Genomic DNA, 54,706 nt, shown 5'->3' with positions numbered 1-54,706 from the left:
TCCACCCCAGACGTTTTTTGATTTACACTTGCTCCTCACACACAATTAGAGGATAACACCGTCTTTGTCTAAAGGCAAGTGGGAAAAGTGACACTTTTAAAAGTGAACCTTATTCGCTGCTTGCAGTATTATGCGCTCTCAAGAAATAAATACAAAAAACGCTTGGACGTCTTGCCGTGTTTCGACTCCAAGCGCTCTTTGTTTTCAACTTACTCCTCACACTAGGTAAAAAGTATCATGACTTAAAACGGGTGGCATATATCTTAGGTGACAGTTTCACAACTGCACTATTTAGTTAGTGGTTAGTAGTTAGTGGTTATTGGTTAGTGGTTAGTGGGAAAACTAGCAACTACTAACTCCTAACTCCTAACCCCTAACAACCCTTAATGTAAAAAGTGGCGAATACCAGTAAACGCCATAACCAGTCCCAGTTCGTTGGCAGCGTTGATAGAATCTCGGTCGCGCACACTGCCTCCTGGTTGAACAACCCCAATAATTCCTGAGGCGGCTGCGGTTCTTACCGAATCATCAAAGGGGAAGAATCCATCACTGGCAAGAAATGCACCTTTGGCTTTTTCCCCAGCTTGTTCCAAAGCAATTTTAACAGAGCCAACGCGGTTCATTTGACCTGCGCCTACACCCAAGGTTGTACGATCGCAAGTCACAACAATAGCATTGGACTTAACGTGCTTGCAGACTTTCCAAGCAAATAGCAACTCTTCCAATTCCCGGTCGGTAGGTTTCTTTTCAGTTACAATTTGCCATTGACTAGTATCAGCCACTATATCATCAGAAGCTTGCACCAGGAAACCGCCTGCGATCGCTTTTACAGTTTCTTTTGGTCCACTACTCAAAGAAGATAAAATCAACACCCGTACCTTTGATTTTGCTGCCAAAATTTCCTGTGCCTCTGCATCACAACCAGGTGCGACGACGCATTCTAGAAATGTCTTTGTCAATTCAGTTGCCGTTTCAGCATCAATCCCACGGTTTAGGGCAACAATTCCACCAAAAGCAGAAACTGAGTCAGCATTAAGCGCTTTCTGATAAGCTTCGCAAACAGTACTTCCCAAAGCAACACCACAAGGATTATTGTGCTTGATAATTGTTGCTGCAGGAGAGTCAGTAAATTCAGAAATCAGGGTTCGGGCTGCTTCTAAATCAACTAAATTGTTGTAACTGAGTTCTTTGCCTTGAAGTTTAGTAGCCGCCGCCCATCCAACTGCATGGGTACCCGTTTGATACCAGGCTGCATACTGATGGGGATTTTCTCCATAACGAAGGGCTTGCAGTTGTTTTCCAGAAAGTAAAAACTCTTCGGGAAGGGGTGTAGATTCCTTCTCTTCTACTGCTGATTGCTCTAGGAGATATGCTGCTATAGCGCGATCGTAGCTAGAAGTATGCAAAAATCCTTTTAAAGCACATTTTTGACGAAATTCAAAGGATGGGTTGCAATTTGAGCGGCGCATTTCTTGCAAATATTCCTCATACTGCGCCGGGTCACACAGAATAGTAACATGGGCAAAGTTTTTCGATGCTGCCCTCAGCATAGCAGGACCGCCAATATCTATTTGCTCGATCGCCTCAGGTAAGGTTACACCAGCTTTTGCAATGGTTTCTTCAAAAGGATAAAGATTGACAACCACTAAATCAATTGGGCGAATTTGGTTATTTTCTAAATCTGTAACATCTTCAGGTACATTTTGGCGAGCTAATATACCGCCATGAATCCGGGGATGCAATGTTTTGACTCGTCCACCCAGAATTTCTGGTGAACCTGTATAATCAGCAACCTTTGTGACTGGTAGCCCTGCATCTTTCAATGCTTTGGCTGTACCCCCACTGCTGATTATTTCAAAATCAAATTCTTCTACCAAGCTACGTGCAAGGTCAATTAAACCAGTTTTATTAGATACGCTCAGCAGTGCTAGACGCGCCATAATTCCCAAGTCTCTTTTGCAATACGAATGAGGGCAGAAGTATATTTTATAAACCGCAAAGGCGCAAAGAACGCGAAGTTGAATTTAAAAACGCAAAATTTTCCATTTTTCATCTGCACTCTGTAGTCCTATTGACTGCTGAAGCACTCAGCATCGACTATGGACTAATGTAAGGGCAGGTTTCATAAAGAATATTAAGCCTGCTCGATTGTTAACAACTGATTCAACTTGCCCCTGCCCATGACTTCTACTCTAAAATTTATCAGCGTACCTCCACAAACAGAGCAGCCTCCCAAAGGCTTAATTGTAACTTTGCACGGGTGGGGCGCTAATGCTGAAGATGTAGCCTATTTATTACCTTTTTTTAGATTACCTGAGTATCAGTTCATATTTCCTAATGCGCCTTATCCTTATCCCTATTCTGCTATAGGGAAAGCTTGGTATGACCTGCGGGCAGAAAATTTGTATCACGGGTTAACAGAAAGTCGCCAACAACTCCTAGACTGGTTGCTATCTTTAGAAAGTACCACGGGGGTGCCTTTATCGCGAACTATTCTCAGTGGGTTTTCTCAAGGTGGGGCTATGACTTTAGACGTGGGATTAAAGTTACCTTTGGCTGGTTTAGTTTCTCTAAGTGGGTATTTACATCCCAATAGTAATAAAGACCAGATACAAAATGATTCTTCTCCAGAACTCTCTGTAAATGCACCTCTGGCTCCAGTTTTAATTATGCATGGCACACAAGATACAGTTGTGCCACTGGAGGCTGCACGCTTGGCACGACAAACTTTAGAATCTATAGGGGTTGCAGTAGAATACCATGAATTTGACATGGGCCATGAAATCCGTCCAGAAATGCTAGAGTTGTTGCGGAAGTTTATTATTACCAATACGTAGATTCCACAATTTTGCTTATCTGTTAAACCACGGGCTTTGGCTTGTCTTGAAAGATAACGTTGTCAGGGTTACAAAATTTTTACATATTCTGGTAGAAATCCTGAAAATTTTCACGTAAACCACTCTTTCTAGTGAGTAATATATATTGGGTAGCTGCAAAAGGGCGCAACTCAACCTATGCTGGATGCGAATGCTGCGAACGGGAGGGGCAAACACTATGAAAACTCTAAGCATTTCTAAGAAAGAAATTGCTGCTATGACTCCACAAGAAGTGGAAAAGTTAGCGGTACGTCTGGAGCAGGATAATTACAGTGGTGCTTTTGAGGGTTTGAATGATTGGCATCTACTACGGGCTATCGCCTTTCAGCGTCCGGAGTTAGTTGAACCGTATATTCACCTCTTAGATTTAGAACCATATGATGAAGCCTGACAGATAAATTTATGGGCAAATGGTCGATCGCTAATGGTATAAAAGGCAATTAGCAATTAGCAATTGACCATTTTTCTATGACTAATCAAAGATCGGGAAGGGTTCTGGTTGGCGTGGGCGGAGGTATCGCTGCCTACAAAATTTGTGAGGTTGTTTCCACGTTGTTTAAAAGTGGCGTGGAAGTCAGGGTTATCCTCACAAGTTCGGCACAAAAGTTTATTACCCCTTTGACTTTTGCAACGCTGTCTCGTCATCCAGCTTATACAGATGAGAATTTTTGGCAACCAACTCATTCTCGCCCCTTGCATATAGACTTGGGTGAATGGGCTGATATCATGTTAATTGCCCCTTTGACGGCAAATACATTGGCAAAGTTGGCTTACGGTTTAGCTGACAACTTGCTGACAAACACTGTTTTGGCTTCTACAAGTCCCGTGTTACTATCCCCAGCCATGAACACCGATATGTGGGAACAATCGGTTGTACAACGGAACTGGCAGCAGCTTCTAACAGAAAAAAGATTTCACGGCATCGAAACGGCATCGGGATTGTTGGCGTGCGATCGCGTTGGCGCTGGTAGAATGGCAGAACCCTGGGAGATTATTGCTTACATCCAATCATTGCTACACACTGCAGGAAAAAAAGATTTAGCAGGAAAGCGGGTGTTGATTAGTGCAGGAGGAACACAAGAGTATCTCGATCCAGAAAGGTTTCTTGGCAATCCTTCTACGGGGAAAATGGGGTTAGCCTTAGCACAAGCCGCCGCCCACCGAGGTGCAAATGTCACACTGGTACACGGACCAAAAACTTGGGATGTTCCCCTAGGAGTGCAAGGAATTTCTGTTGTTAGTGCTGAAGAAATGCGATCGTCTATGTTGCGCTATCTTCCAAGTTCAGATGTCATTATTATGTCAGCAGCCGTCGCAGATGCTAAGCCAAGAGATTACAGTCCAGAAAAGTTAGCTAAAAAAGCCCTCCCCGAAGCCTTACCTCTCCAACCCGTACCTGATATTGTTGCCGAATTAGCACAACTCAAACAACCCCATCAACGTTTAATTGGATTTGCCGCACAAACAGGGGATATCATAACACCGGCGTTAGAGAAATTGCACGCAAAAAATTTAGACGCAATTGTTGCCAATCCCATAGATGAACCAGGCAGTGGTTTTGGAAGCGATAACAATAAAGCTATTATTTTAGATAGGCAAGGACAGCAGTTTGAGATATCTCCTTGTTCTAAATTACACATGGCTCATCACATCTTTGATTTTTTAAAGTGTTCCTAGTTGAAAAACTGACAAATTTATTAATTTTCAGTATCAGAAATTCACGATATTTATAACAAGAAGGAAAGAGGAAACTTTTAATAGGGAACAGACTAAGTAAATCGGTATGAAAAAATGTCACTTGAGAAGATTGTCCTTAGTCCATTTGTAATTGGTAAGGCTTTCTGACACGTTTACATTTTGTAATGTAGTTCTGTTTATTCCTACCTATTTATTGGTGGGCACTGCCCACCCTACCCTTTATATGTGACTATTTCTTACCTCATATCTTGCACTACGCTCTCCCAATCAAAAATCATAGGCTAAAAAGCTTATCCCAATCGTAGGGTGGGCACTGCCCACCGTTCCCTCCCACTTCTGGGCGTGCAAGATGTCAGTTACAAAATCTGACATATAAAATTAAGTGGAAATAATTGTTTGAAGACTTTTTCAGACTGCATTAATAGAGAAAATAGCTTAATTTAATTTGTAGAGAAGCAGACAAAGCGTTCAAAAATATTAAAATTATATCTACAAGGTTATGCTTTTTAAGCTATTTACTTCTACATTTATCACTATTTATAGTATCATTCCTTATGGAATAGCAGCTACAGAAGCAGTAAAAATAATAATCGTTGATAGGCTTGCGAATGTACAAAGTATTGCTTATCAAGAAGTTGTCTGCAGTCTTGACAACAGCGATCGCATTGAAGCAAGACAACTGTCACAGCTTAAAGGGGTAGTGTCTGAAGTCACCTTCAGATTTGACGAAACAGTGGTTAATAAGTTACAGAGTCAAAACCAACAGTCAATGTTGACGCTGTCAAACTGCAAAAAGCCTTGCAAAACAGAGATTTGAGACAAAATGAGATGGGCGACAGCTTCTTATAAGGTCATTACACGGGACTCCTGAGCGTTTACTCCCTTCCCGCCAAAAGATTACCTAAACACATAGATGTAGATGTAGGTAGGGCTAAAGCCCACCACAACGCCATTGCGAATGTACCTCCCTTGTGGGGCGGCTATATCCAAACCACTGTGAAATTCCCAATTAGAACCACCAGTCGCAGAAGGACGATAACCAAACGGTGATGTATACGCTTTAAAATTTTCTACCGGGAAAGAGGCTGATAACCAGTTATTATTGCTTGCTTGCAGGTCCGATTTATTGGGAAATTGACTTGGTGCGATCGCATCTTTTCTGCTTGACCTTGGTATTCTTGCTACTTCACTTGCAGTAGAATAGTGTGAATCTTGCTTGGGGATTGAAATAAAAGAAAATGCATTAACGTTATTTTGGTTTTCCTTAGGTGACAGAGCAATTAAACTGACAATAGACAAGACTGACAAAGATAGTGTGACTCCATAACTTGTGATTGTTTGTCGCCACTGATTCATTGTTAACATCCTCTAAACAATAACCGAAAAAGTTTTTTCGTGCTGCTGCGTGTGTTTACCCTATGCACCAAGATTGAGATGTATCTTATTTTTATCTTTCATCTCGGAATATCTTACTTCAACATGGCACTATGTCAAGCCCTTAAAAATCAGAATTCGCTTTCGGATGAGTCATAGCATTAATTGAGCAATCAAAAATTAGAGTTTTATACTTTGTCAAGCACTTTAAATACATTTTGAGCAGTTATTGCCATGAGGAAGATTGAGAAGTTGGTTCTCTTTACGGATTGCACAAGCCACTTTCATAGCTTTAGTTATTTTAGTATAATATAATACAAAAATAAAGTCTTCTCCACCGTAACGAGCCACTAAATCTGCATTCCGTTTAACAGCAGAACTTATTGTTTGAGCAATTTTCACTAAATAAACATCTCCAGCCATCTGACCGTAGGTGTCGTTCTAGCGCTTGAAGTAATCGACAATGTAGGGGCGAACGGTTGTTCACCCTCCAACGTGTATTGCACCCAACCAAGAACCGCTATAATAGAACTGCCCATCAAGCATAACTTAATGAACCTGTTAGCAAGCCCCTTCACTAGTTAGTAATTGAAGAATAAGTGGTGCATGGCAAAAAACATACCTAAAGATAGAGTTGCAAATAAGTAAAAATGCTGATAAGGTTTTTGATAAACAGGAGGTTGGGTGACAGATCCATTTTGCTTCAAAAGAAGCCAGACAAAAACATCTACAGAACTTCGATAAGCCATGCTGACTGATATATTACCTTTTAGCCTTGAGTTAGACAAAATTGCGATCGCTGGAACGAGTTTGTGGTCGTTAGCATTGTACTTAGCATTTTCTCCAGCCAGTGAATGGGTTATCAAGCAACTCAACAGCTGGTTTAACTTTGCGGAACGCTCACTTTACATGAGTAAATCAGAATTTGAAAAGACAAGAAAGGCGAGAGAATCTCAAAATGCCTTGTATGCTTCGCTTTTCAGCATTCTGCCTTTTTTAGTCATTGGTGCTCTATGTCACTGGGGAGTCGAAGTTGGTTTGGGTCGCAGTTGGTCAATTAGCATGGGAATACTTTCCTGTATCGGCTCTGGAGTTTACGAGATGGGGCGGCGAGATGGAAAGTCTGCTGGGGAGTAAAGAGAACAATAGACACGTAATTACGGTAGAAACAGGGAAGGTAGAACGCCCTGATAGCGAGAAAATTAAGAAAAAGATGGCACAAGCTTAGCTGGCATATCGGAACCATTTATTTATTGGTGCAGCTGTAAATCGGAAATACAAATTTAAACGAAAGTGAAATAGCTTTGGTTTAGACTTAGACTAGAAACCCCTGTCACAACGGCAATTAACCGATCTGTCTCTGCATCAAGGTATATCGCTGTTCCTTGTGGTAAACCTTCAGGAGCAGAACCCAATGTATATTGTAATACTCCTCCGTAATTCGAGTCAGCAAGTTGGATAACGTCCTGCTTAATATTGAAGTCAGTGATAATTGCGTAATCAGTAAACAATTCCTCAGCCCCAGAATAAGAAGGACCATACAAGCTTCCATCCTGAGTTCCAAGAACAAATCGGTCTTGCCCTGCACCACCTGTCAAGGTATCAACCCAATTTTCTTCCTGGAAAGGATTGAATTCAACATCACCAATTAGCACATCATTACCAGAACCACCATCTAGCAAATCACTTCCGTTCCTTCCAAACAATGTGTCGTCTCCAGATTTACCATATAAAGTGTCTGTGCCAGTAAACCGCTCATCATAACCATCTAATACGTCATTTCCTGCGCCACCATCTAGAAAGTCATCACCATTCGCGCCTACAAGGTAGTCATCACCTGCCTCACCATAGAGGAAATTGTTGAAACCATCACCTTGACGTGATGATTGAATAACTTCATAACTACCATAAAGGCGATCGTTGCCAGCACCGCCATACAGTTCATCCCTTCCGGCACCACCCTCTAAAAGATCGTCACCAGAACCGCCATCTAATAAGTCATTGCCAAAAAGGTTACTATTTCCTGACAGGGGATCTGCCCAAGGGGAATCGCCGCGTAAGATATCGTTTCCCGGTCCGCCTTCTAAAACATCATCACCGTAGCCATTGCTGTAGTACTCCTCTCTAAATTCAAATTCACCCACTCCACTTGAAATAGCTTCGCTCTCACTATAACCTCCCCATAAAAGATCGTCTCCCTTACCACCACTCAAGAAATCTTTTCCAGCACCGCCCTGCAAGATATCATTATCAGAGCCACCGTATAGACTATCTCGTCCCTCTTGGTTAAGTTTGAGAATATCGTCTAGATTTCCGTAAGGCTCAAGCAAGGGATCGCCTTTTAAATTATCTTCTCCTGAATTACCATCAAGCCGATCGCTACCCTCACCACCATTGAGTTCGTCGTTTCCTGCCTTGCCTGATAATCTATCGTCTCCTGCTAAACCATCAATTACGTCATTTTCTGGAGTTCCATTTAAATTCTCACTGTTTAGAGTACCAGTAATAACCGCCATAGTTTTTACTCTCCTAAAACTCGAATTTGTATTACTTCATACTTTAACTATAATTATTATTAATAATGAAATCATCAATTCTTCATAGTTAAGTTTTTAAGGAGAAATAACGTGCCTTTCTCCTAACTTAGTGGGAGTGAATAAAAGCAAGTATGTTTTTTGGAATGTAAAAATAGATCGAACCGTTATCAATGACTCATAAAAAAGAACTACCACTTATTTATACAGAGCTATTTACTTGCTATCCGTATAATTTCTTCCCCAACTAATGCTGCTAATTTCTCGGCTGCACCGGATTCACCTCTGATACTTTGTAACTTCGCTCTTATTTCTACTAGTTTTTCTGGATGATTCAGAAAATCTAAAACTATTTCCCCGACTTCCTGAGGCTGAAGTTTTCCTATAAGTTCTGGTACGATCATTTCTTTTGCCCAGATATTTGGCCAAGCCAACAAACCCAAACGTCTTAATGCTAACCAGTTAATTAACTTGGCAAAACTAGAACCAAAAAACGGCAAATTTGCCAACAACCCAGGCAAACCATCCCAAGAACGCATGGCATCTAGCTGTTGTGTTGGTAGCAAAACAATCATTGGTATAGCTAAGGCACCGAGTTCAGCAGTATTTGCACCCACAGTCGTTAAGCAGATGCGGCACTGGGATAATACGCCGTATGCTGGTGTTTCAGTCAAAAGTTCGACACACAAGCCTGTTTCTGTTTTCAGTACCGGATATTCTAAGCGATCGCTATGTGGATTATCAATTGTTGAGTGTTGAGTACTGAGTGAAGCACCACTGAAACCAAAGGTATGAACAAAAGAGTTTTTCTGAGGGTCGGCAAAACTTGCTAAAGTTTGCACATCCAAAGTCGGTGCTACAGGAATTACAAATTTTGTTTGCGGTCTTTTAGCCTTTACGTATTCTGCAATTGCCAGAGTTAAAGGTACTCCCTGTGTGAGTTTTGCCGCCTTCGATCCGGGAAGCAAACCAATCAATTCCGTGGGAACTTGGGAGAGAGGGAGAGAGGGAGTGGGAGAGGGAGGGAGGGAGTGGGGGGTTTTAGTTTCTTCTAGCTGGGCTTCTGCCATCAAATCTCCTACCACAGTAAATTTATGAGCATATTTATGAGGGACACGGGCTGAAACTTCGGGCTTCATTACGCCAAAACGGTCAATCCATGCATGCCACCGTGCTTCCCATTCTGCATAAATAACGGTGTGGTAACCCAGCCTTTTGCCAATCGCAACTGGAAAAAACTGATCTCCGCCCAGAAAAACAACGACACCGCGCTTCCGCCAGTCCCAATTTTCAACGGTTTTTCCCCAAAGCAAAAACTGCCAAAAATGTTCTGCCGATTGAACCCTGTCTACTTCAGGATATGAACGAGCTATATCTGCTTCTTTTCCACTAGAGTTTGGACAAGGCGACAAAATGATGGAAATCCGAATTTGGCTTCGGTCATTTCCCAGTTGTCGCCGCAATTGCTTAACCACTGGGCGTACCCAAGTTGTAATTTCCCCAGGACCGTTTGAAAGAATCAGAATATCAGCGGACATCGGTAGATAGTGGTTAGTGGTTAGTTAGATAGTGGTTTGTTATTTTAGGGACGCAATGTTTGAAGCGTCTCTACATTAGTCATGATTTAAGCGCTCGTTGTTCCGTCGTTGATTTCTAATTTTTATAGTTATATAAGAATAAAAAAATAAAGTAATATAAGTTTAAATAAAGACTGTCTGAATTTTTAATTATCATTTTTGTAAAGGAACAATTTGTTGCGAAAAATTTACAAATAAGTGAGTGTATACTTCGGAAAGTTGTCAACAATTTTTACAAAATATTTCATTTTTTATATCGTTTTGTGTCAGATGGGCGACAAAATGCCCACAGAGTAAGCGTTTTCTGGTAAAAAACTCATATTGCCGAATATGAAAACTGACTATCGGCGATTTTTGCCGAATAGTTTTTTTTAGAAGAGAACACGCATCAAAGGAGCCTAGGAAGCATGTTCACCCACGTCAAGTCCACCATTAGACATATTGCCCCAGATCGATTGCAAGGGCGTCACTTAATTAAGGTGGTCTATGTCGTGTTAGAGTCCCAGTACCAAAGTGCATTGTCACAAGCGGTTCGGGCGATTAACGAAAACAATCCCAATCTGGCGATTGAAATCAGTGGTTATTTAATTGAGGAACTCCGCGACCAAGAAAACTACGAGGAGTTCAAAAAAGATATCGCAACTGCTAATATCTTTATTGCATCACTGATTTTTATAGAAGACTTAGCCCAGAAATTAGTAACAGCAGTAGAACCACATCGCGATCGCCTGGACGTAGCCGTTGTGTTCCCCTCAATGCCCGAAGTGATGCGCCTAAATAAAATGGGCACCTTCTCCTTGGCACAGTTGGGGCAATCTAAAAGTGCAATAGCACAGTTCATGCGAAAGCGCAAGGAAAAATCTGGCGCGGGTTTCCAAGATGGGATGCTAAAGCTGCTAAGGACGTTGCCGCAGGTACTTAAATACCTGCCAATGGACAAAGCGCAAGACGCACGAAATTTTATGCTCAGCTTTCAACATTGTAGCTTCTGTGCTTTTCGCCGAGATGAAACAGAAGATGGCGCTTACTGGTTAGATTGGGCACATATTTTGGAAAAGGCAACAGATGCCGTACAACGAGGTGCAACCGAAATTTGCATGCAGGGGGGTTTGAATTCAAAAGCCAAAGTGAACGGCAAATCTTTGCCCTACTACCTTAAACTTGTAGCAACCATAAAGCAGCAATTTCCCAAGATTCACCTACATGCTTTTTCTCCTCAAGAAGTGCAATTTATAGCAAGAGTGGATGAGTTGGAATATGCTGATGTTATTCTAGCTTTACAAGAAGCTGGTGTTGATTCCATGCCAGGAACAGCAGCCGAAGTATTAGATGACGAGGTACGGCGTATCCTTTGTCCGGAAAAAATAGATACAGCTACTTGGTTGGAAATTGTCACAACCGCTCACAAACTAGGTTTGCATACCACTAGCACAATGTTATCGGGACACATTGAGACACCAGAACAACAGATAGGGCATTTGGAAAAATTGCGAAATCTTCAACAAACCGCCATTCAGCGGGAATATCCAGGTTGCATAACGGAATTTATATTATTACCTTTTGTTGGTCAAGAAGCCCCCAAGCCTTTACGTCGCCGTGTGGGACGCGATCAACCTGTTTTGGCAGACTCATTGCTTCTGAGTGCTGTGGCAAGGATTTTCTTGGGAAACTGGATTCCCAACCACCAACCGAGTTGGGTAAAACTGGGACTAAGCGGTGCAACAGAAGCCTTAAAGTGGGGTTGTAATGATATTGGTGGAACATTAATGGAGGAACACATCACGACAATGGCAGGTGCTCAAGGTGGTACCAATATGGAAGTTGAAACTCTACAGGCTGCGATCGCTAACCTTGGTCGTCCTTACCATCAAAGAGACACTCTCTATAAGTTAGTTGTTAATGGTTAGTAGTTGATAGAACAAGCAGCAACTAAGCACTAACTACTAACCATTAACCATTCATTTGATCCCCAAGATACCAATCCAGGATACGATGGACGTTGATTTAGGTATAGTTTCACTTTTTGCATATGAAGCGCTATTGGTCACGTCTACTTGCCCTGGTTTTGGTAGTCGTTGTCGGTCTTGTGGGCTGTTCTTCTAACGATCCTGGTGCTTTAACAGGGGATTATCGCCAAGACACCTTAACTGTGGTTAGTACTTTAAGAACTGCCTTAGGTTTATCAGAAGATGTAGCAGAAGATAAAGCAGCTGCTCAAGCAGTTGCCCGTCAAAAGATAAATGAATTTGCAGCCCGCTATCAGCGAGATCCTTCAGTTACTGGCTTGAGTTCCTTTACAACTATGCGAACAGCACTGAACTCTCTGGCAGGACATTATAGTTCCTATCCCAACCGTCCCGTACCGAAAAAACTTAAAGATCGTCTAGAACTGGAGTTTCAACAGGTTGAATCAGCACTGAGGCGTGGGGCTTAAGTGTGATTTTCCACGCAAAGCCCGTAGTCCGCAGTCTAACGAAAACCGTCACCAGTACTTGAACCGCAGCGATCGCCCAGTCACGCTTTCTACCAAATCGTGGCTGGGCAATGTTTTACTCTGAGTTGATGACAAAATTCGGCAACAGAAATAGAAATTTATCAGTCTAAGACGTGTGAACTTTAAAGCAAGACCATCTGTGGTACGGATGAAACTGCACAATAACGTTATTCCTCGGGATGTACTACCAAAAACTTAAGATTCTGGTTGCAGTCCCAGGTAGTGGGCAAGTGCAGTTAAAAATACTTTGACTTTTGTTTGGGATATTATCCCAAACCGAAAATTGTTGTATATAATTTCCGACGTTACTATACCACAGTGTAATTTATTTAACCTGAATTGAGTATAGATTCCCAGAGCTAGCTATCTGACTTTTACATATGTCCAAACGTCCTTTGAATGCTGTAAAACCAATGTTCTTTTGGCAACGCCTCCTAGCGGCTGCTGTTTTTAGTAGTGGATTGCTGAGTCCTTGGTTTGGGAATCAATCAGCAGAGGCACAACTAACCGAATATTGCCAGCTATCACCAGAGGCGGCGCAAGAAAAAGAAAACTTACGTTTGTCAGCAATCAGAGGCAAACAAGAGTCAAAAAGACGTTACCAGCAACTGCTACAGAAACAAGCACAAGCTTTACAGGAATGCCGAAATCGCAATTGGCCCCAGATTCAAGCAATTTGGCTGCGTTTGTATCCTTGTGATGCCCAACCCGGAGCGATCGAGCAAGTAATGGATCGAATTGTGAATCGGGGCTATAACCAAGTTTATTTGGAAGTCTTCTACGATGGGCAAGTACTGCTACCATCGGGGGCTAACCCCACAGTTTGGCCGTCAGTAGTTCGCACACCAGGGACACAAAAGACTGATTTGCTTGCCGAAGCTATTCAAAAAGGTCGGGAACGCGGTCTCAAGGTTTATGCTTGGATGTTTACAACCAATTTCGGTTACACTTACGCCCAGCGCCCAGATAGGCAAGAGACAATAGCCCGCAATGGCAAGGGTCAAACGAGTTTATACGTTGTAGATAACAATTCTCAAGTATTTATCGACCCCTACAACTTACAAGCAAAACGCGACTACTACCAAATGTTACAGGAAGTGTTGCGCCGCCGTCCGGATGGAGTGCTATTCGACTACGTGCGTTATCCACGGCAGGCTGGCAGCGATTCAATCGCCACCAAAGTCACAGATTTATGGTTGTATAGTGACGCCACCCAACAAGCTTTATTTCAAAGGGCATTGAATTACAAGGGGCTGGATTTAATTCGGCGTTTTTTAAGTAAGGGATACATTACAGCTGGTGACATTGCTCAAGTCGATCAAGTCTATCCTCAAGAAGGAGAACCATTGTGGCAGGGGCGTACATCAGCTACAGAGCAAAAGTCGATCGTTCCCCCAGAGCAAAGGCAACCGCAATTGCAATTTGAGTTGTGGCAACTGTCAGTTGCCCATGCAATGCAGGGCATCCTAGATTTTGTCAATTTAGCTGCATATCCAGCACAACAAATGGGTATTCCCGCTGGGGCTGTGTTTTTCCCCGATGGGAACCAAATGGTTGGTCGGGGTTATGATTCCCGCTTGCAGCCTTGGGATAAATTCCCCAGCTCCCTAGAGTGGCATCCCATGTCTTATGCAAATTGCGCTAATGCTGATTGTATTGTGAGCCAAGTACAACGGGTGTTGAACGTGGCGCAACCAGGAACTCAAGTGATTCCCGCTTTAGCTGGAAGGTGGGGAGAATCAGTTACCAATCGTCCACCCCTAGAAGTGCAAATGCAAGCGCTTCGCCAAGCTACCCCGCAACTCAAAGGAGTTAGTCATTTTGCCTATTCTTGGCAAGACCCAGAACATGACAACGATCGCAAGTTTTGTCGGTTGAAGTAAGGAGAAAAGCCTGCAGGTTTCTAACCTGTAGGCAGCTAGGCACGAAATGAAACTAAGCGGAAATTTTGCGATCGCTCCGCTTTGAATTTGGGAACCCTAGAAAAAAGAACAGTTCCCAAAATCTTTTATGTCGCAAAAGAATGAAACAACCATTCTCCTATTAGCTGTTGTAATAACAGCAGGGCTTGCAGGATGTGTTATTTGGTGGTTCACTCAGAACTTTGGTGTAACCAGTATATTAAACTCCAACAATGATGATTCTAGTTCTAATCCTGTTGACAGTCAGAACCACACTACCCAGCTTCAGACCTTTGACCAAGTAAAAAATGTTCCTAGTGGTTTAATTAGCTATGGTGGTAGTACTAGCTGGGCACCGATTCGTAGGGATCTAGATCCGGAAATTCAACGTGTTTGGTCGCAATTCCAGCTACGTTACACAGATCCAGAAAAGGAAGCTCCCAGCTCTACAACAGGTATTGCTATGTTGCTAAAAAGCCAACTGGAGTTTGCCCAAGCTTCTCGACCCGTAAGCAATAAAGAGTATGAAGAAGCAGGAAAAAAGGGAATTCAATTGAAAGAAATTCCCGTGGCTATTGATGGACTGGCAGTAGTTGTGAATCCAAATTTGAACATTTCCGGTATAACTATTAATCAATTTGACGACATATTTGCAGGCAAAATTACAAATTGGCAGCAAGTTGGAGGTCAGGATTTAAAAATTCAACCCTATGGAAAAAAGGGAAGGGATACTGGCAAACACTTTAAGTTGGTGGAAACGACAACTGAAGCTGTACGAAAAGTTGCTGGAGATCCTGGCGGAGTTTACTGGGCAGCCGCACCTTTATTAGTTCCACAATGTACTGTAAAACCAATACCAATAGGTCGTGACTCCCAAAAATTTATTCCCCCTTATCAACCTCCTTTGTCTTCAACATCTCAATGCAGTCAATACGGAAGAAAAGTAAATATAGATGCCATTCGCACTGGAGAATATCCTTTAAGCCGCAGATTAGTTGTAGTCATAAAACAGAATGGACGATTTGAGCAACAGACAGGTGAAGCTTATGCCAACTTGTTGTTAACGGTACAGGGACAAAGGATGATTGCCAAAGCTGGTTTTGTGAATATTCGCTAGGGGAAATTATTATTTAAAAAGTGCTTTATAATACAACAAAGTACTATTTATCGAAAGAAAAAAAAGCTAAAAGCATAGAAAAATAAGTCAATTTAAAAAGAAATGCCAAAAGTATAAAAAAATATATCAATTAATTTTACAAACAATAAATATTATTATTTTCTTGGAATCGATTCCAGATTAAAAACACAGGGGAAAACGTCGTGGAAGAAAATCTGGAGCAGTTTGTGGTTGACGAAATTTCCATCGCTGATGATGAAAGTTCCTTTGGTGAGGATTCTGCCTTTGAAAGTGGAGATGCCTTTACTGGGGATATCACTGGAGATGGCAGCTTTGCTGGTGGCAATTCCTTCACCGGTGGCGGGAACTCCTTTGGAGGCGGCAACCCCTTTGGAGGTAGCGGGAACTCCTTTGCTGGTGGCAACCCTTTTGGAGGTGGTGAAATCTCCTTTGGAGGTGGAAACTTCGGTGGTGGCAACCCCTTTGGAGGTGGTGAAATCTCCTGTGGAGAACGAGAAAAAGCTTTATCTACTCGTTTGGAAACATCTTGCAGCGTTTGAGATGGAACGCAAGAAAAATTTAGCAATTCGCCAGAAGAAGCAACTTTTATGAAGTCTTCCTTAATAACAGGTAGTTGTTTCTTTTGAGAATAAAAATCTGGATTATTTCGTAATTGAGGTAATGGACAACTGATTATTGAACAAGAATTAATACTATTGCGGTTATTTTCCCACCAATCAAATCTGTCTCCTAGTTGCTTGTTGTACCAGTACCTACAAGTTCTCAACCATTCATTTAACTCAAGTTTTTGATTTGTGTTTGGGTCAACTCGATACTGATAGTTAAGCAACATTTTTCATCACTTCCTCTTCTCCACCCATGCTAGCATATTGGTGACAACATTGGGTTAACAAATATGAAAACAACTAGATTAAATGTTCGGATGTCAGAGAGGAGATTAAATAAACTGAGGCGGCTTTGGACGTTATCTGGCACGTGTTTTGCCTTATCGTGGTATTCTTATTCAGGCAATAGCAATTAACATCGCCATTGGGCTCCTCTCCCTCGCCTCCCCCTTGATGATGCAGCTCCTTACCGATGATGTCCTGGTGCGGGGAGATACTCAACTGCTGACAACTGTAGCAATTGGGGTAATTCTAATGAACTTAATTAGAAGTGCCATTGGCTTGGTACAGTCCCACCTTATCGGTCACTTTGGTCAGCGGCTGCAATTAGGTTTAATCCTGGAATACGGGCGAAAACTTTTACACTTGCCCCTGGAGTATTTTGAAGGACGGCGGAGTGGCGAGGTGGTTAGCCGCATTGCTGATGTTAATGCCATCAATGCCCTAGTTTCCCAAATTGTCCTCGGTTTACCCAGCCAATTTTTTATCGCCTTGGTTTCCTTGGGTTTTATGCTCTTCTATAGCTGGGAGCTTACTGTAGCTTCCTTTGCCGCCTTTGTTATTGTCACCTTCGTCAACCTGCTTTTCCTCCCCGCCTTACGCCAGAAAACTCGCACCACGATTGTCCTTGGTACAGAGAACCAAGGCTTTCTGGTGGAAACCTTTCGCGGTGTCCAGGTTCTTAAAACCACCTCTGCTACCCCTCAAGCTTGGCAAGAGTATCAGGCCAATTTTGGCCGTCTTGCCAATTTAGGCTGGACTACGATGAAACTGGGACTTTACAGTGGCACACTCACTGGTCTTATTTCTACTTTCACTAGTATTGCTCTACTTTGGTTGGGTTCGTACTTGGTGATTCATCAAACCTTTTCTATTGGTCAGTTGCTCGCATTTAGCGGCATGAGTAGTAACTTTCTCGGCTTCCTGGGTTCAGTTATCGGGTTAGTTGATGAGTTTATCACTGCCCAAATTGTTATCCAACGCTTGACAGAAGTCATTGACGCTACCCCAGAAGACGATAATGATGTCAAAAAGCCTTGGGCAGAAATTAAGGGGAATGCAGACATCACTTGCACGAATCTCAACTTCCACCATGCAGGTAGAGTTGACCTGCTGCAAGATTTTTCCCTCACTATCCCAGGTGGCCAAGTTATTGCTTTGATTGGTAAATCTGGTTGTGGCAAAAGTACTCTCGCCAAACTGATTGCTGGTTTATATTCTTCCCAGTCTGGCAATATCCGTTATGGTATGTACAATCAGCAAGACCTTTCGTTGGAATGTCTGCGACAACAAGTGGTGTTAGTCCCGCAAGAACCCCACTTCTGGAGTCGCTCAATTATCGACAACTTCCGCTTCAGTTATCCGAATATCAGTTTTGAACAAATTGTTGAAGCTTGCCAAATAGCTGGTGCAGATGAGTTTATCAGTAAATTGCCCGATAAGTATCAAACCGTCTTAGGCGAATTTGGTGCAAATCTTTCTGGAGGTCAAAAGCAAAGATTAGCGATCGCCAGAGCAATCGTCACTGAACCGCCCATACTTATTTTAGATGAATCCACGGGTGCCCTCGACCCTGTAAGTGAAGCCGAAGTACTAGATAAATTATTATTCCATCGACAGGACAAAACTACAATTATGATTAGTCATCGTCCCAAAGTCATCGGGCGAGCTAATTGGATTGTACTGCTTGAAGAAGGACGCTTGAAAATTCAAGGCACTCCAGAGGAACTACGTCATCTTCCCGGTACACACTTAGACTTCCTAGATGATTTTTTCCTACCCAACAATGGTTTGGTATTGAAATCTTCAATAGCTGAATCCAATGGTAAATCCACTGCAATGAGTAGATAAGATTATCATGCTAAGTCACTCCAACTCTGAGTTTCTGCCCCAAATTCAAGAAAACGAATTTCTGCCACCAATTAGTTGCTGGACAACCTTCGGCGGTTTGTTTATCCTTTGTGTTCTTGGATTAGCTCTCCCAGTTGCTGGTGTTGTCAAATATAAAGTGACTGTTAAAGGACAAGCTGTGGTTCGTCCAGCTGGCGAGCTGCGAATTGTTCAAGCGCCAACTGAAGGTTTGGTGATGCGCGTTTGGGTTAAAGAAAATCAAGCTATTAAAAAAGGCGATATCATTGCCAATATTGATGACTCTCGTTTTCAAACTAAAAAAAGTCAACTGCAAAGCAATATCCAGCAGTCTCGATTACAATTGGTTCAAATCAATGCCCAACTCGATGCTATCCATAGCCAAATTCGAGCCGAAAGCGATCGGAGTAGCCGCGTTATTGCTGCAGCCCAAGCTGAATTGAGCGGTCGCACTCGCGAATATCAAGATAAAAAAATTACTAGTCTGACTGAGGTTCAAGAAGCCGAGGCAAATGTGAGAATAGCTCAGAAGGAATTGCAAAAAGCTTTTGCAGATTTAAGGTCAGATCGAGCAAAATTAGGGTCTACTCAAGCCACTCTCACAGCAGCTCAATCAAAGCGGGATCGATATCAGAAAGTAGCTCAACAAGGAGCGCTTTCTGTGGATCAATTCGAGGAAGCACAACTGGCTGTTAATCAGCAAGAACAAGCAGTTGAGTCACAAAAAGCAGCAATTGAGGCACAGAAACAAACTATTGAGCGCCTAAAACAAGCGCTTGTTGCTTCTGTAGTTAAAAAGCAACAGGCAATGGTTTTCCTTAATCCTGCTAACGCAGAAGTTGCGATCGCTACACAACGCATTGCCCAAGAAAAAGCTAGCCTTAAAGCTAATGAAGCTGCATTAGACAAAGAACGTAAAGCTCTCATCCAACAACAGATTGAAATTCAGCAAACAATTAAGCGCGACATCAGTGAACTCCAACAAGTGAACATCGACCTTACCCAAACCGCCATTACTGCCACAGCAGACGGTATCATCTCTAAGCTCAATCTGCGAAACTCTGGTCAAACTGTGCGTTCTGGAGAGGAAATAGCCCAGATTGTCCCTAGTGATGCTCCCTTAGTAGTCAAAGCATCTGTGGCATCGCAGGAGAAAAGCAAGTTGAAGGAAGGGCAAAACGTACTAGTGCGTGTTTCTGCCTGTCCTTATCCAGATTACGGAACTCTTAAAGGTAAGGTTAAAACAATTTCCCCAGATGCTTTCGTCCCTCAAGCAAATGGTACGACTGGGGTTGCTCCTACAACAACAAGCCAAAAGCCAGCTGATGTTGGTGCCTTTTATGAGGTAACAATTGAGCCAGAAAGTCTTTCTTTACATCAAGCCAAAAAACAGTGTTCCGTCCAATTGGGGATGGAGGGCACAGCTGATATTGTTTCCAGAGAAGAGACTGTACTGCAATTCTTTCTCAGAAAGGCAAGGCTAATCGCGGACTTTTAAGTACGTTCAAAGAGCCCTTTTGAACAGTTATGTGCAATTGTGGGAGAGTCAAAATTGGCGGGCGCTATGCTTACAGAACAGGTTAAAAAGAAATTCAAGGGTGGAATTCAATGGTTAGCCTGGTCAGGAATTTTAGCTACACTTAGCGCCGGGGGCTGGGTAGTCTATCTCCAGACTCAGAACCAACCAGCAAAGTCAGTGGCGCTGTCTGTTATCGCTGTAGAACGCGGTAATATTGAAACCACTATAAATGAGAGTGGCACCCTTGAACTAGGTGGTCAACAAACCCTCAAGTCCCCAGCAGAAGGAGCGGTTGACCAGGTGCTAGTGCGGCTTGGCGACCAGGTCAAGTCCGGTCAGCAGCTGATTATTCTGCGTAACCCTGAACGCCAAACTATCCTGACTAACCAGCAGTTGCAAATTCAAAAACAGCAACTCACTCTAGTACGTAACCGTCAGAAAGTTGTCGAAGCTGAGGAAAAACTAAAAGCAGCTAAAGGGGAAAACCAGACTAACAAGCAGTTGCAAATTCAAAAACAAGAACTTAATCTAGCACGTAACCGTCAGAAAGTTGTCGAAGCTGAGGAAGAACTAAAAGGCGAGGAAACGAAACTCCAAGAGCTTGAGGCTTTGGATCGAAGGGGCTTCATTCCCAAAAATGAACTTCGGACACAGGAAGAACAGGTTCGCCGTGCGAAAACTGCCTTGTGGGAAGCGAAGTTAACTGTCAGCAGCGATACCATCGAACTCCAAAACCTCCAGCTTGAGCAACAAAATACGCAACAGCAAACGCGGGATAAAGTTATGCAGGCTGAATCTGCTCTGTGGGACGCTCAGTTAGCGGTCAGCAACGATACCCGCGAACTTCAGCGTCTTCAACTCGAGCTGCAAAAAATCCAGCAACAACTCCAGAATAACGTTGTGACTGCGCCAATTAATAGTAAGGTCCTCGACATCAAAGTCAAGGATGGGGAAGGGGTTCAAGTGCGTACTGACCTGCTCACCCTGGGCGACCCCACCCAAGAACTGGTGTCGCTCCAGCTTTCCACCCTCAACGCGGCTAAAGTTCGGGTCAACCAGTTAGCTCGCATAAGTGTCATCGGTCCCAATGCTCAATCATTTGAAGGACGGGTGCAAAGCTTGTCTCCCATAGCAACCACTTCTAGTGAAAACCAAAGCCAAAGCACCAGCCAACAATCGGGGCAAGCAACTGTATCTGCAAAAGTGCGACTTAATAAGCCTTCCCGCAAGCTAATTCCTGGCAGCCAGGTCAATGTCGAAATTGTTTTGCAACAACGGCAGAACGTGGTGGTTTTGGACACGGAGGCAATTCAGCGCTCTGAAGAAAAGCCTTTCGTATTGGTGCGGGATAAACAAGGTAAGGCTCAGAAGAAAAACATCACTCTGGGGCTAGAGGGGTTGACTAATGTGGAGGTAATCTCTGGTCTGCGCCCTGGTGAGCAAGTGGTGCTGCCCTCAACTGATTCCAAATCGGAACCAGGAACGCCGAGCGTTCTCCAAGACAACTCAACAGAAAGTAACAGCGAATAGTATGAGTCTCACACCTTTTGACCTACTAACTTTAACTTCCCGCTCTTTAAGCGGCAACCCCTTGCGTTCTACCCTAACCACCCTAGGCGTTTTCATAGGTGTAGCAGCGGTAACCGCGACGCTTCAAGTTGGTAGCATTAGTCGGGCAGTGATTGCCCGTCAAATGGCAGGGCGAGATGCCCCTCAGGCCGTAATATACCCAGAGTCACGACTTCTTCAGCTAGAAGACATGAAATTCTTGCAAAAACGGCTCTCGGGCTTACAAGCAATCAGTGTGTCCAGTTCTCCAACTTCTTCTCAAACTTTATTTCAAGATGAAGAAGCGAAGAATTCTTCGATGTTAGGTGTTTCTCAAAATTTCTTGCTCACATCAGGTAAGCAATTAGTGAAGGGACGGTTTTTCACAAGAGCAGATTTTTCCAACTATCGACCTGTGGTGGTCATCGATCAATTTCTGGCGGACAAACTTTTTAAAGGTCAAAAGCCAATGGGTAAGCGCATTTATGTCGATCGCTACCCCTACATCGTTGTGGGGGTGGTAAAGACTAATCCCGGTAACAACGAGACACCTGAAGGTCAGTTACTGATACCGATATCGCTTTTCAACGCTTTAATGGGTAGTCAGAATATTGGAACTATTTGGATGCGCTCATTTATGGAGAAGAACAAAACCCAACACAATCGCTCATTTATGGAGAAGAACAAAACCCAACACAATCGCTCATTTATGGAGAAGAACAAAACCCAACACAATCGCTCATTGTCGATCTACAGCAAGGCTCAACCTACAATTCATCTTAACTGAATCCTATTGCATTTTAACTAAATCAATAAAGATGAAAAATTCTAAACTTTAGAGCGATCGCCTCTACTTCTTAAGAAAGTTATCCTAATTAGCTTTCTCTACCTTTGGAAAGTTGTATGTAAATTTAGGAAAAGATTAACTAATAGATAATAATAGAATCTTTTAACTTTCTAAATAGACTGTTTCATTTTTATTCTCTTATAAGAGAAAGACAGCGTTTCTGTTGGGAAGCAATGTGTATTTGTACTTGTTTGTTTAGTGACAGCCATTTGGAACTAAACCTGCTTCTTTTCTTGCTTTTAACGAAGTAAAGTTTTTTAAAATTTTGTATCAACAAAAGCAAGATTGCAGGTAAACAACAAATCCTATTTAGAGAGTTAAATATTTTCTATTTGCTAGCAGTTCATGACCATCTTCATTCACAATGTTGTACCACAAGCCACTTAATAAAGTGCTAAACTTCTTACGAAAACAAGGTTTTTTGCGTATGGGAGTTTTCCTGGCACTGGTATTTGGCATCATATTATACAGTTGGGTAGCGCTCTCACAACAGCCAGTTGTTTTGAACATATTGATGGCTGCCCCTGATACCCCACCTTGGAGACAGTACTTAATTAGAGACTTTGAAGCCAAACATCCCGGCATTCGCATTAACATCATTGAGGGACCAAATGCGACTAATTTGCTAGAAGACTTATACACTTCTGCTTTTATCTTAGGTGAATCTCCTTATGATTTGATATACATGGATACCATCTGGGCACCAAAATTTGCAGCGGCTGGATGGTTACTACCTTTGGACGATCGCATTTCCAAGCAGGAGTTGACAGCATTTTCGTCCAAGGACGTAGAAGCGGGACGTTACCAAGACAAGTTATACCGAATTCCCATGCGTTCTGATGTGGGAATGCTCTACTACCGACAAGACTTGCTCAAAGAAGCGGGATTCAAACCACCCGAAACCTTTGAAGACTTAATGCGAATTTCCCAAGCCTTACAGAAAAAAGACGAGGTAAATTGGGGTTATGTTTGGCAAGGTCGCCAGTATGAAGGATTGGTGGCAATGTTTGTAGAAGTTCTCCAAGGTTCCGGTGGCTTCTGGATTAATCCTGACACGGGTGAGGTAGGGCTGGATAGACCACAAACTCTCAAAGCGATAGAATTTCTGCGTAGTACAGTTAGGGAGGGCGTTTCTCCTCCTGGAGTAACGACCTATGTAGAAGAAGACACCAGGCGTATGTTCCAAAGCGGTCAAGTAGCGTTTTTACGGAGTTGGCCCTATGTTTGGACTCTAGCCAATGAAAAAGGTTCGCCAATCCAGGGCAAAATTGGTATTAAGACGATGGTTCATGCTTCCGGTACCAATGGGGGGGCTTGTCTTGGGGGCTGGGGTTTGGGAATTGCCAAATCTTCCACATATGCTAAGGAAGCATGGGAAGCAATTCAATACTTCACCAGTGAAGAAGCACAGCGCCAATTCATTTTGAGTGCAGGTTACGTTCCAAGCCGACGTTCGTTGTTTACAGACCCAGAAATTGTAGCCAAATATCCCCACTATCCCGAGTTGCTGAAAGTGGTGGATAATGCAGTCTTACGCCCACCAGTTGCTCAATATGCTCAAGCATCAGATATTTTGCAACGCTACTTGAGTGCAACACTCAGCGGTCGGATAAGCCCCGAACAAGCAATGCAGGCTGCTGCTAGTGAAACACGCCGACTGCTAAGAGTTGGACAAGGCTAACTATATCCGTTAAGAGTAAACCTTTATGAACTTGCATACGCTCCAAGGTCGGCAACAGAGAACGGCTTGGATTTTACTAACACCAGCATTGCTGCTGCTGTTGTTTATATTTGCCTACCCGATCGCACGCGCATTTTGGTTAAGTGTATTTACTAGGAATTTGGGAACGGAATTACAACCCGTATTCTCTGGTTTAGACAATTATGCACGGATGATGGGGGATGGTCGTTTTTGGCAGAGTCTCTGGACAACAACCGTGTTCACAACAGCATCCGTTGTTTCGGAACTATTACTGGGATTGGGAATTGCCTTAGTTCTAAATCAGGCGTTTTTTGGACGGGGAGTCGTGCGTACCATCGCCATTTTACCCTGGGCGTTGCCTACCGCTCTGATTGGTCTAGCATGGGCTTGGATTTTTAACGACCAATTTGGGGTTGTCAACGATCTTTTGCGGCGATTGGGATTGATTGAAACTGGGATTAACTGGTTGGGAAATCCAACACTGGCGATGATAGCAGTGATTTTTGCCGATATTTGGAAAACAACACCCTTTATTAGTATCCTGCTACTAGCTGGCTTACAGTCAATTCCTCAAGACCTTTACGAAGCTCATTCAGTTGATGGCGCAACACCTTGGCAAAATTTCTACAAAATTACTTTGCCACTGCTGCTACCGCAAATCCTGATTTCAGTGCTATTTCGATTTGCTCAAGCTTTCGGGATTTTCGATTTGATTGCGGTCATGACTGGGGGTGGTCCCGGTGGTGCAACCGAAGTGGTGTCGCTGTACATCTACTCTACCGTGATGCGTTACCTAGATTTTGGATATGGGGCAGCCCTCGTAGTCGTAACATTTCTAATACTAGTTGCAGCAGTAGCGATCGCTAGTTTCCTACTTAACAGATCCCGCGCCCGGTCATCAGGAGCCGTTTAACCCATGACTGCAGTTCGAGAAATTCCACCAAGGACTTCAAAACCATCAAAGAAAGCAATCCCTTGGAAAAAAATCTTGCTACCGATAGCAATTGCATTAGTAGTACTGTTCAGCCTAGCACCAGCCCTATGGCAACTGCTGACCTCCTTCAAGGTAAATCAAGACATTGCCGCCATTCCTACCGTCTATTTCCCCACGCGATACACTCTCGCTCACTACATTGAATTATTCGTCCGCCGTCCATTTTGGCGCTACATATTCAATAGCGCTTTCGTCTCCATTACTTCCACAGCTCTTGCCCTGGCGATTGGAGCACCTGCTGCTTATGCCCTCGCACGGTTGCGTCCTTGGGGTGAACGAGTTATCCTTGCAGGCGTCTTGATAGTAACCTTATTTCCTGGGATTCTCCTATTTATAGGGCTGTTAGAAATTATCCAAGCACTAAGGCTGGGTAACAACTATTTGGCGTTGATATTACCTTACACTGCAATCAATTTGCCGCTAACGATTTTAGTGTTGAGAAGTTTTTTCCAGCAATTGCCCAAAGACTTAGAAGATTCAGCAAGGGTCGATGGCTACAACACCTTTCAATTGCTGTGGCAAATCGTGCTACCCATGACCCTTCCCGCCCTAGTCACTACCGGGATTCTCGCCTTTATTTTTGCTTGGAATGAGTTTATCTTTGCTCTCACGTTTATGACTCGTGAAGAATTAAAGACAATTCCCGTAGCCGCTGCCCAGTTGGGTGGTGCCTCAATCTACGAAATTCCCTATGGCCCCATTGCGGCTGCCACTGTTGTAGGAACTGTACCCCTAGTTCTACTAGTTTTATTCTTCCAGCGCAGGATTGTTCAAGGTCTGACTGCTGGTGCTGTCAAAGGGTAAATTGATGTAAGTAAGTGTAAGTAAGTAGGATGACACAAATAAAGTTAACTCATGAGGGTCGTCCTTAGTCCTTAGTCCTTTGTCATTAGTAAGGATTTTGGATCGGTTGACATTTCGTAACACAGTTCTATTTATTTCTGTCCACTTACTTATTTTGATTTTCAACAATGCCCTACAGCCAATTTACTCTTAAAAAACTGGTCAAAGACTTTAACTTAAAAATTGAGGAAAACGTTGTGCTTTTCCCAGAAATTACACCAGTACAACCGTCAGATTTTCTCGTTCAGTTACTAGAAAAAACTGTGCCTTTGGCTTTAGCTACGGATACAGAAAAATCTAGGTCTGAGATGATTGTTTTCCCGGTACTACTAGAGGTTAAGGAGCAAAAGCGCAACGAGATATCACTGTTTAGCGGCAACGATTTCACAGTCGAGCCGAATATTGGGCTCAATGGTAATCCAGACTTTTTGATTAGTCTTGACAAAGAACAATATTTCATTGCTGCCCCAGTAATGACGATTGTTGAAGCGAAAAACAACAACCTCAATAGTGGATTGGGACAGTGTGGTGCAGAAATGCTAGCTGCTAAAATTTTCAATGAAAATGAGGGTAAGGATGTACTCGCTATTCACGGTTGTGTTACGTCGGGAACAGCTTGGAAGTTTTTGCGTTTGGTTGGCGACATTTTGTACATCGATAAGTTAGAAGTGCCGCTATTTCCATGCGAGCGCTTGCTGGGAATTTTCTTATCGATTCTGAAATAAACTTTCTTTGAAAATAGGCGATCTGCCCTCCGGGCAGGAGCGAAGCTATCGCGTTTGTACAGTTGTTAATTCAAAATTAAAAATCGAACAATGCCTAAACTTGTACTGAAAAACTTAAACAAAACCTACACCCCCAAAGTTATTCCGGTAAAAGATGTTAGCTTAACCGTGGATGATGGAGAGTTTCTCACTTTATTAGGTCCCTCTGGATGTGGTAAATCCACCACATTGCGGATGATTGCAGGTCTTGAAGAACCGACTCGCGGTCAAATTACAATTGGAGACGTGGATGTCACCTATAAGCGACCCGCAGATCGCAACATTGCAATGGTGTTTCAAAGTTATGCCCTTTATCCCCACATGACAGTGTATAACAACCTTGCATCCGGGCTCAAACTGCACCGCACACCACCTGCAGAAATTAAAAGCCGAATCGCAGACGTTGCCCATATTTTAGGATTGGAAGACTTATTGAACCGCAAGCCCGGTCAACTATCTGGGGGACAACGGCAGCGAGTTGCGGTAGGGCGAGCACTTGTACGTCGTGCTAATGTGTACCTGTTAGACGAACCCTTAAGTAACTTAGATGCACTGTTGCGCGAACGAGTGCGTGCAGATATCAAGCAACTATTCGCCGCTCAAAACGTTCCCGTTGTTTATGTGACCCACGACCAGACAGAAGCGATGACACTTTCCACTAAAGTAGCTTTGCTAAATGATGGTCATGTCCAGCAACTTGACCCACCCGATCGCATCTACAACCATCCAGCCAACTTATTTGTCGCTGGATTTGTTGGCAGTCCCCAAATGAATTTACTGACACTACCCTGTAAAGGAAGACACGCCATGCTGGGGAATTTCCAAATACCTCTCCCAGATTTACCAACCGTACCACCTGAAATTGTCCTGGGAATCCGTCCGGAAAACGTTCGTATTCCAGAAGCCAAAGAGACACAAACTATTAGAGGGCGAGTGTTTCTCGTGGAAAACTTGGGTATGCACTATTTAGTCGCATTCAGGTAAGATAAATTAGGACGATAAGCAAAACTTGCAGCCGAAAATTTAGCATCCATTAATGGATAAAGTACATTTAATAAAGCCTGTTGGACAATTCTGTCGCGGACTGTAGGGATTTTTAATTCTCTTTGAGAACCATTTTTTTTGGGAATAATTACCTGCTTGCAAGGCAAAGGTTAATAAGTTCCATTGCTAACTGCATTGAGCAATTGATAAATATTAATAGTTTGGTTGCTAGCAAAACTATCAATGGTTTCCCCATCTACACCTGCGGAACCTCGATTTTCTGCTACTTTTTCCCAAGCGCGTTGAAAATTCCCTAAATTGAGAAATTCATTTACTATTCTATCCATAGGAACTTTGATGAAAATTTACTTTTGAATATAGTTCCTATTTGGAAAGGGTACTTTCCTCGCAGTTTACCTTAATTCAAAGAGAGTTAATTACTGACATAGTGGCTGTATTGAAGCGATCGCACTCCGAGTGCAACCCTGAGACCAATTCACGAAATTCATGATACATATGCAATGGTGGTAGGGGTGCAATGCCTTGCGCCCTTACAACAGCTGTACCTCAGTTAGTTACAATCTGCAAATCATTGAGTGTTCCGGAAACAGCTTCTAGAATCAAAAGCTTATCAATTCTACGTGTTAATTCCTCATCGGTGATTGCTCTTCTGGAGAGGTCTATTGTTGCTCGAAAACTAAATTTGATCGGGGTCAATATTCAACTCACGTAATTTGGCAGCCAGTTTTTCAGCCCGTTGTGCTTCTCTGTGTGCCCGTTGTGCTTCGGCTTGTGCTTGCTGTTGAGCTATTTTGACCTGTTCTTGGGGTGTTGGATATCGCTGTTGGTGTTCGTCGTACCAATACAGCCACTCGCGAGTAATTCCACCATAACTTCCACGAGCACAACCAATCCCCAACATGATTTCTGGCATCCAAACTGGATTTCCCTGCTGTAATACGTACTCACCGTTTATTAGTTTATGTACTTCTAAGCGAGGTTTGCGACGGCGGCGCGATGAGTAAATGACATAGTAGAGTACGCCTAGCGTTGCATACTCATCTTTTTTGGCACTGTATTCTTTACGATAAGTTTGGGATACGACTTCTAAAGCTAAAATTGGTACTACATTTTCATCCCAAAGTGCATAACTAGGACGTAACTCTTCATCATAAAATCTTTCAACACCCAAACTGAGAAATCCATCCGGTACTATTGGCGGTTCATCTGGGTGAATATAAATCCCCATATCAATGCCGAAAAACCAGTCCATCCGCTCTGACCAAAGCATCAGCAGGGTAGCTTTTAATAGTCCTGGTAATAATTCTTGCAGTTCGTTATCCACAGGTGTTTCGTCCGAGTCGGGCAGTTCTTCTGCCGAAGGTAGATATCGCGGCAATTTGTACTCTAGCATGGCGGAGTATCAAGTTTGGTTTGGGGTTCTAAAATTATTTTAGATGCTTTAATTGCCATTCGATAGATAAACACACCACACCAGATATTAGATCTTTTTGTTAAAGCGAATACTAAAGATTGCAGGTCATCAGAAATTGTTATTATTATGATGAGCCGTGAGTCTGGCGTTTAAGATTTAAGTTAGTTCCTATTTGGAAAGGGTACTTTCCTCGCAGTTTACCTTAATTCAAAGAGAGTTAATTACTGACATCTTGCACCTTCGATTGGGAGGGCTGGTGGGCGGTGCCTATGAAAGAATCAGCTGGTGGGCACTGCCCATTATACGAAAGAATCAGTTGGTGGGCAGTGCCCACCCTACGAAAGAATCAGCTGGTGGGCAGTGCCCATTCTACGAAAGAATCAGTTGGTGGGCGGTGCCCACCCTACTACGAAAGAATCAGAACGATCGCATTTTGCCACTTAATACATATATTCATTACCGCAGGCTAGTGAACATCTTCGACACTCCTAACTTCCTGTAGCATTTCTAAAAAATATTGCAAAAACAGGATGCTCGCGATCGCACTTTAGTTGTTTTTAATATTTAATAAATTACGTACATTTACTTAGATAAATTTCCTATATATAGTTTTGTCTATACTTATAATTAAAAAATAAATCAGGGAACACTACAACTAAGTAGTCCGTTTTCCTTGGAGAGTATGACAACCAACGATTATGAAACTGCAAGCCATTTAGGCTGGCAAGAATGTCATAAACAGCTAGAGCTTTTAATGCAGTACCAGAAAATTTTGGCAAGGATTCTGGGTAAAATTCGTGCATCTATTAACTTAGAATCCTTGTGTTCGACTTCTTGTCAAGATATTTGTCGGCAATTGAAGATTGAACGAGTGACAATCTATCGTTTTAACACAGACTGGAGCGGTAGTTTCATAAATCGTTTTGGCTTTGCAGTGCCACCTTGGGATACACTAAATGCCTTTGGGCAAGACTTAGTATGGCAAGATTCTCATTTGCAAGAAACACAGGGGGGGCGATATCGTAAAAATGAGCCCTTTGCTGTGGCTGACATATACAAAACCGGACACGCTCGTTGTCATATTGAAGTATTAGAACAATTCCAGATTCAAGCATACGCCCTAGCACCGATTTTCGTGGGTGAAAAACTCTGGGGATTGCTGGCTGCCTATCAACATTCAGCCCCGCGACAATGGCATACTCACGAAGTTGAATTTTTAGCACATGCTGCCAGCCATCTTGGTGTGGCGATGCAGCAAGCACAAACCCTAGAACAGAACAAGCAACGCACAACAGAATTACAGGATGCCATAGCCAGACAACGTGCTTTAACAGAAGTTGTCACCAATATTCGCTCTTCTGTAGACACTAAAATTATTTTAGACACGGCTTGTCAACAACTGTGCAAATTGCTGAAGCTAGAACGGGCAGCTGTTTATCGCTTTCGTGAAGACTGGAGTGGTGAGTTTGTCAGTCAATTTGGCATGGTAGAGACGCAATGGGACAGACTTCATCGTTTTGGACAAAATTTAGTTTGGGAGGATACCCACTTACAAGAAACTAAAGGAGGGCGTTACCGCAATAATGAGAGTTTTGCCGTTAATGACATTTATGAAATCGGTCATTCACGTTGTCATATTGATATTTTAGAGCAATTCAAGATTCGGGCTTATGCCGTAGCACCCATATTTACTGGTACAAAACTGTGGGGATTGATAGCGGCTTATCAACACTCCGGACCACGTCAATGGGCAAATTACGAAGTTGAATTTGTCGAACAGGTAGGGGCGCAATTAGGAGTGGCAATTCAGCAAGCCGAGAATTTAGAGCAGTCCAAACAACAGGCGATCGCCCTTAAAGATGCAATCATCCGTCAACGCGCATTGACGGAGGTAGTAGCGAAAATTCGTTCTTCTCTAGATATCAATTTAATTTTAAAAACGACTTGTCAAGAAGTATGTAAATTGCTGCGAGTTGAGCGGGTTGGGGTTTATCGTTTTAATCCCGACTGGAGTGGTGAATTTATCAGCCATTTTGGTATGGTTGAAGCGCAGTGGGACAGTATTAATCCCTTCGGCAAAAATCTTGTTTGGCAAGATACCCATCTACAAGAAACTAAAGGCGGACGCTACCGCAATAATGAAACCTTTGCTGTTAATGATATCTACCAAGCCGGACACTCACGCTGCCACCTAGATATTTTAGAGCAGTTCAAGATTCGCGCTTATGTGTTGACTCCCATTTTTGTGGGGCGGAACCTGTGGGGATTGCTGGCGGGTTATCAGCATTCTGCACCACGCCAGTGGGAGAGTGTAGAAGTAGAATTCTTGGCACAGGTTGCCAGTCAATTAGGAGTGGCGTTACAAAGTTGCGAAATGATGATGCAAATTCAAACCCGTGCTGATGAACTGCATCAAGCAGCTGAACAACGCCGGATTTTATTTGATTTGGTGGTAAAAATTCGCGAGTCTTTGGATTTAGAGACAATTTTCAATACTACAGTACACGAGGTCAGGCGAGCGCTAAAAGCAGATCGAGTTGCTATCTTCCAATTTGAACCTGATGTAGATCCTTGCAGCGGTGAATTTATTGCCGAAGATGTGCTGCCGAAGTTTGATTCTGCCCTGTCCATAAAGGTGCAAGATCATTATTTTGGTAACCATTTCCTACCGCAATATCGCCAAGGGAAAGTACAAGTCATATCTGATGTCAACTGTGTTGGTCCTAAAGTACCCCATATAGAAGTTATTGAGCGATTCCAAGTGAAAGCACAGATTCTTGTACCTTTGATGGAAGGCGATGAACTGTGGGGGTTATTGTGCATTCACCAATGTACCTGCCCGCGTCCTTGGCAAGAGGATGAAGTAGAATTTGTCACCCAAGTATCGGCGCAACTTAGCGTAGCATTGCTTCAAGCCAACCTATTTCAACAATCTAGTTTGCTCGGTCAAACCCGTAAAGAAGCAAATCAACTAGCGCAGGCTTTGACAGAACTACGGACAGCGCAAATACAAATTATCCAGGCGGAAAAAATGGCTAGTTTGGGACAATTGGTGGCGGGGGTTGCCCACGAAATTAATAACCCAATAAATTTTATTCACGGCAACTTGGAACACGCTCACCAATACACACAAAATTTGTTGAATTGCGTAAAACTTTACACCCACTACCATGCTGATACGACACCGGAGATACGAGAGTTTCTTAAGCAAGCCGAAATCGAGTTTTTATTTGACGACTTACCGAAATTATTCCAATCGATGAAGGTTGGTACGGAGCGTGTTCGCGGAATTGTGACATCTTTGCGGAACTTTTCCCGTTTAGATGAAGCTGATTTCAAAGCTGCCAACATCCACGAAGGTATCGACAGTACATTAATGATTCTGCAACACCGTTTGAGTTCTTCATCTGGTAGTCCTATTATTCATGTAAAAAAAGATTACGATCGCTTACCTCTAATAGAATGTTATCCCGGTCAGTTAAATCAAGTGTTTATGAATCTGTTATCTAATGCTATTGATGCGTTAGAAGAGCGGAATACACAAGCAACTCCTGAAGCGATCGCTGCTAACCCCAGCCAAATCCGCATTTCTACTTCTATGCTTAATAATGACTGGATTAGCATTCGGATTACTGACAACGGACTCGGCATAGATGAGAAGCTAATATCTCGGATATTCGATCCATTTTTTACTACCAAATCTGTAGGTAAAGGTACGGGATTGGGGCTTTCTATTAGCTATAAAATCGTGACTGATAAACATAACGGTAAGATATATTGCCAATCTGAACTCGGCAAAGGTACGGAGTTTATCATTGAGTTACCGATTCGTCAGACAATAGCTAAAAAACCTATCGTTAAAGTCAAGATGTAAGGCTAAGAAGCAGATAGAAGTACATAGGTAGGGGCGAACGGTTGTATGCCTACCTTGCGTCGGCACGCTTCGCGTTGGCTCATATCTTGCACCATCACCTTATTGCAAAAATCAAAGCCCAAAAAGCTAATCCCGATCGTAGGTAGGGCTATGCCCGATAACTATGAAGGTGCGCCAACAGATGGCAGCGCTTGGTTTGACAATAATGATACCCTTTCTCAAAAATCGGCAAATGCCGTGCTGCGGGGCGGTTCCTGGCTCTACCTTCCTAAAAACTGCCGTTCCGCGTCCCGCGACGTCAACTATAGGGCGGAGCGCGACTACTTCAGCAGCAGTTTTGGTTTTCGTGTAGCCTGTGGGGTGGGGTTGGGCTTTAAGTAGCTATTTATACTTTATTTTTTTACCCTTTACGCTTGTTCTTTTTTTCTTTTTTTGTAGCCATAAGGCGACTCGAATTTTTAGACAGTAATATTAAGATTGATTAAAAAATGAAAGAATTATCGGTCATCCAAAAGACCTATGATTGCATTAAATGGTACGTGCCAATTATTGAGAGGTTGCCCAAAATTCATAAATTTACCTTAGCAGCTATGCCATACAATTGAACAACTGAGGCACAGCCCTACCTACGTATGTTTCAAAAGTCAAATAGCGTTTCTATAAAATCTCAGTATTGATACGTAGAGTTTGATAAATTTTATATTAGTAAAGCCATAATTTTAAGGGTTTATCAAATTTCTGATAAAGAAACACTGAATTTTTGAAGAATTGATTGATACTCCTGTTGGCTGAGGTTAAGCTGAGAAAATATGAACTGGGTATTCTTTGGTCTTAAGAAGTACCATGACCGCAAACAGCTTAACAGATTATCAGAGCAACAAATATACTTTTGACTCTGAAAAAAAACGACTAGATTTAGAGATTGCACAAGAGAGGATATATAAATATTTTATTGGCATTGTTAAAACCTGGGAGCCAGAACAGGTTTTACAAGAATTTGAACGCCTGTTTCTTAGCTTGATTGATACAGAAGATTCTGATTTTCAAGCAGGAATTCATGAACTTTTCCTTGAGACTGAAGATCGGGAATTTTACAACACGCTTAAGCGCTGTTGTTATATATTAATTAATAATTGGGAAACTAATAGAAAACACAAATACATCCAGGATTTGGTACAGCTATTTTCTCAATATAAAAACATTTTAAATACAAAAAAAAATAAAAAAAATGCCATTTATATTAGATGGATAGATGATTTTATTGATAGCAAAGAATATCAAGATTTGAAATTATTTGCATTTAAAAATATAGAGGAACAATCTAAAGTCAATTGGATAAATCGTTACTCTTCCTATTTGTTAGTAGCTCAATCCTTAGATGTTAATAATCCAAGGGAGCAACAGGAAGCTGCTATAAAGCTAGCCAGACAACTTAAAGACAAGTTTAAGTTTGAGCTAGCTATGTATATTGCTCGTTCTCAATCTTCTAGCTCAACTATTAGCCGTCACAAAAATCCTACTATACTGGGAGACAACGTTTTGCACTTAATCAAAGCAATTGTTGTCAAAAAAGGTATATTTAGCTATGAAAATATTGCCAATATATTCCTAAAGCAAACACAAAATCAAACTTTTGAAGAATTTAAAGCAAGCTTACAAAAGTATTTGATTTTTTCCGTGCAACAACAGAATTTTGTAGAAACTTTGAAACAGCAGCTATCCGAAAAGCTGTATCCTTGGAAAGCAGAACAACATGAAGAAGTTATTAATAAGGATTTGTTGTTAAGAACTTGCAATAAAGTCATTGATTATTTAATTACAGAAAATGGACGCGAACCTTCGTCACTATTTATTTTATTGCTTTCTCAAGGACATCCACTTACGTTAGTGATAGTATTACTTAAAATTATTCTTGTTTCTAAAAACTCGCGCAGTCATTTAGAAGGTCGCATAGCTCATCTGATTCGCTACTACAATAAATACCCAGAAGATGAGTGCAAATGGCTCATTCATTTTATAGAGATTTTTAATATCACTTTCGCAATTTATGCGGAAAATATTGAATATAATTTAATTAAGATAAAAGAAGATGAGGAAACCGCAGAGCCACAGTTGAACCTGGATGATTATCATGTTTTTTCTCAGTTAAAAATAAATAGAATAAAATGATTTTCAGTAAGCGGTCGGGAATAAATACAACTACATTACAAAATTTAAATATATCTGAAACCCTTACCAATGACAAATGACAGCTGACTGAGGACGACCTTTTCCAGTTACCTTTTTTCATACCGACCTACTTATGAAAGACGTTCATCAAGCCAAGCTAAGGCTGCACCAGAAGTTTCAGCAAAAATGCTAATCAAACGATACAAACTAACAGCACTGAGGATGAGGGCTGTGGGAAAATGGTATTGTAACAGGGCGATCGCAGTAGCTTCAAACACTCCCAAGCCCCCTGGTGCGCCGGGAACAATCAACCCCAGCAACCAAGAGAAACTAAAAGCCCCAAGTAACAAAGGTATTTGACTCCAATTCAAAGGACTCAGAGCGAACAAAGTTAACACAAATCCAAGACCGCGCAGAAGTATAAAACCCAGTTCTCCTAACAAAGGTCGCAGGGGGTATTGTTCAAGAAGAGAAGTTGAGCTAGGTATCGTCGAAGAATTAGACTTTCTGACCTTCAAACGCTGTAATATCCTAATTCCCAAATTCAGAAACCTTGGATGAATCACACAAAGCACCCCTACCAAGCCGATAACTCGTGCTATTTGTAAAGCAAAGGCTGTATCTTGTGGGATAAATTGGCTGCTGACTAGGACAATTATTAAAGCAGCTGCTGCCATCAAGAGTGGTTCTAGCAAGACGCTGAGGGTAGCTACGCCGACAGACACTTCAGAATTTTTTGCAGCTAGAATTCGTCCGTAGTAATGCCAGACATTACCCGGTATGTACTTAGCAATATTCGTTTTTAAATAGACTTGAATAAATTTAAAAGGGTGTATGGGTTGCTTTAAATCGTGAAGAACCCAAGTCCATACCCAACCTGCCAAAGTATGGGCTAATAAAGTTATACCCGTTGCAGTAGATAAAATTGCCCAACTGAATGCGTCAATACGGATATTAGCTACATCTTGCCAGTTATCCTTAAGGGCTTTTGCTAAAAAAAATAATGTTCCACCCAAAATTAACCAGCGTAAAATCCGCTTCATCATCTTAGTATTTTAACCGAGCGATCGCTTATCTAAATACATCAAATCATAATGCATATCAGTTATATTCTCATCAAGACCTAAAAAACCGAGTCACTCAGACGGACAATTCGGATTGCTAGATTACCTAAAGACGTAGGTAGGGTTATGTTGCAATACGGTTCAGATAAGACCAGAAGCCTGATTGAGAACACAACATAGAGACGCGCCATAATGTAGAGACGCTTCAAACAGCGCGTCTCTACAACGTGATTATTTGCACATCAGCCTTAACTGAACCATATTGGGCTATGTTGCACCTTCGCTTTTGGTGGGCAGTGCCCACCCAGCCCTAATAAATCAAGTTATGTTACGAAATGTAAATCTCCTAGAACCCTTACTAATGACCAATGACCAATGACAAAGGACTAAGGACGAACCTCATGAGTTAATTTTATTTGTTTCATCCTACTTACCTTGTAATTAGCTTTAATAAATTTACTGACAGTATAGTAAAATTATACAATTATAATATTTTGGTGACTTAGTATTGGTATCTCAACAGCAGCAACCATAAATTGATAACCAAATATTCATGAAAGATTAAAGTTAAACTAAATATACGCAAGCGAAATAAAAGCGAATTACAGGAACTTATATCTGACTAAAGTTAGAGAAAAAGAGTAATTAAGCGTTAAAAGAGATGTGACCTTTGCTAGAGGTAAAGTTTACCATTTTCTCTGTAATATCAGTAACTGTTGGTCAAATATTTGCAAATTTAAGCAAGTCCAAACAAAGCGAACAAAAAACTTTCCCGCATAGAAATATAAATGAGGGAATTTTTTTGACCGCTTTTACTTGTTGGAAATTGGAAGGAGGAATTAGTGAATCGCTTAACAGCTTTTCTAAAGAAACTACAGCTACGTCAAGTTTTAACTGTATTTTTGGCTGGGCTATTGTTGATAGTAAGTACTGCTTGTAGCAGTCCAACAAATCAAGGTGCAAATCCCAATAATCCTGCCGTACAAGCTGGGGGTGCAAACAACCCTTATAAAGGTGGTGGGGATAAATATACTGAGTCCAAGATGTCCAAGTCTGGGCTTGACCAAGCTAGCTTGCAGTTAGAGTCACAATTGCTTGTCGCCACTGCTGTTAATAGTGAAGAAAAACTTTACCCTGGTGCTCAAAACCCACAAGGTAGAGCTTTCAAAGAAGCAGAATTACCCATCAAATCAGAGAAAGACTTTCAACAGCCTGAGCCAGGTGGTTTGATTCAGCGCGAACCAAGTGTTATAGAGCGAGCTCAAGACCGAATCGATACAGTTGGAAAGGCATTTCAAGATGCTTCAGGCTTTTTGAAAGACTTGGGAGATGAAGCATCTGCTAGACCAGAATTGCAAAAGAATCCAGCAGTAGGTAAATAATTGGCATTTGAACCTTAAAAGCCAACAGCAAACAGTTGAATAACGTGTTTCATATTGGCTTTTAATACAAGTTTTCATTGAGTACAAAATTACAAGGAGTCTTACGGTGAAAAGAGTATTTGCTGTCTTGAGAAACCTTCGACCTCTAAGAATTTTAACAGCTTTTGTAGCAAGTATCACCCTATTTTTGACACAGGCTTGTAGCTCAGCAGATGCAGGAACACCCCGTCAAAGTGTAGGAGAGCAGTCTGCAAGACCAAATTCAGAAATCTACGTTCCCAAAGGCGATAATCAGCTTTCTCCCTATGAAGGAGGAATGAACAACTATAGTGATGTAGACCCCAGAACCAAGGGAGCTAATGTGAAAGCTAAAGCTGAAGCTCTCAAGGAAAATGCCGAACAAAACGTCATTGACGAAACAAGCAACATTGGAGAAAACACTCGCCGTATCCTTGACAAAAAAGGTGAAAATCTCGAAGAGATTGGTGGGAATTTACAGAGAAACGCTCAAGATACCGCAGATAAAGCTAGGAGTAGCCTGACTGATTTTGCAAGGGGAACCAAGAAAGGCATTAACAATATCCAAGACAATGCTAGCAATGCTGGTGATGACTTGGGAAGAAATGCTAAAGGTGCAGTTCGGGATGCAACACAGAATGTGACTGGCAGAAATACAGCAAACGACTTTGCACAAAGAGGTCAAAACACAGTTGAAAATACTGGTGATTTTGTGCAAAGAAATGCCAATCAACTTGTCAGAGGTGCTCAACGCAAATTAGAAAAAGCAGGTGATGCTATCAAAGATACTATTGACTAACTTTTAGTCAATAAACCTCTCTAAACAAGAATGTAGAGACGCGCCATGGCGCGTCTTTACAATTTTGTAGCAGAACAGGCACTGCCCATCCTACGCAAGAAAAAGCAGGTGATGCTATCAAAGATACTATTGACTAACTTTTAGTCAATAAACCTCTCTAAACAAGAATGTAGATGTCATTTGTCATTTGTCATTGGTCATTTGTCATTGGTCATTTGTCATTAACAAAAACCACTAACCACTAACTACTAACCGTTTCTGAATTGCTTCAACCAGTTCATCGATTTCCGATTCTAGAGTAAAGTAATGAACACAAGCACGCACGCATTCGGGATCGGCTATTTTTCGAGTTAAAAAACCAAGAGATTCTAAGTACTCCACGAATTTCTGGCTAGTTTGAGGCTTTTGCTCGGTTAGTTGAAAAGAGATTAAACCGCTTTCTGGTGGGGAAGTCCGCAAACATTTGAGCCCTGGTAGGTCTTGTAATTTTTGCCACAAATACTGACTGTTATGACAGATTTGCTGGTAACGTTTTTCTGGTGTTCCCCATTGCTGATGAAAGGAGATTGCCTTCCTTAACCCTGTATAAAGCGGATAATTGGATGTTGCCACTTCGTAACGACGCCCATCGGAATACCAATCCACTGGTTTTGCTTTACTGTCACAAACAACGCCACGCCAACCAATGAACGTAGGTTTCAGGCTATCTCGCACTTCTGGTCTTACGTACAAACCTCCCACACCACCTGGGCCGCACAACCACTTGTGTCCCGTAAAGGCATAAAAATCCGCTCCCAATTCAGTTAAGTTTAAGGGGAGTAAGCCAACAGATTGAGCTGCATCTACGAGTAGTCTGGTCTGGTTATTTCTGCATGCTTGGGCTATTTTATCAATAGGTAATATTTGACCAGTATTCCAAAGAACATGGCTGATAACAAGCAGGCGAGTTCTTGGGCGCAAATGCTGAACGATCGCCTCTACTGGATCGCCTTCATTTAAAGTAGCCATCACAGGGCAAACAGATACTTCAACCCCCTCTCTGCGACTGATTTCTTGTGCTGTTGCAATAATACCTGGGTGTTCGCAATCTGATAGCAGCAGGTGGTCGCCAGATTGCCAGTCAATACCCCACATGGCAATATTGCAGCCGACGGTTACATCTTCCGTTAATGAGATTGTTTGCTCTGGTACATTTAACTCAGTCGCGATCGTAACTCGAGTAGCTTGTATTTCTTCCGCTATCCACCGATTGACTTTTGTGCCAAAAGGACCTATCTGCTGGATGTATGCTTGAGCCTCAGTAATAGCGTCGATGGCAGCTTGCGGCATTGGTCCTTGACCGCCATAGTTGAAATAGAATTTGTTGGCTAAAGCTGGAATTTGCTCTCGGTGGCGATGCAGCATAATCATTTAGTTATGAGTCAAGGGTCATTAGTCAATGGTCATTAGTCAAGGGTCATTAGTCAATGGTCATTAGTCATTTTACCCTCCCTCACTCCCTCACTCCCTCACTCCCTCACTCCCGAATCGAGTTTAATAAGTAACATGGTTTTTAGTTACCTGCATCACTGCTAGAACATACTTATTCTTGTTACCCTAAGGGAATGCTAATTAATGCTGAACTACTGCTGCAATACCAACGTTGCAAGCGCCGACCTTATTTAGATGTTTATGGTGACAGACGTCAGAGAGATCCTGTTAGTGACTTGCTGCTGAAACTGCAACAGGACAAAATGGCTCGCCACCAGAGTGTTTTGACACAGTTCAACAGTCAAAAACCAAATTATCGCTTCGGTGATTGGGAAACAGGTGAAGCTGCCACTTTAGAGTTGATGCGACAGGGGGTGGAGTGCATTTATCAAGGGGCAATTATTGCAAATTATTCTCAAGAGTATACTCTAGTTAGCCGTCCCGATATTCTCCTCAAGCAAACAGGAATGTCGCGCTTTGGAGATTGGATGTATGTTCCGATGAACATAGAACTTGGGAAGCGCCCCAAACAGGAGTATCAAATTTCAGCAGCATTTCACGCTTATGTATTAACTACAGTGCAGCAAGTAGAGATAAAAACAGCTTGGCTTGTACTGCGTGGCAAAGAAGCGGCTTATCCTGTAGATATTCCAAGATGGCGACCGCTTATGCTAGACATATTGGAAGAGTTTACTCGAACTCTAGAAAAAGAGGAAGCACCAGAGGTATTTATATCTCGTCAGCGGTGTAGCCTTTGCCCCTGGTATAGTAGCTGTTATGCTGTTGCTCAATCTCAAAAACACCTTTCTTTGCTGCCTGGAGTTACGCCCGTTCGCTATAAACAACTACAAGCGCTAAATATAACAACTGTAGAATCCCTTGCCCAAACTCATCCTACACAACTAGAACACTTACCTGGTTTTGACAGAGTCGTTGCTCCTAAGATAATATTGCAAGCTCAATCTATAGTTGAAAATAAGCCTATTATTATACCAGACTTGTTAGCAAAAAAAGGTACAAATCTAGATTTCAGATCCTACAGCACTTCTATTTACCTTCAACAACCAGAGGAAAAACCCTTAGATACTCTTGGGGTAACTCATTCTAAAGAAGATCTTCTGTTTACAGCCCCCGTAGAAATATTTTTTGATATTGAGGCGCAACCAGATTTGCACTTAGATTACCTATTGGGAGTTTTGGTTATTGACAGGCAAAACAACACAGAAAGTTTTTATTCGTTTTTAGCAGAAAAGCAAGAAGATGAACAGTTAATCTGGGAGCAATTTCTAGATTTGGTTTGGCAATATCCCGAAGCACCAATTTATCACTTCTGTGTTTATGAATTGGATACAGTGAAACGGCTGGCAAAACTTTATCACACTCCGTACAACTCTGTACTCCCCGTCTTGGATCGTTTTGTGGATGTATATGAGATATTAACGCAAAATGTGGCTTTACCAGTAGAAAGCTATGCTTTGAAAACAATTGCTCGATGGTTGGGGTTTGAGTGGCGAGATCCAGAAGCAAGCGGTGCTAAATGTATTTATTGGTATGACCAGTGGTTGCAAACAGGCGATCGCACTTTACTAGAAATTATCCAACGTTACAACGAAGATGACTGTCGTGCTACCTATAGCGTTAAAGACTGGCTCGTTAAGTTTTTTCAAAATAGTTAGTAGGTAGTGGTTAGTGGTTTTGTTGATGGTTGATGACAAATGACAAATGACCAATGACAAATGACCAATGACAAATGACCAATGACAACCATTCCCAGTCACCTTTTTTCGTACCGACATACTTAACTACGGATGTGATATCGTGTGGATGACTTTTACCACAAGCGATCGCGATGGACTTTATCAGAAAATTTTTCAAGTTTCCCAGAATTCTTTATTTTGTTATTCCAATTTTAATTATCATTATTTTTTTCGTAGATTTTCCTGCTCCATCTGTGCCAATAACAGGAATAAATTTTATAGGTTCGGCTAGTTTTCCCTCAAATTTTTCTTACCAAAAGACCCCGATGGGAGGTTTTTCGGGAATTACTTACGAGCCAAAAAAACAAATTTATTACACTATATCTGATGACCGGAGTGATAAAGCTGCTGCTCGATTTTATACACTAAAAATTGACCTAAGAAATGGATTGCTAAAAAATGATGGTGTTGCTCCCATTGGTGTTACTACACTTTTAAATGAAAGCAAACAAGCTTTTGCGACTGGGAGTATCGATCCAGAAGGTATTGCTTTAACTAGTAAGGATACTGTGTTTGTTTCTTCTGAAGGAGATGTTAGAAAACAAATCAATCCTTTTATTAGAGAATTCGCTTTATCTTCCGGTCAGGAACTAGCATCTCTATCCATTCCAAATAAGTTTTTACCAGATAACAAGGGGAGCCAGGGGATTCGCAATAATCTAGCTTTGGAATCTCTTACGATTACACCAGATGAAAAATACTTATTTACAGCAACTGAAAACGCCCTTGTGCAAGATGGTTCAGTAGCTAAGCCAAATATTAGTAGCCCTTCTAGAATTCTACAATACAATCTAATAACGAGAAAGCCAGAAAAAGAATTTCTTTATTTAACTGAACCAATAGCACCTCTTTTCGGTCTATCTCCACGGTTTGATAGTGGATTAACTGATTTAGTTGCTCTTGATAATTATGGAAACTTCTTGAGTATAGAAAGAACTTTTACTGGTTTGGGATTTTCTATTGCGCTATATCAAATTTCCATAGAAGGATCTGATGATATTAGCAATATCAATAGCCTTTCAACTTTTGACATCAAAAAGGTCAAATCAGTTGAGAAAAAACTACTTTTAGATTTAAGAAAGCTGGATGTAGCGCTAGACAACATCGAAGGCTTGACCCTCGGTCCAAAGTTACCCGACGGACAGCGAACGCTCATTTTAGTAGCCGACAACAATTTTAATCCTATTCAACAAACCCAGATACTAGCTTTTAAAATTCAGATGGAACCAGCGATCGTAAGGTTAATACGCCGTCTCCTTCCAAGCTTGAACCGTTAATTACACCAGTGGGTGGATATTGAGTAGGGAAAGTAGAAGATCTCTACAGTCACCAAACCTACAACCCGCATTTTCTTTACAGAGAACAAAAAACTCTTAACTCCAGTTAAGCTGTTAAGACTTTCTCGTTTCCTTCTTGTGTAATTTTATAAAAAATGAATCAACAATAATCAGTATATTTACTGTTTTATTAAAAAACATTAATAACCTTTGTTTTTTGTTTACGTGTATTTTCTCATACTCATTTAGTATTAAATATGTTAAATAAGAATTAATAGATCGTCCATAATTATCCGGAAAAATTTACCAAATTGTAATCTTTATTTTTCTAAAATTTTATCTATCTTTAAAATTATTACAATTTATTAATATTTTTCTTATATAAAATTGTAAAGTGAAAGAATTTTTGCCATTACCCAAACAAATATCTTTCAAATTTTACGATCTTTCATATTTAAAATATAGGTTAAAAAGTAGTAATGACCAAGACAGATTTAGATGGATATATCGGAAAGTTCTTAAACAATCGCTACTTAATTAGAGATGCCATCGGTAGAGGTGGGATGGGCAAAGTTTACTTAGCAGAAGATGCTGCAAAAGATGGAATGCCAGTTGCTGTGAAAATTTTGTCCTTAAGCTTAATCAACCAGCAAATGTCCCAGCGCTTTATCAGAGAAATTTTTATTGGTGCTCAATTGGGACGTAAAAGTAAACATATTGTCCGTGTATTAAATTATGGAATTATTGATAATAAAGTTCCATTTTATGTTATGGAATACCTCCAAGGAAAAAATTTAAAAGAAGTTCTTAAAAATCAAAAATTAACAATACCAGAATTTTTAGATTTTTGTTATCAAATATGTTTGGGTTTGCAATGTGCTCATCAAGGAGTGAGCTATAAAGGAGATATTTATCCTGTTATTCATCGAGATATAAAACCAGAAAACATATTTATTAGTGAAGATGCAAAATCTGGCTTAATCGTCAAGATTCTTGATTTTGGCATTGCCAAATTTTTAACAGAGCGTTCTGCAATGACCTTGACTGATTCATTTATTGGGAGTCTTCCTTACTGTTCTCCAGAACACATGAATTCCCCTAGGAGTGACAGAAGACAGACTCTTAGGTTCTGTGGATGTGGAACAGTCCGTCAAACAAGGGGATACCGTTTTTCAACCGGGTTTGCTAGCCCAAGCAAACCGGGGAGTTCTTTATGTCGATGAAATTAATTTATTAGACGACCAAATATCAAATCAGCTTTTAACAGTCTTATCCGAAGGACGCAACCAGATAGAACGGGAGGGGATAAGTTTTCAGCATTCCTGCAAGCCCTTGTTTATCGCAACCTACAACCCAGAAGAGGGAACTTTGCGGGAACACTTGCTTGATAGAATTGCGATCGCTCTTTCCGCTGATGGTGTTCTTGGTTTAGATGAAAGAGTACAAGCTGTAGAACAAGCAATTTCCTACTCCCTATCCCCTCAAGAATTTCTCAAGCAGTACAGCGAAGATATAGATGCTCTCAAAACCCAAATTATCTTGGCACGAGAATGGTTGAAAGATGTTCGCATCACTCACGAACAAATTGCCTACTTAGTAGAAGAAGCAGTGCGTGGAGAAGTGCAGGGACACCGCGCTGAGATTTTTGCCGTGCGTGTTGCCAAAGCGTCTGCTGCTTTGGATGGGCGCACGCAAGTGACAGCAGAAGATTTGCGACGTGCTGTTGAACTGGCGATCGTCCCAAGGGCTACTGTCATACAAACACCCCCACCCGAAGAAGCACCGCCACCACCTCCTCCTCCCCCACCTCAGAATCAGGAAGAACCCCAAGATAATTCCGAACAGGAACAAGAGGAACAACAAGAGGAAGAAAATCAAGAACAGCCAGAACAAGAACCACCCAGTATCCCTGAAGAATTTATCTTCGATCCAGAAGGAGTGATTCTTGACTCCAGCGTGCTTTATTTTGCTCAAATGGCGCAACGGCAGGGAAAATCTGGTAGCCGCAGTTTAATTTTGTCAGAAGATCGGGGACGATATATCAAACCAATGTTGCCCAAAGGTAAAGTACGGCGCATTGCTGTAGATGCCACGCTGCGAACCGCAGCCCCGTATCAGAAAGCAAGACGGCAGAGGTATGAGAATCAGGGAAAAGGTAGACAAGGCGAAACTTCTCCCTACTCCCAAAAAAAGCGGGTATTTGTAGAGCAAAGTGATATCCGCTCAAAGCGCCTTGTGAGAAAAGCAGGTGCTCTTGTTGTGTTTGTTGTGGATGCTTCGGGTTCTATGGCATTAAACCGGATGCAGTCAGCAAAAGGTGCAGTGATGCAACTCCTGACCGAAGCATATCAAAACCGCGATCGAGTGGCTTTGATTCCTTTCCGAGGAGAACAAGCAGAAGTTTTATTACCCCCAACGCGTTCTATTGCTTTGGCGCGTAACCGTCTTGAAAGATTACCCTGCGGTGGTGGTTCGCCCCTAGCTCATGGTTTAACCCAAGCCGTGCGTGTCGGTTTAAATGCCCAGATGAGTGGTGATATCGGGCAAGTTGTGATTGTAGCGATAACCGATGGACGTGGAAATATTCCTTTGGGGCGTTCTTTGGGTGAACCCCAAGAACCAGGACAAAAACCAGACATCAAAGCAGAGTTATTAGACATCGCTGCCAGAATACGTGCTTTGGGAATGCAGTTGTTGGTAATAGATACTGAAAGTAAATTTGTCTCTACTGGGTTTGCTAAGGAGTTAGCAAAGAATGCTGGAGGTAAGTATTATCATTTGCCTAAAGCAACCGACCAGGCTATTGCTGCCATGACACGAGGAGCAATTGCTGATTTGAAATCTCGATAAATTAGTTATTTGTTATTTGTCCAGTGTCCTTTGTCATTTGTATTTATCCTAATGACTAATGACCAATGACTAATAGCTAAGCCCCTGTAGCAACTGCTTGTGGTTGTAACATAGTTACCAGGTCTTGAATTCCTTTTTGGAGATACCTTGTGACTGTCATGGGGCTAGTACCAATTTTCTTGGCGGCATCTTTACGAGACAATTCTTTCAAGTACACCATTTCAACTGCCATGCGAGGCTTTTCTTCTAGCTTGTTAATTGCTCCTTGAAGTTGTTGCTGTTCTTCTTCGAGTTGCTGGAGAGCAGCAGAACGAGGACAGGGCAGTGCTTCACCTAGGGTAATTTGGCAATCTACATTTTGAACTACAGTAGCATCCAAACTCAAGGGTAAACGGTTTTGAGCAGCCAATTTTGTTTCTTGCCATTCTTGTACTGACACTTTCAATTTGCTAGCAATTTCTGAATCTTTTGGAGGACGACCCAAGGCAATTGCTAATTCTTTACGTACTTTTTGACCTTCATTATACAGTTCCTGCCAACGACGGGGAATTTTTAAGAGAGTGCTGCGATCGCGCAAAAAGTGCAGCATTTCACCACGAATATAAGGTACGGCAAAAGAACTAAAAGCATACCCTTGGCTTGGGTCAAAGCGTTCAATAGCTCTTATGAGACCAAAATAACCGATTTGCTCTAAATCTTCGTAAGGCTCATTGCACTGATGGCTAAATTTATGAGCCATTTTCCGCACTAACCCAGTATGTAGCTGTACGAGTTGATTGCGAAGTTTAATGGAGGGGTTCTGGTGGTACATCTGTAATAATTCCATGCCATCAAACTGCATATAAGACTTAGTGGTAGCCATAATATAAATTCCTTTTTAGTAACTACTGGTTTTAGGGAAAAATAAGAGTTGCGTATACGTTCTTCAAAGCTGTCATTATTTTCCTTAGGAAGCCCTTGGGAAACCATTCGTTGTTCCACTGAACTTATAAGGAAGCCGAACTCGAGAATCAGCATTTACACGGATTCTTTTTCCTGTGCTTCTCGATTCCCGAAAAGTTAACTGGAATGTGGCTTAAATGTTAACTTCCCTAAAGATCCCAAACATTGAGAAACAATTATGTTTAACTTAAATACTCTTGATTCAACACAGTTCAGTTAAGGGCTTTTAGAAAGGAAAACTCAGGTTTTTGGAAGAAACTTAAGTTTTGATTCGCAAGCAGTGTTGTTAAGTACGGGCTAACTTCTACTTTTGGGGAATTTTGTGGCTGCAAACCGAGGCGATCGGTAAAAATAGAAGTAAACAGGAATCCTTGACTGAAATCTGCCTTTAAAATTATGAGCAATACCAGCAACTTCCGAGAAGCGATTTCTAAGGCTAAAAGCCAAGCCTTGTTAGGTCCCAATGTCATTGCCAACGCCCTGCCCTATTTGGGTGGTGGATTGGTACTCACTGCACTTGGGACTTATGGGGGACTTGGTGTTATCCGTAACAACCCTGGGCTGTTCTACCCCACTTTCTTTGGGGCAGTGATTCTGGAATTGATTTTGTTCTTTGTTGCCCAGAATATTGCCGAAAACGGTAATAAAAAGGTTGCATTGCCCTTGCTAGCAACCTACAGTCTTTTGTCTGGCTACACTCTTAGTGGTTTGGTCTTTTTGGCATTAAGAACCCAAGGTGTGGGTATCCAAGGGATTGGCATAGCGGCAATTGGTTGTGGCATCACCTTTATTGTTGCCCGTCAAATTGGCTCAAATCTCTCTGAGTCAGATGGCATGGCATTGACGAAAACTATCAGTCTGGGAGTGATTGCCCTAGTTGTGGTGGTCGGAGTGCAATTTTTATTCAGCATCTTTGGTGTCTATGCACCCACATGGCTGGAAATTGGTATCTCAGGATTGGGCGTCTTTCTCTTTGTAGGCGCATCTGTGGTAGATTTTTACATCTTGCCCCGTACCTACCGCAATGACCAGTATCTACCTGCAGCATTATCGATGTATTTAACCTACATCAACCTCTTTGTTTTCATTCTGCGATTGCTTATTGCCTTAAATAGCCGCGATTAGGAAATTTAATCACCAAAAATCAGCTGTGGTTTTATATCAAAACCACAGTTTTTTACTTTTAAGAGAGAACAGGGAACTCTTAACAGAGAATCCCCATCAATACATTCCTAAGCATTAACCGTTTGAGCCAATGGCACGGTTAATGCTTATGTATAAATTTTAACTAACTATGATTTAACTTTTGTCTTCTGCCCTATGCCTTTCTTCGGTAACAACACCTCTGCTGAGTCAAGTGTGGGTAAAATTGAAAGAGTAAACCAGTCTAGAGAGCAATCGCGTATAATCCGAAGCGCTCTTTTATAAGTCAATACTATGGAAGTCTTAGAACTTAAACGCGAAGTAGAAACGTTGTCCGACCGCCTGGGTAAAACCCAGGACTATCTTTGACATACCCGCACTTACCGCCAAAATACAAGACCTGGAACAAATAGCAGCCCAGCCGGAATTTTGGGATGACCAAATTAAAGCCCAAGAAATACTCCAAGAACTAAACGATTTGAAAGCCCACCTACAACAGTATCACCACTGGAAATCCAGCCTGGAAGATACAACGGCAGTGATCGAGCTTTTGGAGTTAGAAACTGATGAAGGTCTGCTTCAAGAAGCCGAATCTACTGTTAAAAAGCTCAACCGGGAACTTGACCAATGGGAGTTACTCCAATTGCTTTCAGGTCCATACGATGAAAAAGGAGCTGTGTTAACAATTAATGCGGGTGCTGGTGGTACGGATGCTCAAGATTGGGCGGAGATGCTATTACGCATGTACACCCGTTGGGCAGAGAATCAGGGTTACAAGGTGCATTTAACTGAAATTTCTGAAGGCGATGAAGCGGGCATTAAATCCGCAACAATAGAAATTACAGGGCGCTATGCCTACGGGTATTTACGCTCCGAGACTGGCACTCATCGCTTGGTTAGGATTTCTCCTTTTAATGCAAATGGTAAGCGGCAAACAAGTTTTGCTGGGGTAGAAGTTATGCCCCAGTTAGATAACACCGTACAACTCGAGATTCCAGAGAAAGATTTGGAAATTACAACATCTAGATCGGGTGGGAAAGGTGGGCAAAATGTCAACAAGGTGGAAACTGCTGTGCGGGTTGTTCACCTTCCTACAGGTATTGCCGTGCGTTGTACGGAAGAACGCAGTCAACTGCAAAACAAGGAAAAAGCCCTTGCCCGATTAAAGGCTAAACTACTGGTTATAGCCCAAGAGCAACACGCCAAGGAAATTGCCGAAATTCGAGGTGATATGGTGGAAGCTTCTTGGGGTAACCAAATCCGCAACTATGTTTTTCACCCTTACCAAATGGTGAAAGATTTGCGAACCTCGGAAGAAACAACTGCGATCGCCGATGTTATGAACGGTGAAATTGAGCGGTTTATCCAAGCCTTTTTACGGCAAGAAAATCAGGTAGTTAGTGGTTAGTAGTTAGTGGTTAGTAGTGAGCAACTTTTTGACTGCTAACCACTCATCAGTAGCTTTTAGCCACTAATTTATCAGGCACAATGGCACCGATGTCATATACAAACTGTTACATTATTATCAGAGCTTGTTAACAATTTATTATGAGCGACTCTCCTTCGACGGAAACTCATATCCTGCACCATCAACTCCCAAGCGAAAATCAAAGCCCAAAAAGCTTGTTGTTTCCTAGGTAGGGCTATGCCGCATGTCCCCTTAGAGAAAGTGCGCTGGCTCGTTTCAATCCCTGATAGGGATTCCTAGTAATTGTAAGGTCCCGTGTGGGTTCTTAAAGAAGTTGGGTTTTATGTTTCAATCCCTGATAGGGATTCCTAGTAATTGTAAGGGGCTCCCAACGGCGCAGGTAAATACGCTTTTTATCCCGTTTCAATCCCTGATAGGGATTCCTAGTAATTGTAAGGACGGGCATCCATTAGCAGCGCAATTGGCAAATCGTTTCAATCCCTGATAGGGATTCCTAGTAATTGTAAGGTTTGTATACCCCCGTTGGGAACCATGCAACTAAATGTTTCAATCCCTGATAGGGATTCCTAGTAATTGTAAGGTTTAGTACTAGATTGGTTGGGTTTATCAGAGAGGTTTCAATCCCTGATAGGGATTCCTAGTAATTGTAAGGAGAACGTCCGATCGCCCTAGCCTCTATTGCCCCCGTTTCAATCCCTGATAGGGATTCCTAGTAATTGTAAGGGATATCAGACTCTTTTGGCTGTACACCCTGTCTTTTGTTTCAATCCCTGATAGGGATTCCTAGTAATTGTAAGGTGCTGTGAAACGATGCCGATTACAGGCAAGTCGGGTTTCAATCCCTGATAGGGATTCCTAGTAATTGTAAGGCTTGAAAATCAGTTATTGCTTTGATGAAGATTTGAAGTTTCAATCCCTGATAGGGATTCCTAGTAATTGTAAGGGCTAACTTGGGATAAAAAGAAGGTAGCCAAAGACTTGTTTCAATCCCTGATAGGGATTCCTAGTAATTGTAAGGGGTAGGAGCCAGAAAATGAGTTTCTATTTGGTTTTCAATGTTCGGAATCGCGGATGGGTCGATCATAGCATCAAAAATGGAGATTGAGTAGAGTTAAAATCGCTGAAACACTGTCTGTGTAAGGAGCGCGGATGGGTGGAGTTGTTTTATGGCTCACAAGTCTTGTTGTTCAAGGGATTCAGCCATTTTGACCAACTGTTGTTTTCCAACACCTACCCATCCGCGAATTTGGCAAAAAAAGTAAATGCAATATCAAGCTGTTTCTTCATTGTAAAGTAATCCTTAACTTCTTCCTCACTATTTTTACTTGACACTTTACAGTGGAGGTTTTCGGTCTGGTCGAACTTGAATCGTAACTTGCTCAATACCGACTTGTTTAGCGATCTCGCTTCTGCTATAGAACGTTATCTCCCCTCAGCTTTGTCTTACAGGGTAATGACCAATGGGAGGCGGAGAGTGCAAGTACGAGCTTTACGCCAAATGAAATAGTGGAAATATTTCAAGAAAAAAACGTGAAAACATAAACGTAAAGTACTTGAGGTAGAACTTAATTCACATAATCGACTCTCAAATAATTGTCAGGAGGTAAACAAATGGGACGTATTTTTATTTCAGCCGGTCACTTTACGGGAGACCCTGGTGCAATATCAGTGTTTAACACTACAGAAGCTGATGAAATGATACAAACCCGTGATTTGTTAGTGCAAGAACTAGAACTTCGCGGTTTAAAAAAAGACCAAGATTTTTTTTCTGTTCCTGACAATATTAACCTAAAACAAACAATTGAGTGGATCGCTCGTCGTGCTCGTACTAACGATGTCGCTATCGAACTTCACGGTAATTCTGCTACTCCCCCTGCACGAGGAGCTGAAATCTATTATATTGCTGGTAACAATGCGCGAAAAGAAAATGCACTACGTATTTTAGATGCTCTAATCCGTGCAGTTCCTGGACTTCAGGCGAGAGGAGCAAAGCCAGATACCTCAACTCGATTCGGGCGTTTAGGCTTTTGTCGAGATATAGCAATACCCTCTCTAATCATAGAGTTATGTTTTCTAAGTAATCTAGAGGATATGAAGCTTCTGCGCGATCGCCGCAATTTATTTGCCAAAGGACTTGCTAATGGTCTAATGGAATGGAGCCAAGTTTCAGAACGGATTCTGCTTCCAGAAAAGATTATGGGACTTGGAACTGTATCAGAAAGTCGTCTAAAAAAGTTTCTTGAAGCAAAAAATCCAGGTGCTTTAAACCAATTTTCTAATTTACCCAAGCTTTACATAGACGAGTCTGCCCTTGAGGGGGTTAATCACGATATTGCTTTCTGTCAAATGTGCCTCGAAACAGGGTTCTTAATTTTTGGTGGAGATATTCAACCCAGCCAAAACAACTTTTGTGGTCTTGGTGCAACAGGAGGTGGGATTCGAGGAGCTTGTTTCCCTAACATTCAAACGGGAATCAAAGCTCATATTCAGCATCTCAAAGCTTACGCATCTACCGAGCCTGTAAAGCATTTACCGATCGTCGATCCTCGTTTTCATCTCGTCAAAAGAGGCGTTGCTCCCTTAGTCACTAACTTAAGTGGTCGCTGGGCTACAGATCCTAAATATGGCAACAAAATTCTAGCTCTCACTAAACAGCTTCTTGAGATGAATTAAATTTCATACATTGGTTTCAATCCTTGATAGGGATTCAAGTTAATTGAAATTAAATTACAACTTGCACTGCTAACAGCTGAGACAGTTTCAATCCCTGATAGGGATTCAAGTTAATTGAAATTTGAAACTTCACCTAGCAAAAGACGTGCCAACCGCGTTTCAATCCCTGATAGGGATTCAAGTTAATTGAAATCTTGTCAAATTATTTTGCTTACGATGGATTGAATGTTTCAATCCCTGATAGGGATTCAAGTTAATTGAAATGTTCACGCCAATTACGGCGACACTACCCTGATACTGGTTTCAATCCCTGATAGGGATTCAAGTTAATTGAAATTTTGCTGACATCAAGCGATACAAGCTAGAGGTGTTATGTTTCAATCCCTGATAGGGATTCAAGTTAATTGAAATAATCTCAAAGTAAGCATACTCCCAAATGGAACTAGAGCGTTTCAATCCCTGATAGGGATTCAAGTTAATTGAAATAAAAAGGATTTATCTGACCTTGATAAAAGAATAAGAGGTTTCAATCCCTGATAGGGATTCAAGTTAATTGAAATGTATCGAGTATTTGAGCTTGGACATTGTAGCCAGTTTCAATCCCTGATAGGGATTCAAGTTAATTGAAATCCCTGCCCTATTCCCTAAAGTAGCATTCTGTTTTTTTGTTTCAATCCCTGATAGGGATTCAAGTTAATTGAAATAGGTCGCACAGTTCCGTCAGGCGCATAGCAATCGCTGTTTCAATCCCTGATAGGGATTCAAGTTAATTGAAATCTCTATACAAACGTTTAGTAAGCCGTGTTCTTTGAGAGAGTTGTTTCAATCCCTGATAGGGATTCAAGTTAATTGAAATTAATAGCCATTCTGGGTATACTGGCTGGGTTCAGCCTTTTGTTTCAATCCCTGATAGGGATTCAAGTTAATTGAAATGGGAAGACGCAGGGCAGCTGCAACGTTAAAGCGGTTTCAATCCCTGATAGGGATTCAAGTTAATTGAAATCTTACGCCAATCTTCCCTTTTATCACCAACGTTGATAGATGGTTTCAATCCCTGATAGGGATTCAAGTTAATTGAAATGTTTTTAAACCCAGACGAATTTGAAGGGCAAATGTTTCAATCCCTGATAGGGATTCAAGTTAATTGAAATCAGAAGCGATCGCCGACATGGAAAAAGACGAGTTTGTTTCAATCCCTGATAGGGATTCAAGTTAATTGAAATTCAATTAGAGAGCTTTATGCAAAAAATAAGCAGGTTTCAATCCCTGATAGGGATTCAAGTTAATTGAAATCATGAACGCGGGGTTGTTGTCAGCGAATAATGTTTCAATCCCTGATAGGGATTCAAGTTAATTGAAATAACACAACATTACACAATTGGAGATTGATTTTATGTTTCAATCCCTGATAGGGATTCAAGTTAATTGAAATGCCACCACATTGCTGTCTACGAATCCAAAGAAATCGTTTCAATCCCTGATAGGGATTCAAGTTAATTGAAATGGCGGGAGCCGGAAAATGAGCCTTTATGCGGTTTTCAATGTTCGGAATCGCGGATGGGTCTATCATAGCATCAAAAATGGAGATTGAGTAGAGTGAAAATCGCTGAAAACCTCTCTGGGTAAGGAGCGCGGATGGGTGGAGTCGTTTTCTGGCTCACAAGTCTTGTCCTTAAAGGGATTCAGCCATTTTGACCAACTGTTGTTTTCCAACACCTACCCATCCGCGAATTTTCCAGAAAAAGTGAATGTGATATCAAGCTGTTTTTATCATGATATTAAGTAATTCTTAGTGGTTAGCAGTGGTAGGTAATGACGAAGTTGGACAAAGGTGGGCAGTGCCCACCCTACGTGATGGCTTGGTGAGTAGTGGTAGGTAATAGGGATTTCCAAGAAATGAATTTTACTTCTTGTGGTACAGGCGTCCCCGCCCGTTCTGTACAATCGGCGGGCTAGAAGCCCGCACCACAAGAGAAAGTTGGAGATTTTTTTATCTGGAAGTCCCATAACAAAATTGGATAACGGTGGGCAGTCCCCATCCTGTCTCCCCAAGATAAAGTTGATTCAAAATTGGTAGCGACTACTGCGATATCTAATTCCATCACGTGCCCACGCTGTCTCCCCAAGATAAAGTTAATTCAAAGGTGATTCGATCTCGTAAGTTAGCATTTGAAAACAGTATACGCCTAACCCCTTGACGGATCGCTGCCATTACCACCTTGCCTAAGTAAATATTCCCATATACGCTGAATCTCGGCTTGAAATGCTTGGCGGTCAATTGCTGCTTGCTGTCTGTCTTGGGCTGCTTGCGCTCGATCTTGCTCGGCTTGTATAGCTAAGATATCTACTCGGTTGGTTACAGCGTTGACGTTCTCGGTTAGCTGCTGGATGTTAGCAACCAGAACATCAATGGTGTTGCTTTGAGCGTTGATGTTAGCACTCATAGCAGCAATGGTGTTATTCTGGGCTAACACTGTTTCGCCAATGTTAGCGAACAGATTTTCTAGACGGCTGAGTCGTTCCTCAATGCTTGGTGGTTGTCCTGTGTTGGTCATTTGTTTTTCTCCTTATTTTGTCCTTGGCGTTTAGCGAGCACATTCTCAGATAGCGTCTCCATTAGATTAGAAAGTATTTTATATTAACCCTTGTGCAATCTAGATTTACAGGATATTGTGCAGAAAAATGACCAATTCAACGAGCAATTTATTGATCGTTTTTGATGGAGTTTTGCATTGAAGAGCATTGATAGCCCACAGACCTGATTTTTCCCTCCAGTCTGGGAGCGGATTTCAGCCTTCACTTTATATCATGTCCGGGTAAAGACTTATCATTAAGGCAGAGGGGGAGAGGGGGGGAGAGGGAGAGGGGGAGCGAGTTT

Annotated in this window: 41 protein-coding genes, 7 pseudogenes and 2 CRISPR repeat arrays; of the genes and pseudogenes, 34 read left to right on the top strand and 14 right to left on the bottom strand. The window is 41.9% G+C overall.

Annotated elements, in window-relative coordinates; translation table 11 throughout:
* Positions 1 to 383: 383 nt before the first annotated feature.
* Entirely contained in the window at positions 384 to 1,940 is a 1,557-nt protein-coding gene (gene purH, locus ACYRY3_RS06710) for a bifunctional phosphoribosylaminoimidazolecarboxamide formyltransferase/IMP cyclohydrolase (protein WP_460200922.1), read from the bottom strand.
* A gap of 240 nt (positions 1,941 to 2,180) precedes the next feature.
* Here purH and ACYRY3_RS06705 point away from each other — a divergent pair, with 240 nt between their 5' ends.
* The 4 genes from ACYRY3_RS06705 to ACYRY3_RS06690 all read left to right on the top strand — a co-directional run bounded on the left by ACYRY3_RS06705 (position 2,181) and on the right by ACYRY3_RS06690 (position 5,391).
* Positions 2,181 to 2,837 (top strand): alpha/beta hydrolase, encoded by a 657-nt coding sequence (locus ACYRY3_RS06705; protein ID WP_460200921.1) that lies wholly within the window; start codon positions 2,181 to 2,183, stop codon positions 2,835 to 2,837.
* A gap of 217 nt (positions 2,838 to 3,054) precedes the next feature.
* A complete protein-coding gene (isiD, locus tag ACYRY3_RS06700) occupies positions 3,055 to 3,267 on the top strand; it encodes a protein IsiD (protein ID WP_460200919.1) in 213 nt (70 codons plus the stop codon).
* A 77-nt stretch (positions 3,268 to 3,344) separates the two neighbouring features.
* On the top strand, positions 3,345 to 4,553 hold the full coding sequence (gene coaBC / locus ACYRY3_RS06695) for a bifunctional phosphopantothenoylcysteine decarboxylase/phosphopantothenate--cysteine ligase CoaBC (protein ID WP_460200918.1): 1,209 nt from the start codon (positions 3,345 to 3,347) through the stop codon (positions 4,551 to 4,553).
* Between the two features lie 520 nt (positions 4,554 to 5,073).
* The gene (locus ACYRY3_RS06690; RefSeq protein WP_460200917.1) at positions 5,074 to 5,391 is read left to right on the top strand and encodes a hypothetical protein; all 318 of its coding nucleotides are present in this window, start codon (positions 5,074 to 5,076) and stop codon (positions 5,389 to 5,391) included.
* A 134-nt stretch (positions 5,392 to 5,525) separates the two neighbouring features.
* Here ACYRY3_RS06690 and ACYRY3_RS06685 read toward each other — a convergent pair.
* Both ACYRY3_RS06685 and ACYRY3_RS06680 read right to left on the bottom strand, forming a co-directional pair.
* A pseudogene (locus tag ACYRY3_RS06685) lies at positions 5,526 to 5,930 on the bottom strand (M23 family metallopeptidase); the annotation flags it as partial.
* Between the two features lie 225 nt (positions 5,931 to 6,155).
* Positions 6,156 to 6,377: pseudogene (locus ACYRY3_RS06680) on the bottom strand (diguanylate cyclase); the annotation flags it as partial.
* A gap of 318 nt (positions 6,378 to 6,695) precedes the next feature.
* Between ACYRY3_RS06680 and ACYRY3_RS06675 the strand changes: the two are divergent.
* Entirely contained in the window at positions 6,696 to 7,085 is a 390-nt protein-coding gene (locus ACYRY3_RS06675; RefSeq protein ID WP_460200916.1) for a hypothetical protein, read from the top strand.
* A gap of 146 nt (positions 7,086 to 7,231) precedes the next feature.
* Here the strand turns inward: ACYRY3_RS06675 and ACYRY3_RS06670 are convergent, their stop codons facing one another.
* Together ACYRY3_RS06670 and ACYRY3_RS06665 are read right to left on the bottom strand one after the other, a co-directional pair.
* Positions 7,232 to 8,464 (bottom strand): calcium-binding protein, encoded by a 1,233-nt coding sequence (locus tag ACYRY3_RS06670; protein WP_460200915.1) that lies wholly within the window; start codon positions 8,462 to 8,464, stop codon positions 7,232 to 7,234.
* Positions 8,465 to 8,694: 230 nt separating this feature from the next.
* On the bottom strand, positions 8,695 to 10,020 hold the full coding sequence (locus tag ACYRY3_RS06665; protein WP_460200914.1) for a glycosyltransferase family protein: 1,326 nt from the start codon (positions 10,018 to 10,020) through the stop codon (positions 8,695 to 8,697).
* 446 nt (positions 10,021 to 10,466) lie between these two features.
* Between ACYRY3_RS06665 and ACYRY3_RS06660 the strand changes: the two are divergent.
* From ACYRY3_RS06660 to ACYRY3_RS06635, 6 genes and pseudogenes are all read left to right on the top strand, one after another.
* Positions 10,467 to 11,039, top strand: a pseudogene (locus ACYRY3_RS06660) (DUF3479 domain-containing protein); the annotation flags it as partial.
* Positions 11,034 to 11,966, top strand: a pseudogene (gene cofH / locus ACYRY3_RS06655) (7,8-didemethyl-8-hydroxy-5-deazariboflavin synthase subunit CofH); the annotation flags it as partial. The pseudogenes ACYRY3_RS06660 and cofH, both read left to right, overlap by 6 nt.
* Before the next feature lie 122 nt (positions 11,967 to 12,088).
* Positions 12,089 to 12,493 (top strand): photosystem II protein Psb27, encoded by a 405-nt coding sequence (psb27, locus tag ACYRY3_RS06650; protein WP_460200913.1) that lies wholly within the window; start codon positions 12,089 to 12,091, stop codon positions 12,491 to 12,493.
* 440 nt (positions 12,494 to 12,933) lie between these two features.
* Positions 12,934 to 14,436 carry a family 10 glycosylhydrolase gene (locus ACYRY3_RS06645; protein WP_460200912.1) on the top strand — a complete coding sequence of 501 codons (1,503 nt, stop codon included), beginning with the start codon at positions 12,934 to 12,936 and terminating at the stop codon, positions 14,434 to 14,436.
* Positions 14,437 to 14,563: 127 nt separating this feature from the next.
* Complete coding sequence (locus ACYRY3_RS06640) at positions 14,564 to 15,571, top strand: PstS family phosphate ABC transporter substrate-binding protein (protein ID WP_460200911.1); 1,008 nt, start codon at positions 14,564 to 14,566, stop codon at positions 15,569 to 15,571.
* A gap of 203 nt (positions 15,572 to 15,774) precedes the next feature.
* Positions 15,775 to 16,131 carry a hypothetical protein gene (locus ACYRY3_RS06635; RefSeq protein ID WP_460200924.1) on the top strand — a complete coding sequence of 119 codons (357 nt, stop codon included), beginning with the start codon at positions 15,775 to 15,777 and terminating at the stop codon, positions 16,129 to 16,131.
* Positions 16,132 to 16,301: 170 nt separating this feature from the next.
* Here ACYRY3_RS06635 and ACYRY3_RS06630 read toward each other — a convergent pair.
* Positions 16,302 to 16,424: pseudogene (locus ACYRY3_RS06630) on the bottom strand (helix-turn-helix domain-containing protein); the annotation flags it as partial.
* A gap of 148 nt (positions 16,425 to 16,572) precedes the next feature.
* Between ACYRY3_RS06630 and ACYRY3_RS06625 the strand changes: the two are divergent.
* From ACYRY3_RS06625 to ACYRY3_RS06585, 9 genes are all read left to right on the top strand, one after another.
* The gene (locus ACYRY3_RS06625; RefSeq protein WP_460200910.1) at positions 16,573 to 18,327 is read left to right on the top strand and encodes a peptidase domain-containing ABC transporter; all 1,755 of its coding nucleotides are present in this window, start codon (positions 16,573 to 16,575) and stop codon (positions 18,325 to 18,327) included.
* 7 nt (positions 18,328 to 18,334) lie between these two features.
* On the top strand, positions 18,335 to 19,843 hold the full coding sequence (locus ACYRY3_RS06620; RefSeq protein WP_460200909.1) for an HlyD family efflux transporter periplasmic adaptor subunit: 1,509 nt from the start codon (positions 18,335 to 18,337) through the stop codon (positions 19,841 to 19,843).
* 66 nt (positions 19,844 to 19,909) lie between these two features.
* Positions 19,910 to 21,394, top strand: a complete 1,485-nt coding sequence (locus ACYRY3_RS06615) for an efflux RND transporter periplasmic adaptor subunit (protein ID WP_460200908.1) — start codon at positions 19,910 to 19,912, stop codon at positions 21,392 to 21,394.
* A gap of 1 nt (position 21,395) precedes the next feature.
* The gene (locus tag ACYRY3_RS06610) at positions 21,396 to 22,199 is read left to right on the top strand and encodes an ABC transporter permease (RefSeq protein WP_460200907.1); all 804 of its coding nucleotides are present in this window, start codon (positions 21,396 to 21,398) and stop codon (positions 22,197 to 22,199) included.
* 487 nt (positions 22,200 to 22,686) lie between these two features.
* Entirely contained in the window at positions 22,687 to 23,940 is a 1,254-nt protein-coding gene (locus ACYRY3_RS06605) for an ABC transporter substrate-binding protein (RefSeq protein ID WP_460200906.1), read from the top strand.
* 25 nt (positions 23,941 to 23,965) lie between these two features.
* Complete coding sequence (locus tag ACYRY3_RS06600) at positions 23,966 to 24,874, top strand: carbohydrate ABC transporter permease (protein WP_460200905.1); 909 nt, start codon at positions 23,966 to 23,968, stop codon at positions 24,872 to 24,874.
* Between the two features lie 3 nt (positions 24,875 to 24,877).
* Complete coding sequence (locus tag ACYRY3_RS06595) at positions 24,878 to 25,759, top strand: carbohydrate ABC transporter permease (RefSeq protein ID WP_460200904.1); 882 nt, start codon at positions 24,878 to 24,880, stop codon at positions 25,757 to 25,759.
* A gap of 167 nt (positions 25,760 to 25,926) precedes the next feature.
* Complete coding sequence (locus ACYRY3_RS06590; RefSeq protein WP_460200903.1) at positions 25,927 to 26,523, top strand: hypothetical protein; 597 nt, start codon at positions 25,927 to 25,929, stop codon at positions 26,521 to 26,523.
* A 90-nt stretch (positions 26,524 to 26,613) separates the two neighbouring features.
* On the top strand, positions 26,614 to 27,546 hold the full coding sequence (locus tag ACYRY3_RS06585) for an ABC transporter ATP-binding protein (RefSeq protein ID WP_460200902.1): 933 nt from the start codon (positions 26,614 to 26,616) through the stop codon (positions 27,544 to 27,546).
* Here ACYRY3_RS06585 and ACYRY3_RS06580 read toward each other — a convergent pair.
* The 3 genes from ACYRY3_RS06580 to ACYRY3_RS06570 all read right to left on the bottom strand — a co-directional run bounded on the left by ACYRY3_RS06580 (position 27,525) and on the right by ACYRY3_RS06570 (position 28,960).
* Positions 27,525 to 27,713: a hypothetical protein gene (locus ACYRY3_RS06580; protein ID WP_460200901.1), complete on the bottom strand. Its 189-nt coding sequence runs from the start codon at positions 27,711 to 27,713 to the stop codon at positions 27,525 to 27,527. The genes ACYRY3_RS06585 and ACYRY3_RS06580 overlap by 22 nt on opposite strands.
* 3 nt (positions 27,714 to 27,716) lie before the next feature.
* Positions 27,717 to 27,893 (bottom strand): hypothetical protein, encoded by a 177-nt coding sequence (locus ACYRY3_RS06575; protein ID WP_460200900.1) that lies wholly within the window; start codon positions 27,891 to 27,893, stop codon positions 27,717 to 27,719.
* Positions 27,894 to 28,243: 350 nt separating this feature from the next.
* On the bottom strand, positions 28,244 to 28,960 hold the full coding sequence (locus ACYRY3_RS06570) for a Uma2 family endonuclease (RefSeq protein WP_460200899.1): 717 nt from the start codon (positions 28,958 to 28,960) through the stop codon (positions 28,244 to 28,246).
* Positions 28,961 to 29,213: 253 nt separating this feature from the next.
* Here ACYRY3_RS06570 and ACYRY3_RS06565 point away from each other — a divergent pair, with 253 nt between their 5' ends.
* The 5 genes and pseudogenes from ACYRY3_RS06565 (at position 29,214) to ACYRY3_RS06545 (ending at position 35,024) form a co-directional block, all read left to right on the top strand.
* Positions 29,214 to 29,483: a hypothetical protein gene (locus ACYRY3_RS06565; RefSeq protein ID WP_460200898.1), complete on the top strand. Its 270-nt coding sequence runs from the start codon at positions 29,214 to 29,216 to the stop codon at positions 29,481 to 29,483.
* A gap of 180 nt (positions 29,484 to 29,663) precedes the next feature.
* On the top strand, positions 29,664 to 32,855 hold the full coding sequence (locus tag ACYRY3_RS06560; RefSeq protein WP_460200897.1) for a GAF domain-containing sensor histidine kinase: 3,192 nt from the start codon (positions 29,664 to 29,666) through the stop codon (positions 32,853 to 32,855).
* 150 nt (positions 32,856 to 33,005) lie between these two features.
* Positions 33,006 to 33,236, top strand: a complete 231-nt coding sequence (locus tag ACYRY3_RS06555) for a hypothetical protein (protein ID WP_460200896.1) — start codon at positions 33,006 to 33,008, stop codon at positions 33,234 to 33,236.
* A gap of 107 nt (positions 33,237 to 33,343) precedes the next feature.
* Positions 33,344 to 33,439: pseudogene (locus ACYRY3_RS06550) on the top strand (diversity-generating retroelement protein Avd); the annotation flags it as partial.
* 259 nt (positions 33,440 to 33,698) lie between these two features.
* On the top strand, positions 33,699 to 35,024 hold the full coding sequence (locus ACYRY3_RS06545) for a hypothetical protein (protein ID WP_460200895.1): 1,326 nt from the start codon (positions 33,699 to 33,701) through the stop codon (positions 35,022 to 35,024).
* A gap of 131 nt (positions 35,025 to 35,155) precedes the next feature.
* On the opposite strand, the gene ACYRY3_RS06540 is transcribed toward ACYRY3_RS06545, so the two are convergent.
* A complete protein-coding gene (locus ACYRY3_RS06540; protein ID WP_460200894.1) occupies positions 35,156 to 36,070 on the bottom strand; it encodes a lysylphosphatidylglycerol synthase domain-containing protein in 915 nt (304 codons plus the stop codon).
* An 860-nt stretch (positions 36,071 to 36,930) separates the two neighbouring features.
* On the opposite strand from ACYRY3_RS06540, the gene ACYRY3_RS06535 reads away from it, so the two are divergent.
* Both ACYRY3_RS06535 and ACYRY3_RS06530 read left to right on the top strand, forming a co-directional pair.
* On the top strand, positions 36,931 to 37,470 hold the full coding sequence (locus ACYRY3_RS06535; RefSeq protein WP_460200893.1) for a DUF6658 family protein: 540 nt from the start codon (positions 36,931 to 36,933) through the stop codon (positions 37,468 to 37,470).
* 106 nt (positions 37,471 to 37,576) lie between these two features.
* On the top strand, positions 37,577 to 38,287 hold the full coding sequence (locus ACYRY3_RS06530; protein ID WP_460200892.1) for a DUF6658 family protein: 711 nt from the start codon (positions 37,577 to 37,579) through the stop codon (positions 38,285 to 38,287).
* Positions 38,288 to 38,521: 234 nt separating this feature from the next.
* Here ACYRY3_RS06530 and ACYRY3_RS06525 read toward each other — a convergent pair whose 3' ends face one another.
* Entirely contained in the window at positions 38,522 to 39,697 is a 1,176-nt protein-coding gene (locus tag ACYRY3_RS06525; RefSeq protein WP_460200891.1) for an aminotransferase class V-fold PLP-dependent enzyme, read from the bottom strand.
* Between the two features lie 194 nt (positions 39,698 to 39,891).
* Here ACYRY3_RS06525 and ACYRY3_RS06520 point away from each other — a divergent pair, with 194 nt between their 5' ends.
* Positions 39,892 to 41,433, top strand: a complete 1,542-nt coding sequence (locus ACYRY3_RS06520; RefSeq protein ID WP_460200890.1) for a TM0106 family RecB-like putative nuclease — start codon at positions 39,892 to 39,894, stop codon at positions 41,431 to 41,433.
* Between the two features lie 10 nt (positions 41,434 to 41,443).
* Here the strand turns inward: ACYRY3_RS06520 and ACYRY3_RS06515 are convergent, their stop codons facing one another.
* The gene (locus ACYRY3_RS06515; RefSeq protein WP_460200889.1) at positions 41,444 to 41,632 is read right to left on the bottom strand and encodes a hypothetical protein; all 189 of its coding nucleotides are present in this window, start codon (positions 41,630 to 41,632) and stop codon (positions 41,444 to 41,446) included.
* On the opposite strand from ACYRY3_RS06515, the gene ACYRY3_RS06510 reads away from it, so the two are divergent.
* From ACYRY3_RS06510 to bchD, 3 genes and pseudogenes are all read left to right on the top strand, one after another.
* A complete protein-coding gene (locus ACYRY3_RS06510) occupies positions 41,607 to 42,791 on the top strand; it encodes an esterase-like activity of phytase family protein (protein WP_460200888.1) in 1,185 nt (394 codons plus the stop codon). The two genes, ACYRY3_RS06515 and ACYRY3_RS06510, sit on opposite strands and share 26 nt — an antisense overlap.
* A 479-nt stretch (positions 42,792 to 43,270) precedes the next feature.
* Positions 43,271 to 43,882 (top strand): annotated as a pseudogene (locus tag ACYRY3_RS06505) (serine/threonine-protein kinase); the annotation flags it as partial.
* Position 43,883: 1 nt separating this feature from the next.
* Positions 43,884 to 45,641, top strand: coding sequence for a magnesium chelatase ATPase subunit D (gene bchD / locus ACYRY3_RS06500; RefSeq protein ID WP_460200923.1), 1,758 nt, complete (start codon positions 43,884 to 43,886; stop codon positions 45,639 to 45,641).
* Between the two features lie 76 nt (positions 45,642 to 45,717).
* Here bchD and ACYRY3_RS06495 read toward each other — a convergent pair whose 3' ends face one another.
* Complete coding sequence (locus ACYRY3_RS06495) at positions 45,718 to 46,503, bottom strand: RNA polymerase sigma factor SigF (RefSeq protein WP_460200887.1); 786 nt, start codon at positions 46,501 to 46,503, stop codon at positions 45,718 to 45,720.
* Between the two features lie 476 nt (positions 46,504 to 46,979).
* Between ACYRY3_RS06495 and ACYRY3_RS06490 the strand changes: the two genes are divergently transcribed.
* From ACYRY3_RS06490 to ACYRY3_RS06480, 3 genes are all read left to right on the top strand, one after another.
* Positions 46,980 to 47,708 (top strand): Bax inhibitor-1/YccA family protein, encoded by a 729-nt coding sequence (locus tag ACYRY3_RS06490; RefSeq protein ID WP_460200886.1) that lies wholly within the window; start codon positions 46,980 to 46,982, stop codon positions 47,706 to 47,708.
* 312 nt (positions 47,709 to 48,020) lie between these two features.
* Positions 48,021 to 49,134 (top strand): peptide chain release factor 2 gene (gene prfB, locus ACYRY3_RS06485; protein ID WP_460200885.1). Its coding sequence is split into 2 segments (ribosomal slippage): positions 48,021 to 48,092 and positions 48,094 to 49,134, totalling 1,113 coding nucleotides; the frame shifts between segments, so codons are not numbered across the junction.
* A 273-nt stretch (positions 49,135 to 49,407) separates the two neighbouring features.
* Positions 49,408 to 50,173: direct repeats of the CRISPR family, unit length 38 nt; unit sequence GTTTCAATCCCTGATAGGGATTCCTAGTAATTGTAAGG.
* 593 nt (positions 50,174 to 50,766) lie between these two features.
* Positions 50,767 to 51,828: an N-acetylmuramoyl-L-alanine amidase gene (locus ACYRY3_RS06480; RefSeq protein WP_460200884.1), complete on the top strand. Its 1,062-nt coding sequence runs from the start codon at positions 50,767 to 50,769 to the stop codon at positions 51,826 to 51,828.
* A 13-nt stretch (positions 51,829 to 51,841) separates the two neighbouring features.
* Positions 51,842 to 53,332: a CRISPR direct-repeat array (repeat unit 37 nt; unit sequence GTTTCAATCCCTGATAGGGATTCAAGTTAATTGAAAT).
* Between the two features lie 682 nt (positions 53,333 to 54,014).
* Here ACYRY3_RS06480 and ACYRY3_RS06475 read toward each other — a convergent pair.
* A complete protein-coding gene (locus tag ACYRY3_RS06475; RefSeq protein WP_460200883.1) occupies positions 54,015 to 54,383 on the bottom strand; it encodes a hypothetical protein in 369 nt (122 codons plus the stop codon).
* Between the last annotated feature and the right edge of the window lie 323 nt (positions 54,384 to 54,706).

The sequence above is a fragment of the Scytonema sp. NUACC21 genome (genome assembly GCF_054684315.1).
The sequence above is the reverse complement of the archived record's forward strand: the minus strand, read 5'-3'. Positions and strand labels throughout refer to the sequence as shown.

Coding starts and splice junctions, on each gene's coding strand:
- ACYRY3_RS06575 (WP_460200900.1), bottom strand. CDS start 27,893: ATGGATAGAATAGTAAATGAATTTCTCAATTTAGGGAATTTTCAACGC.
- ACYRY3_RS06570 (WP_460200899.1), bottom strand. CDS start 28,960: ATGCTAGAGTACAAATTGCCGCGATATCTACCTTCGGCAGAAGAACTG.
- ACYRY3_RS06705 (WP_460200921.1), top strand. CDS start 2,181: ATGACTTCTACTCTAAAATTTATCAGCGTACCTCCACAAACAGAGCAG.
- ACYRY3_RS06600 (WP_460200905.1), top strand. CDS start 23,966: ATGAACTTGCATACGCTCCAAGGTCGGCAACAGAGAACGGCTTGGATT.
- purH (WP_460200922.1), bottom strand. CDS start 1,940: ATGGCGCGTCTAGCACTGCTGAGCGTATCTAATAAAACTGGTTTAATT.
- ACYRY3_RS06665 (WP_460200914.1), bottom strand. CDS start 10,020: ATGTCCGCTGATATTCTGATTCTTTCAAACGGTCCTGGGGAAATTACA.
- psb27 (WP_460200913.1), top strand. CDS start 12,089: ATGAAGCGCTATTGGTCACGTCTACTTGCCCTGGTTTTGGTAGTCGTT.
- ACYRY3_RS06675 (WP_460200916.1), top strand. CDS start 6,696: ATGCTGACTGATATATTACCTTTTAGCCTTGAGTTAGACAAAATTGCG.
- ACYRY3_RS06480 (WP_460200884.1), top strand. CDS start 50,767: ATGGGACGTATTTTTATTTCAGCCGGTCACTTTACGGGAGACCCTGGT.
- ACYRY3_RS06585 (WP_460200902.1), top strand. CDS start 26,614: ATGCCTAAACTTGTACTGAAAAACTTAAACAAAACCTACACCCCCAAA.
- ACYRY3_RS06510 (WP_460200888.1), top strand. CDS start 41,607: ATGGACTTTATCAGAAAATTTTTCAAGTTTCCCAGAATTCTTTATTTT.
- ACYRY3_RS06620 (WP_460200909.1), top strand. CDS start 18,335: ATGCTAAGTCACTCCAACTCTGAGTTTCTGCCCCAAATTCAAGAAAAC.
- ACYRY3_RS06670 (WP_460200915.1), bottom strand. CDS start 8,464: ATGGCGGTTATTACTGGTACTCTAAACAGTGAGAATTTAAATGGAACT.
- ACYRY3_RS06615 (WP_460200908.1), top strand. CDS start 19,910: ATGCTTACAGAACAGGTTAAAAAGAAATTCAAGGGTGGAATTCAATGG.
- coaBC (WP_460200918.1), top strand. CDS start 3,345: ATGACTAATCAAAGATCGGGAAGGGTTCTGGTTGGCGTGGGCGGAGGT.
- ACYRY3_RS06495 (WP_460200887.1), bottom strand. CDS start 46,503: ATGGCTACCACTAAGTCTTATATGCAGTTTGATGGCATGGAATTATTA.
- ACYRY3_RS06605 (WP_460200906.1), top strand. CDS start 22,687: ATGGGAGTTTTCCTGGCACTGGTATTTGGCATCATATTATACAGTTGG.
- ACYRY3_RS06640 (WP_460200911.1), top strand. CDS start 14,564: ATGTCGCAAAAGAATGAAACAACCATTCTCCTATTAGCTGTTGTAATA.
- ACYRY3_RS06690 (WP_460200917.1), top strand. CDS start 5,074: ATGCTTTTTAAGCTATTTACTTCTACATTTATCACTATTTATAGTATC.
- ACYRY3_RS06590 (WP_460200903.1), top strand. CDS start 25,927: ATGCCCTACAGCCAATTTACTCTTAAAAAACTGGTCAAAGACTTTAAC.
- ACYRY3_RS06645 (WP_460200912.1), top strand. CDS start 12,934: ATGTCCAAACGTCCTTTGAATGCTGTAAAACCAATGTTCTTTTGGCAA.
- ACYRY3_RS06525 (WP_460200891.1), bottom strand. CDS start 39,697: ATGATTATGCTGCATCGCCACCGAGAGCAAATTCCAGCTTTAGCCAAC.
- isiD (WP_460200919.1), top strand. CDS start 3,055: ATGAAAACTCTAAGCATTTCTAAGAAAGAAATTGCTGCTATGACTCCA.
- ACYRY3_RS06540 (WP_460200894.1), bottom strand. CDS start 36,070: ATGATGAAGCGGATTTTACGCTGGTTAATTTTGGGTGGAACATTATTT.
- ACYRY3_RS06560 (WP_460200897.1), top strand. CDS start 29,664: ATGACAACCAACGATTATGAAACTGCAAGCCATTTAGGCTGGCAAGAA.
- ACYRY3_RS06475 (WP_460200883.1), bottom strand. CDS start 54,383: ATGACCAACACAGGACAACCACCAAGCATTGAGGAACGACTCAGCCGT.
- ACYRY3_RS06520 (WP_460200890.1), top strand. CDS start 39,892: ATGCTAATTAATGCTGAACTACTGCTGCAATACCAACGTTGCAAGCGC.
- ACYRY3_RS06555 (WP_460200896.1), top strand. CDS start 33,006: ATGCCCGATAACTATGAAGGTGCGCCAACAGATGGCAGCGCTTGGTTT.
- ACYRY3_RS06545 (WP_460200895.1), top strand. CDS start 33,699: ATGACCGCAAACAGCTTAACAGATTATCAGAGCAACAAATATACTTTT.
- ACYRY3_RS06595 (WP_460200904.1), top strand. CDS start 24,878: ATGACTGCAGTTCGAGAAATTCCACCAAGGACTTCAAAACCATCAAAG.
- ACYRY3_RS06610 (WP_460200907.1), top strand. CDS start 21,396: ATGAGTCTCACACCTTTTGACCTACTAACTTTAACTTCCCGCTCTTTA.
- ACYRY3_RS06490 (WP_460200886.1), top strand. CDS start 46,980: ATGAGCAATACCAGCAACTTCCGAGAAGCGATTTCTAAGGCTAAAAGC.